Here is a 57,671-nt window from a genome sequence, read left to right on the forward strand (position 1 = left end):
CAGACAGTATATCCGTAATTGCATTGATTGGGAGAGATTAGGTTACACCATTGTAGGAGAGCTTGGGACTGCTCAGGGCGCGCTTCAATTGGCGGAAGAATTGAAACCGGATGTGGTGCTGACAGATATTTGTATGCCCGGTTTAGACGGTCTGTCTTTTACCGGGCTGTTAAAAGGGAGCTGTCCCAATGTAAGAGTGATCGCCGTTACCGGACATGATGATTTTGAATACGCGCAGCGCGGTATCCGGGTGGGTCTGGATAATTACCTGCTCAAGCCCATCGACGAAAAAGAACTGGAAAACGTGGCACTGGAGATTAAAGAGAGTATCTTATCCCAGCAGTCACAGGATGAGCTGTTTCGGGAATTGACAGATTACAGAAGGCAGAATGAACCCATCGTGCGGGAATATTATCTGAAAAAATTACTGGAGCCTGATTTCCATCAGGATTCTTTATCTGAAAATGCTGTGGATTCTCTGCTGCCGGGCAGGGAGGGATTTTATCAGACCGTGGTGGTGAGTTTTGATGATTTCTCCCAGATAATACTTGGCATGGACATTAAAAAAGGGAACACAGAGTGGATGACGCATTATCTGGAAAAGGAGCTGGAAAATAAAAGGATATACTGGGTGCCGGACAAGTTCGGGCATATAGTATTCCTAAGCCGTGAAGAGGATTTTTCATGGGAAACATTTATGGCTGAATTAGAAGGGAAATGGAAAAAAACGTTTCATTTCCCCATTTATTATGGGATTGGGGATGCAGAGCGGTTTATGAAAGACATTTATAAATCGTATATGGGAGCTAATAATCGTTTGAATTCAGCTATTGTTTTCGGAAACAACCAATATCAGGAGGAAAAAATATTTTCCAGGTTTGAGGGAATGGCCAATCCCATACCCATGGAAGATTTGAAAAAACTGCATGCTTATATTGAAACAGACTCCCCCGCCAAGGTGGAGGAACTGGTCCATAACTGGTTTGAAAAATGGAAGCATATCAATTTTATGGATTTATTTTATCTGAAGCTGCAGCTTCTCAATGCTGTCTTTTATATTTATTCTATGAATACAAAGGAAGAGGCATCTTATGATTTCCATGAGGATTATAAGGAGTATTACCAGCGGATCTTTCAGATACCTACATTAAAGCTTTTGCAGGATTGTTTTCTGGATATGTGCAGAAAGATCATGGAAATGTATCACGATGAAAAGTCTGTCAGGCCGTCCAGCCTGATCTATGCGGTAAAAGAATATGTCAACATGCATTTGTCGGATGCCACGCTGGCGTTAGCGGGAACGGCTGAGAAATTTTATCTGAACAGCAGCTATCTGAGCCGTATATTCAAGAAGGAGATGGGGGTATCTTTTGTGGAGTATGTAAATGCCCAGCGCATTGAACGGGCGAAATCCCTGCTTGAAGAGACTGATTTAAAGATCTATGAAGTAGCGGAAAAAGTAGGGACCGGCAATGCCAATTATTTAGGGATCCTGTTTAAAAAAGCGGTAGGCTGTACGCCTTATGAGTACCGTTCCAAAAAACGTCAGGGTTAAGATCCCTGTACATTGTGTATAACCTTATAGACGGAACTGCACCGGCTTTCAGAAGCGGTGCAGTTCTATTATTCTGTCCGCCAAAGTCATATGCCGGCACGGCCTTTTTTGCTGACCTGCAAAGGGGCCGGAAATCTGTTTCCCGTGGTAAAAATATTAATAGAAATAGTAAAAAGCAAAAGGAAAAGAAAAAGCGAAAATAGGTATAATACAATTATAAAAAAACACGTTAAACTTTGAAAGGAGGAATTGCCGGGTGCTCCCGGCAAGAAAGGAAAATGAGGAAAAAAGGATTAGCGGCACTTATGGCAGCGGCCATGGTAGTATCTTTAGCGGCTTGTGGAAGTGAAGGAGGGGCGGACCCACAAAAGAAAGAGACGGATAATGGGGATACAAAAGGGGTAGAATTAACAGTTTCCCACATTATGGTGAATGAAACGGACAGCCAGGTATTGGCATGGAATAAAGCGCTGGAGGAGTACAAAAAGACACATCCGGATGTTACCGTCAAAGAGGACAAAACAGATAACGAAGCTTATAAGACAAAGTTAAAGACCACACTGGCAGCAGGTTCGGCTCCCGATGTATTCTATTCCTGGGGCGGCGGATTTTCCCAATCCTTTGTAAAAGCCGGGATTGTAGAAAACCTTGACGCTTATGTGGACAGCGGTGTCATTGATATGGATAAAATGATGCCCAACATATGTAATAATTTTTACTATGAGGACTCCTTATACGGACTTCCCCTGGACAGCTTTATCGGCGTACTTATGTGCAACCAGGAACTGTTTGACCAGTATGATCTGAAGGTTCCGGAAACCATGGATGAGATGTATGAGGTATCTAAGGTATTCGTGGAAAATGGGATCACACCCGTGTCATTGGGGGAAAAAGACAAATGGCCCGGGCTGTTCCCATTCGGTATCCTTTCCCTGCGCTACGGAGGTGTTGATGAAAATACAAAACTGTTAAACGGGGAAGGGAATTTTGACCAGGAATTTGTGAAAAATTCCGCAGAAGAGTTGGAGAAAATGGTCAGCACAGGTGTCTTTTCAGACAGCGCAGTGGCGCTCACCAACGATGAGGCGAAAAATGAATTTCTGGAAGGCAGAGCGGCTATGTTCTATAACGGAAGCTGGGGCGTTGCGAATTTAGATGAGGATTCACCTCTGGCAGGACACCTGACAGTGACAAACTGGCCAACAGCCGAAGGCGGTGCGGAGAAACAGAATTCTTATATCGGAGGAGCCAGTGCTACTTTAATGGTTTCTTCTGAATCAAAACAAAAAGAAGAAGCCGTAGAGTTTGCTGTATTTATGAGCCAGAAATTTTCAGAATATGGCTACGAGAGCGGCGCGCACCTTCCCACATGGAAATACGAGGGAGACGCGGAGTTACCGGATATGCAGAAACGTTTAACGGAACTGATGGAAAATGCAGACGGCTTCTGTCTGGCATGGGATACCCTGCTGGATGCAGAGACAGCAGATATCCACAGCAATTCTCTGCAGGGGATCTATGCGAAGCAGACCACGGCAGAACAATATATAGAGGCAATGACGGCAACCAGGAAATAATATGATTTCGGCAGCATAATCTCTATCCCGCAGATTATGCTGCCGATTTTAAAAGCAGGGAGGTGCTATTTTGGATAGATTTTTAGGAAATAAAAAAGCGATCGCTATATTCACGCTTCCGTCTTTGCTGCTGTTTGGAGGCCTGCTGATCGCTTCTGTACTGTTTTCTTTTTACTATAGTTTATTAGACTGGGATGGTATCGGAAAAGGGATCTTTATCGGCCTTGATAATTACATAGAAATGTTTCAAAACACTATTTTCCATAGGGCGGTTATCAATTCCTTTCTTCTGTGTATCTTTACGCTGTTGATCCAGCTGCCGTTGGCCCTGATCCTGGCGTTGATCCTGGCATCACATATAAAGGGTGAAGTTATCTTTCGTACCATATTTTTTATACCGGTCACCTTGTCCACAGTAGTAGTGGGCCAGCTCTGGCTTAAGATCTATAATCCTAATTATGGAGCCTTAAATGAGCTGCTGAAAATGATAGGGCTGGAAAATCTCACACAAAACTGGATAGGGGATGTCAAAACTGCTCTATTCTGTGTATTTATCCCTATCATCTGGCAGAACATAGGGTATCACATGCTTCTGTTGTATACGGCCATCAAGGCCATTCCAAAGGACATCCATGAATCCGCGCAGATAGATGGGGCCACGGGCATAAAAGCAGCCATGAAGATTACCATACCTTTGATATTACCAACGTTAAAGACATGTGCGATCTTTGTTATCACAGGCTCTTTAAAAGCATTCGACATGATCTATGTACTGACAAACGGCGGTCCGGTGAATTCCACAGAAGTGCCCAGCTCTTTGATGTTCAACAGTATTTTTGTCATCAACCGTTATGGATACGGAAGTGCAGCTGCAATTTTTATCGTAGTGGAATGTATTGGCATAGCATATCTTTTGCAGCGGCTGGTGAAGACATCACCGATTGAATATTAAGGGGGAGGAAAAGGATGAAAGAATCATTAAAAAGTATTATCTGCAAAAAGTGCATAAGAATAATCCTTATGGCGTTTTTACTCCTTTTTACTGTGACCTCGGTCTATCCGCTGATCTGGCTGGTGTTTTTCTCATTTAAGAGTAATCAGGAAATCTTCGGCGGCAATATTATGGGGCCTCCCCAAATCTGGCAGGTGAAAAATTATGAGAACGCCTTGCTTGGAGGAAAGGTTTTAGGATATCTGGGAAACAGTGTACTGGTGGCAGTTGTGGTCATTGTTGTATCTACCATTTTGATCTCCATGGTTGCCTATGCAGTGACAAGGATGAGATGGAAACTCAGGGGAGCGGCTTACTGGTTCTTTATGGCGGGTCTAACAATCCCTATCCATGCAACGCTGCTTCCGCTATTTATATTATTTAAGAAGATCAATATACTGAATACGCCGCTGGCTATCGTCATTCCGTATATTGTGTTCGCCCTTCCTTTTGGGATCATGGTGCTGGGAAATCATTACGCAACCGTGCCGTACGAGATGGAGGAGGCGGCCTGTATAGACGGATGCAATATTTATCAGACCTTTTTCAGGGTAATATTACCACTGGTCCGGCCGGCATTGGCTACGATCGCTATCTTTACGTTTTTATCTTCATGGAATGAGCTGATGTTTGCAATGACCTTTATCAGTGATGAAAAATATAAGACACTTACGGTAGGGATCCAAAGCCTGGCTGGTATGTATTATACGGAATGGGGACCTATAGGGGCGGGAATGGTAGTGGCTACGTTCCCAGTGCTTTTGATCTATATTTTATTAAGTAAGCAGGTGCAGAATGCAATCCTGGCAGGCGCCGTGAAAGGATAGGTGCGTCCAGAAAAAGGGGGCGGATGGTTTAGCGGGTGGAACACCCGCACGGCAATGCGCAGCGGATGGAAAACTTTCATTGATTGAGAGGGAAAGGTAGCAGATGGGAATAGGGGTCATATGATAGAGAAAAAAGGATTTTTATTGATATGATCAGAAAAGTATTTTCATATATATTGTTATCAGCGGCTTTTGTGCTGCTCACTTGTACATCCGTGTCTGCCCTCCCTGCGGCTTCGGGGGAACAGCGCCGGGGGATTGATGTGAGTATGTGGCAGGGGGATATTGATTTTGAGGAGGTGGCAGAGTCCGGGGTGGACACGGTCTATATCCGTTCCGGTCTGGGCAGTGATTATACGGACCCGTATTTTGAACAGAATTACGAGAGGGCACGGGCAGCCGGGCTGAATGTGGGATTTTATCATTATGTCACGGCCAGGACGGTCTCCCAGGCTGAGTACCAGGCCCATTTTTTTGTAAATACCATACAGGGGAAGGAGTTCCAGTGCCGCCTGGCGATGGACTTTGAAGACCTGACAACACTGAGTGCCGCTGAGGCCAATGAAATTGGGCTGGCGTTTATCAGGACAGTGGAAGATCTGAGCGGCAAAGGGACCGTGGTGTATAGTGACGCTTATAATGCAGGGGCTGTTTTTGGCGGCGGACTGACAGCGTATCCGCTCTGGATCGCGGAGTATGGCGTTTCTGAACCTTCCTCGGCGGTGAATTGGGATTCCTGGGCCGGATGGCAGTATTCGGATATGGGGAATGTGGCCGGGATCTCTGGGCCGGTGGATTTGGATCTTTATACGGATGCCATGTTTCTGGAAGAACCGGGCAGTGTGCCGGGGCCTGTGCCCATGCCGGAGCCTTCTGCGTCAACAGTGGAATATACGGTTAAGAGCGGGGATACACTTTGGGGAATCGCAGAGATGTACAGGACCAGTGTTTCAGCCATCGTTTCGGAGAATGGGATCGCAAATCCTAATTTGATCTATCCGGGTGAGGTTTTGAGGATCACGCTGGCGGATAATGTGCCTTCTTCAGAGATGAATAACACATATCTGGTGCGCAGAGGGGATACTCTTTGGGGGATCGCACAGATGTACAGGACTTCTGTTGAAAGACTTGCGGCTATGAACCATATCTCTGATCCCAACCTGATCTATCCGGGTGAGATTCTTCAGGTATCTTCCTCGGGAAGTACCGGGGATGTGGGAAGGACTTATGTTGTGCGCTACGGCGATACGTTGTCCGGGATCGCACGCAGGTACGGTACCACGGTTTCGCAGCTTGCGGCAGCCAATGGGATAGAAAATCCTGATCTGATCTATGCAGGGGAGGTACTCACGGTAAATTGAGAAGCGGTTTCAGAGAAGAACAGATATGATCAACAGACAGAAAAAAACGGGGATGTTCCGGAGCATCCCCGTTTTTTTATTCGGCTTGTTATGCCGGCCGCGGCGTTCAATCCACTTTTGCTTTGTCCAGCGCCTCGTTGATGGCGTCCAGCAGAAGCATCGAGGTGTATTTGTTCTCGTCTGTATAGGTAATGTTTTCCGTGGTCTGCGATGCGTAGATCTGGCTGGAGAGCGCATCCAGTGCGGGCTCCATCAGCGGATACATGGCAGTGGTGGTCTCGCTTAAATTTACCAGAGATATGGCATTTATGTGGTTTTCGTCCACAGTAACCTCAACGTCAAATGTGTTGCCATTTAGTGTGATGGGGCTTTTATACACGCCAGCGTGGTAGACAGCGGCTGAAGTGGCGGCTGAGTCGGCTTTCCGGTCTTTTCCGAACATCATAAAGAGAAGAACCGCCAGAAGAATGGCAAGTACCACGAAAATAATGGTATAAATGACTTCTTTCATATGTAATACGACAATCTTGGTCTTTGAGCTCATGGCTGCACCTCCTGCATTCCTTTTTATAACTTATTATGGAAGTGGGGAAAATATGCAAGGATTCTTGAAAGGAGGACAAATTGTTGAGGGGGCGGACGGGTATGGATGGCGCCTTTTATTGTGATAAGTCTGAAAAAGATTTATCACTTTATTATTTTACATATTTGTTTATGAATTTCCATTTCTTTAAATTCAGTGAGTTGATAAACTAAAATTAATTTAAAGAAACCAGATTAAGCCCAATATTAACAGGAGGATTTGATATGAGCTTGGGAAAAAAACAAGAGAATTTCAAGGAATATTGTAAGACTGTACAGGTGAGTCCGGACTACAATACGGATGTAACCGTGTCTCCGCTTTTGTTCGGCAATAACTTGGAACACACCAGGTCCTGTATTCATAACGGAATTTCTGCGCAGATGTTAAAAAACAGAAAATTCGCAGGAAAACCGGAGTGCTACCACGGATGCCCGGCGGGGTGGTATCGAATTGGAGAGAAAACAAATATTATCTTTAACGAGAAAGAGGATGTATCTGTTTTACAAGCCAGTGAAAGTTACACACGGCATGCGGATGATTATCACATGAAGAGAAGGCACGAATGCAATGCGGTGACTATTGTGAATCATTATGGAAAGGAAGAAAGCGGAATCGGACAGAGCGGCATATCCGTACAAAAAGATTGTAATTATGAATGCAGATTGGCAGTAAAAGTATGGCAGCCAACTGTCATACGGATCGCATTGACAGATCGAGACGGCAATATATATATACAGGAAAAATTGGAGTATGACAGGGCAGACTTTGAAGTGAAATCAGTGCTCCTGCATGCCTCAAAACTGGATGAAAATGCAGACCTCACGATTAGTTTTGACGGATGTGGAACCATTTCCATAGGTGCGGTCTCGCTGCTTCCAGAGAAGAATTTCCATGGTATGCGGCCTGATGTCGTAGAATTATTGCGGGAGATCGGTGTGAAGCTGCTGCGCTGGCCAGGAGGCAACTTTGCGGGAGAATATAACTGGAAGGATGGTCTGCTGCCGGTAGATATGAGAGCTCCGTTTGAATCCTATATGGGTCTGGAAACACAGCCACACTCCATGGGGTATGATTTCAATGAGATTAATACTGACGACTTTATAGCACTCTGCCGTGAGATTGGAGCAGAACCGTTTATTACCATTAATCCAACCTGGAATACACCGGAGGAGTGTGCTCAGTGGGTAGAATATTGTAATGGGGATGGAGACACGGAATATGGGCGTCTAAGGATTGAGCGAGGATATAAAGAACCATATAATGTTCGTTTTTGGTCTTTAGGTAATGAATTCGGCTATGGTCATATGGAAGGGGATAATACCCCAATCGGATATGGTAAGAAGGGAATTGAGATCGGTAAAAAGATGCTTGAGGTATCCCCTGGTCTTACTTTGTGTTCCTCTGGTCCTTATCCGAATAAAGACTGGGTGGAACACGCAGCCAGGCCGTTAGGCCAGATCGCGCCGCTGGTATCCCTGCACTCCTATGTGGCCCAGCCGTTATTTGCGGAACCGGATAAATATGCGGAAGAGTATTATGAATGTATTAGTAAAGTAGATACACAGTGCAGAAAATTGGTACACAAAATGAGAAGTGAATTGAATGATGATACGCTGCGGATCTCTTTCGACGAATGGAATGTCTGGTATGGATGGTATCGCCCTAAGAGTGTCAATGATGGGATATTTACTGCCGCAATGCTCCATATGTTGATGGAGGAAGCAAATCCTTCCGGAATCTATATGGCCTGCCATTTTGAAGCGGTTAATGAAGGGGCGATCCGAGTGGAGTGGGATAAATCCTTCCTGACGCCCAGCGGACAGATGTTCTCTGTAATGAAAAATCATATTGGCGGAAAGCTTTGTTTTGCCGTGAGGGATGCTGTGGCTACGGAAAAAAATAACGTGCTGACCATTACGCTCATTAACCGTTCCTACGACGGCACCAAAAAATTTAAGATACCGAAATATGGCGAAACAATGGTATCCTCACTCTATAGTTCGGAGAATGTTCTCCCTTATTCAGATTTTGCGGTAAAGAACGTGGAGCTGCAATTGATGGGAGATAGTTATGAGGTTCTTTTACCGAGACACAGTGTTATGCTGATTCAAATGAAAAACTCTTTGGGGAATTAGGAACCGGACTATTTTGCAGATCCCTTTACTAAATTCCATTCTTTTAGGATTTAACGAATGTTAAACTAAATATATCATTTAGAGGCGTGTATTTGAAAGGAGAAAAAAATGAAGAAAAGAAAAACTGTAATCAGTATGCTGCTTGGTCTTAGTTTACTTGCAAGTCTTTTTACAGGGTGCGGCAGCAAAGAATCGTCTGAATCAGCTGATAATGCATCCAAAGAGAACGCACCCGCTGTAGATGAATCGGACAAGGCCGTAACCGGGGATAGTGGTTATGAGACAACAGGCGAAGAATATGAGATTTATTATATCGCCCAAAGTGAAACAGGAGGCGGGGTTCAAAACCTGCTGGATATCGTTGAGATGTATAAGGAGCAGGTAAATCCCAACTTTACTATGACGATTGAGTACATAAGTGATCAGCAGGCAAGAAACCAGAAAATCCGTACGCTGGCAGCCAGCAATGAGTTACCGGACTGGTTCACCTGTGATATTGATTCATTTTTCTATAAGCTGTGGGATGCAGGTGCAGTTGCCAACGTAGGTGACATATATGATAAGCTGGGGATCAGAGATAATTTCTATCCTATATCCCTTAATTATCCCAGCACAAGCGATGGTGAGATTTGCGGTGTCAGCTGGCAAAGTCAGGCGGAGTTCTTTTATTACAACAAAGATGTTTTTGCGGAAGCGGGTATAGATTCTGCCCCGGCAACTCTGGACGAGCTTCTTGAAATCTGTCAAAAGATCAAAGACACAGGCAAGACCCCAATTGCGATGGATGGGGCATGGAGACTTCTCAGGTATCTTGCATTTGTCCCTTACAGGATGACCGGCAACGAGTTTATTGATGCGGCAGCAGCTGGTGAGGAGGCATTTTCATCTGAAGTCGGCCTGGCGGGCGCTCAGTTTATAGAGGATATTGGCCAGTACTTCCAGGAAGGATGGACTACCGCGGATTCTTCCACGGTTGCGCAGCTTGTTGTTAATGGTGATGCGGGCATGTATTATTCAGGCTCTTGGGATCTTAACATCTTTGGCGATGAAAACATGGAATTGTTAGATAACATTGGTATTTTCACTATGCCGGCTTTAGGTGAGGATGATGTAACCGCACCGGAAGATGGATTCTATAATGGCGGTACTCCCATGGCAATCTCGGCGGAATGTGCAGAGGATGAAGAGTTTTTGAATTTTTTCAGATTTCTGTGGGATCACTATAATGATGGTTGCTTTGAACATGGTTATCTGCCGCCCGGAAAGCCGTCCAGTACAGATGATGCAAGTAAACTCCAGCTTGAACTTTTGGATAACTATGCAAATGCCGGAAGTTTTGCAAAGTGCTGGGATGTAGTAGTGGATGTTGCCACATCTGAAGTCTTGTTGAACGAGACACCCAGCCTGACGTTGGGAAATCTTACTCCGAAGGAATGGGCAGCCCGTCTGGATGAAGCGATTAAAAGAAATTTGCAATAATAGGCTGAACTAAATATATTTTCCGGCCACGAATCGGAGACTTCGTGGCCGGGTTTGTTTGGAAGGGGGAGCTGAGTTGAAATCTAAAAAAAAGCAAATTGCACCCTGGATATTTTCAGGGCCTGCACTGATAGTGTATATCCTTGTTGTGATCATTCCCATAATCTACTCCTTGGCATTTAGCTTCTATGACTATAGTGGTGTTGGAAAGATGACATTTAATGGAATTAATAATTATATAAATATGTTCCGTGACGGTACATTCCGGATCGCAATTAAAAATAATCTGTACCTGATGGCAGGAAGTACAACGATACAGATGTTGATAGGTTTGGGATTGGCAATTCTGTTAAGTAATATTCGTAAATTTACAAATGTTCTGAGAGTGGCATACTTTGTTCCCTGTATTATATCCTCAGCAGCTATCTGTCAGATCTTTTCCAGGATGTTTTCCATCGTACCGGAAGGTGTTATACCGGCGATGATGCGTCTGGCCGGATTGAAGCAAATCGCATTTTTGTCTGAAGCGGATTGGGCGCTGGTCATTGTTATTATGCTGGATGCCTTTAAATTTGTGGGAATGCACATGCTTATTTTCTATTCAGGTCTAATGGATATTGATGCATCTGTTGTGGAAGCAGCTATTGTTGACGGCTGTGGTTGGTGGAAATTACATACTCAAATTAAAATCCCTATGATCATGAATATTATTATAATGGAGCTGGTTCTCTTGATCAACGGAACGCTGAAGGCGTTTGATATCTCTTATATTTTGACAAAGGGCGGTCCGGGCACGACCACAGAGTTGGTTGCTACTTATATGTATAAAACATCTTTTGGTATGGCAAAGTTTGGTGTCGGAAGTGCAATGTCGGTGTTCCTTGCGGTAGAATCACTGCTGGCAGTCGGCATTGTCCGTTACATAGGCAAAAAGCTGCAGCAGAAATACGTCTAGGTCCCAGGGGAAAGGATGGTGTGAAATGAATCGTAATTTGTTGTCAATGAAGAAACCTGTCAGGGTGATCTTTCTTATAGTATTGGTGGTCGTGGCTTTGATTCAGCTTTATCCGTTTTTCTGGGTTGCGATATCCAGTTTTAAAACAGATGCGGATTTAGCACGAGCTGCGTATCTGCTTCCTTCGGAAATTTATATGGGTAATTACCAGAAAGCTTTCCAGTCTGATCTATTTCAATATTTTATAAACAGTTTCTTGGTAGCCGTGGGTGTATTGATTTTTCTGGTTGCACTGGCTGCACCGTCGGGTTATTCTTTAAGTAAGATGCGCTTTTGCTATGCTGAAAAGGTGATGACATTCTTCCTTTTCGGAATGATGATTCCTTCTTTCGCATGCTTGATCCCTATGTTTCAGGTTTACAATGTGTTGAAATTAAGGAACACTTACTGGGCCTTGATCATTCCCCAGGTGGGGTTTGGATTACCCATATGTATATTTTTGTACAAAAATTTCATGTCACGGATTCCGGATTCGCTGACGGAGGCGGCGGCGATTGACGGGGCGTCCTATTGGTATATTTTTAAGAATATTATTTTTCCAATGTCAAAAAATATAACGGTAACGATTCTCACGTTTAATTTTGTGAATGTTTGGAATGAATTTACATATGCAAATACATTTATGTCTGCCGGGAATATGAAAACATTGCCGGTGGGACTCAGTGATTTTGTCGGTGAAATGGGTGGGGTTGACTGGGGAGCTACCTTTGCAACAATTACACTGTCCATGCTGCCGACGCTGATTGTATATGCTGTTTTGAATAAGCAGGTAATTGAAGGAATGACTGCAGGTGCCATAAAATCATAGCGTTTTTGCTGACGGGATTGACTGCGGGGGCTTGGTATCGGTTTAAAGGAGGGACTGGTATGAGAAATATGTCTGTACGGCTGAGAATGTTTTTTAGCTATTCCATTCTTCTGATAGCAGCGTTGATGGTGACTGTGATTGGATCACAGAATATGATGCATAGAGTGTTTCGAGAAACGGTTTTGCAGAGTTACCGCCGTGAACTGGTCTATATTATGAATCGTTTACAGATACAGCTGGACCATGTGAAAGATTATCAAAAATCAATAGCACTGGATACGGTTGTTATGGAAATTCTCGCAGATAATCCGCAGGCCCCGGAAAATGAATTGGATTTTTATAATATGAATCGTATGCTGCGCAGCAGAGTTATCCCCATCATTGGGACGAATCGGTATATCTATCAATATATATTTGTCACTTTGGATGGAACTTTTTTATCTTTTCGTGATGAATCGTTTCCTGCATTGGTGGAGGATGTACTGGGGAGAGATTACTTTGCTGTAAACAATGCAGAACGGAGTCTTATCCTGGATGGCCCTTATGAGATGAACGGAGTTAACGGTGAACGGCTTCAGTTTTTCGTGCTTTCTAAACAGGTGGTGGACTTGATGACCCTCAATCCGTTAGGCTATATCGCTTTCATTATTGAGGAAGATTTATTTTCAGATGTTTTTGAGAAAAATCTGCCATATGAGATGCAGGTTGAATTTTATCTGCTTTCGGAGAAACTGCAGGTATTATCTTCCTCGGATAAAGAGACCATCGGCAGCGACTTCATTGCAGGGCATAATCTAAGCAGTGATGAAGTCCGTCAATTGCAGGAAGAGGGAAGCTGTGAGATTACGGAAGGGGAGGATACGTTACTCTACTCCCTTATGCAGATGGAAGACAGTGAATGGAGTGTTGCTTATGTTACATCTATGGATACCTTATTGAGGAGCCAGGGCATGGTTTTTCAGATGACCATGACCATAGGCATGATAGCCTGTGCGATTTCACTATGCATTGCTTTTTCAATTGCAAACCGTATTACCCAACCAATCGGTGCCCTCTCCAGGAAAATGCTTAACTATCATACAATGAAAAGGACGGGGGAAGACAACACAAAGTTTTCAAGTAATGAGATACAGAATCTATATTACGCTTTTGATCAAATGTTGGAAAATTCTGAGAAGATGACGCAGCAGATTTACCAGGATCAGGAGGAAAAGAGCAATTACCAATTTCAGCTCATCCAGTCTCAGATCAAACCACATTTTTTATATAATACGCTGGAGATGATTAAAAGTCTGGTGGATTGTCGAATGTATGAAGAAGCCGGGGAAGCGGTGATGGCAATGTCACAGTTTTATCGCTTGTCTCTAAATTGGGGCAATGATATCAGTTCCGTTGCGCAGGAAATAGAATTATCACGGAAGTACCTGTATATCCAGCGGTTACGTTATGCAGAATATATGGACTATACGATTACGGAATGTGGAGGGATGGATAAATATTGTATTCCAAAGCTGACACTACAGCCATTATTAGAAAATTCAATCTACCATGGAATAAAAGAAAAACAGGAAATGGGAAAGATTGAATTGAGTGTCTCGGAGACAGAAGACAGTCTCATTTTCCTTGTCTGGGATAATGGAGCTGGAATCGCTCCCGAAGCATTAAAAAAGCTGCGGGATTCTCTGAAAAGTACAGATAAAAAGAAGGAGAGTTCTTTCGGCTTGTATAGTATAAATCGAAGGATACAACTTTTTTTCGGGCCGGAATACGGATTAGAGATTGAAAGTGAACAGTGGGTTTTTACACGAATCATCATGACAATTCCGAAAGTCAGCTCGAATGATCTTCAAAAAGGAGTCCGGGGGGGGGTGTAAAAAATTATTCATACCATTGTAGTAGTTGATGATGAGTATTACTTTAGGCAGGCAATGAAACAGTACTTATCTGAATGGGAAGATGAGTATCAGTGTGTTGGGGAAAGTAAAAACGGAAAGGAAGGCCTGGGGTTGATCCGGAAATTGCGTCCGGATATTGTGCTGATGGACATCAATATGCCTGTTATGAGTGGTTTAGATGTCATACAAGCATTGGCTGATGAGAATTCAGGAGGTGAACCCCAGAGAAAAATAATTCTTTTGACCGGATACGATGAGTTTGAATATGCCCGGAAGGCAGTTCATTTGGGAGTCTTTGATTATCTGTTAAAGCCAATTGATAAACAGCAGTTAAAAAAATGTTTGGATAAAGCGTCTTCTCAAATAGAAGCAGAAAGGCTGCGCAGTGCCCGTATCATGGAGCTTGAAACCAGGCAGTATATTGCAACGCCGATGGTGAAGGAGCATTTTGTGAATAAGGTTTTTTCTGCAGACAGCAGATCGGACTGGTCAGAAATAGAAGGAATGGCCGGAAAGATTCTGGATTTGCAGGAGGAAAACAGATGGATGGTATTTATCCTGGATGCATATTTTGATAATAAAGAACACAGATCGGGGAGAGGGGATTCTTTCTATTATTTTACGATTTCTAATATATTAACGGAATTATTTGAAAATAGGGAAATCCAGTGTATGACCAGTGTAGATAAGGAGAGTCTGCATGTGGTCGTAACCGGAAAACTATCTGTAGGAAAGCTGGAGTCTGTGGTTTTGGAAGTACAAGAGTATCTTCTTGACTTTATAAAGCACAAGCTTCCCCTGGAATTTTTGATCAGTGAGGGATCTGCCAAGGAACGGCTGCGGGATATAGGCGTTTCCGTACATGAGGCGAGTGTAGTACAGAGATTTATGCTTATGTATCGGAAAACAGGGATTTATAACAGCTCACATCTTAATCTTAGTTATGTGAAGCTGAGTGATTTTTTTGGTGACCGGTCCTCACAGATTATTTTGTATATTCGTACGGTAAACATTTCGGCAATGGAGTCCCTGGTGAGAGAGATTTTTTCGGAAATGAAAAAGAATGAGGTACGGCCTGAGATTATTTTACGAAGAGCCGATGACATGGCGTCCTGTGCATTTGAGGTGTTTCAGCTTATAGAAGAAGATTTGACGGAGGATGATAAATTCTTACCAATGTTTCCTCCGAAATTTTCCATAGGAGATGTTGATCAAATCCAAGCGGAAGTTTTGCGGTATATCACAGATATCATGCAGACGATGGGAGAACGAATGGCGGAGAAAAAACGTTCTCTGCCGGTAAAAGTGATGTACTATATCGAAGAAAACTATCACCGGTATGATCTCGCATTGTCGGAACTATCTAAAGTATTTGGAGTAAGCAAGACAATCTTATGCCAGCAATTCAAGGAAACGAATAAGATGACCATTGGAGAGTATATATTACAGATACGCATGGTTCGGGCAAGGAAAATGTTTGATGAGGGATACCATAATGTGGCATATGTTGCTGAAAGGTGCGGGTATGAGGATGCGGGATATTTCAGCAAATGCTTCAAGAAGTATTTTAATATTTCCCCCAGGGATTATTGTGAAAAGAGGAGGGATTAAACCGTTTGTGATTTAGCAGGCAAAAAAATATATATTGTATGAGGAAAGCATCCCGGCAAGAATCGGTTATTGAAAGATATAGAATCTTGCCGGGGTGTTTTTTTGATGGCCACTGCAGCCCCGGCTGAGAGAAAAACAAGGTGTCAATAACTTTTGAAAATGTCACTTTTTATTGTTCAGTTTCACTTGAGAAAATGTCACTTCTGTAAAAGGGCTTTTGCCCTTTTACGAAGCAGACTGCTGTTTCTCAAAGAATAGTTCATATAAAAATTTTAGCGACAGGTTGTAATCTTCCATCCACCAGATGGCTTTCCATTCATCGCTGCTATGGCGTAGTTGTAAATGGGGTTCTACGGTTTTGACCACCTTTTTGGACACTTTTATGCTGGCATTCTTGTTTTGTGGCTTTAGATACCGTATGGTTTCGTATATGCGCCCTCCATAAGCAATGCGAATCCCATACCGGGGATTGAGGAGCACCTCAATCTCCCTTCTCGCATTAATAATCGGAAATCCTTCGTCTAAGATCTGGAAACATCGGTTTTTGAACGAAAAGGTTCCAGCTGCATCGGTCTTCCTTTTATGCTTCACACAGAGAATGGTATCAATATCCATTCCTTCTGCCAGAGGAACGAAGATAGATTCTGCTTCTGGCTCAACGGAAAACCTCTGATTGAACAGCTCTTTGTATTCTTCTTCCAAGAAGCGGTTGGCATCTGCTACGGTGGTGATTCCACGCTTAGCGAATTCGACGGGGAGACGGCTCTGTAAGGTTACCCATAAACGTTCAATGCGCCCTTTGGCCTGTGGCGTCTTCGCAAAAATCAGGTCTATTCCCAGTTCATGCATGGAACGTCCAAACTGGGTCAGGTGGACCGTCTTTCCGGCGATCAGTTCATCCATGGTGAGCTTTCCTGTTTTTGGGGAACGGAAAATGGTGTGGTTGTCTGAGTAAATGGTTTGAGGGACACCAAAGTCCACACAGCATTGGCGCATCGTCTCGAGGTAGCCATAAAGGCATTCGTTCTGTGTGAGGAAAAGACCGACGACATTGCCCGTGGCATCATCAATTGCCCCATGGAGGGCGTATTTCGTGTTTCCGCCAAACCATTCATAGGGAGTAGCATCTATCTGGATGAGCTGGCCGGGGTGTGGTTTTCGCGTCCGCCGGTGTGTCCGGTGACGGATTTTTTTCTTTTTGGGGCTTTCAAAACCTGCATTTTTTAGTATACTGGAAAGTGCAGAATAGGAAAGAGCGATTCCAAAATCTGCGAGCAGTATGTCTTTGAAATGGAGGAAGTTGGCCCTAGACAATTCCGGGCGGGAATAAATCTTAAGGACAGCTTCCTTCGTTTCATCTGTAACAGCGTGAGCAGGCTTTCTACCAGTATTTTTATGAATCAGTGATTCAGCGCCAGAAGTAAGGACCCCTTTCTTTAAACGTGTAATCTGGCGGGTAGAAAGGCCAAGAAGTGAAGCTGCCTGTTGTCTGGAAATAGACTTGTCGATGAAACGATTGATGACAGTAAATGTTTTTAGTTGTTCTTGTGACAATGTAATTTTACCTTCTTTCATAACTTTTATAGTTTATCAAAAAGAGACAAAATCTCAAGTGATTCTTAAGGAGACATTATCACAAGTTAATAACACTGAGAGAAAAACAAGGTTGGTTCCCTCCATAATTTGTGATACACTGGTTGCAGACAATTTTGTCACCAAGGAGGCAGGAGGATTATGAAATACCGATTACTTGTGCTGGATATTGACGGCACAGTTACCAATACAGAGAAAAAAGTGACACCCAGGACAAAAGCGGCCATAAAAAGACTACAGGAGCAGGGGACTTTGGTAGCTATCGCTTCCGGGCGGCCCACCAGGGGAATCGCTCCGGTGGCGGATGAACTGGAGTTTGATAAGTATGGAAGTTATGTGCTGGCTTTTAACGGGGCCAGGATCGTGAACTGGAAGACAAAGGAGTGTATCTATTCCAAAACGCTTCCCCTGGGTATGCCCAGAAAGCTCTACCGCAGTGCCGTGCGGCACGAGGTGGGAATCATCACTTATGAGGAGGAGCAGATCATTGCGGGAACCACTCCGGATATCTATATGGAGACAGAATCAAAGATCACCGGGCTGCCCATTTGTCACAGAAAGGATTTTCCTAGTTATGTAAACTTTCCGGTAAACAAATGTCTTCTTACAGGGGAGCCGGATGAGCTGGAGCGGATCGAGCCTCTTTTGGCGGAGGAATATCTGCACGAAGCCCAGATCTTCCGCTCAGAGCCGTTTTTCCTGGAGGCAACGCCAAAAAATGTAGACAAGGCCTACTGTCTGGAAAAGCTTTTGAAGATCTTGGGCATATCCAGGGAGGAGATGGTGTGCTGCGGGGACGGCTATAATGATATTTCCATGATACAGTTTGCCGGGCTGGGCGCCGCCATGGCAAATGCCCAGGAAAAGGTCAAGGATGTGGCTGACTACATCACTGTCCGGAGCAATGATGAGAACGGGGTGGAAGAAGTGATAGAGAAGTTTTTTTATAACTGATCGGAGGAGGAGATACATGCCGCTGCATTTTATTTTCGGTGCTTCAGGCGCCGGGAAATCACATTATATTTACCAGAAGATCATACAGGAGTCCATGGAGCATCCGGGGAAGCAGTATTTAGTGCTGGTACCGGAACAGTTTACCATGCAGACGCAGAAAGAACTTGTGATGATGCACCCCAGAAAGGGAATCCTGAACATTGATGTTCTGAGCTTTGAGCGCCTTGCCTACAGGGTGCTGGAGGAGACCGGGGAATCCTGTGCACAGGTGCTGGAGGAGACCGGGAAGAGCCTGGTGCTTCGGAAGGTATCACAGGAAAAGAAAAAGGAATTGAAGATCCTGGGGGAGAAAATGAAAAAGCAGGGCTATATTTCCCAGATGAAGTCCATGGTGTCAGAGCTGAAACAGTATGAAGTCACAAAAGAGGATATGGATATCATGCTGGACTATGCCAAGGACAAGCCGGAGCTTTATTATAAGCTGAAGGATATCTCTGTGCTGTACCGGGGATTTTTTGATTACCTGGAGGGAAACTTTATTACCCAGGAGGAAGTGCTGGAGGTTCTGGGACGTGTGGCCGGACAGTCTGAAAAATTATCGGGATGTGTGATGGTGCTGGACGGCTACACCGGATTTACCCCTATTCAGCTTCAACTGCTGGAAAAGGTCCTTCCCCTGTGTGAAACTATGTATGTGACCGTTACTATGGATGAACGCCTGGACGCTTACCGCCAGGGAAGCCCCCATCATCTTTTTCATCTGAGCAGGGAGACGGTGTCAAAGTTATGTAAACTTGCCAGGGCAGCAGGAAGTCAGGTAGAGGAGACCTGGGTAAAGGGAAACGGAAGGTTTGTTGGCAATGAACCCATGGAGTTTTTGGAACAGAACTTGTTCCGGTTTAAAAAGGAGATCTATACGAAAGAGCAGCAGGCGGTCCACATCCGGGAGAGCAGAAATCCGGCACAGGAGATGGAGGAGACGGCCCTTTTCATACGCCGCCTGATGCGGAAAGAAGGGTACAGATGCCGGGATTTTGCGGTCATCACCGGGGATATGGAAACCTATGCGGACCATGCAGCAAGAGCTTTTTTAAAGTTTGATATCCCCTGTTTTATTGACCAGAAGAAGTCTGTGTTCATGAACCCCTTTGTGGAATTTCTGCGTTCGGCTGTGGACATGCTCTTGGAAAATTACAGCTACGAGAGTGTTTTCAGGCTGCTGCGCTGCGGGCTTTTGGACTTGCAGGGGCAGGATATGGACAGGCTGGAGAACTATGTGCTGGGCATGGGAATCCGGGGCTTTGGAAAATGGCAGGAGGAGTGGGTGCTCCACTACCGGGGAGAAAAGCCGGAGGAGGTTGTGGAGATCAACAAAATCCGAAAACAGCTCATGGAGATCCTGACCCCTTTTACAGAGCAGATGAAGACCAGAAAAGGAACCGTCTTAGAGCGCGTGTCTGCGTTTTATGGGTTCATCACCGCATGCGGTATCCAGGAAAAGCTTGACAGGAGCGGGAAGGTCTTCGCTTCGGAGAACGCCATGGACAGGGCCAAGGAGTATAGTCAGATTTATCCCATGGTCATGGACCTGTTTGACAAGATGGCAGAGGTTCTGGGGGAGGAGAAAGTGAGCCTCCGGGAATTCAAAGAGCTGCTGGAGGCCGGTCTCTCCGAAGTGAAGATCGGTATCATCCCTCCAAACTCGGACCAGGTGCTGGTGGGGGATATGGAGAGGACCAGGCTGAAAGACATAAAGGTGTTATTCTTTGTGGGCGTCAATGACGGGAAGATTCCAAGAGAGGACGCTGCGGGAAAGATCCTGTCGGATCTGAACCGGGAGGATTTAAAAGACTCCACGGTTACGCTGGCTCCTACCTACCGGGAAAATCTGTATACACAGCGGTTCTATCTGTATCTGAATATGACGAAGCCTTCGGACAAACTGTATCTGTCGTACAGCAGGGCTGACGATGGAGGAGAACCCATGACCCAGTCTTTCCTGATCGGCGCGGTGCAGAAGCTGTTTCCGGCTCTTGTTTTAGAACGCCCCTCCGAAGATTCTGCCTGGAAGGTGGAAAATCCCCAGAGTGCCCTGGAGTATCTGGCGCAGGGCTTCAAGGAGATCCTTGATAAGGAGATGTCCCCTCTCTGGAAGGAGCTGTTTTCCTGGTACCAGAAGCAGGAAATATGGCAGCAGACCATGCAGAACATGGTGGAAGGCGCATTTCGGGTCAACCCTGAGGACGAGATCGGAAGAAGTGTGGCAAAGGCCCTCTATGGAACGACCCTGGAGAACAGCGCCACACGTCTGGAACTGTTTGCCCAGTGTGCCTGTGCCCATTTTCTGGCTTACGGGCTGGAGTTAAAAGAGCGGGCCAGATATGAGTTCAGTCCCATGGATATGGGGAATGTACTGCACAGCGGCCTGGAGCGGTTTGCAAAGAAAATGCATGAGAGCGGCATTCCCTGGACAGACCTTGACGAGGAACAGATGGATGAGATGGCAAATGCCTGTGTGGAGGAAGTAGTCTCTTACTATGGAAATACCATACTGAAAAGCAGTGCCAGAAATGAATACATGGTCAGCCGGGTAAAACGGATGATGAAGCGGACCATCTGGGCATTGACCAGCCAGATGGAGCAGGGAGCCTTCACGCCAAGCCGTTTTGAGGTCTCCTTTGCCATGGCGGATTCCCTGGAGAGCATTAACATCACATTGTCAGAAGAGGAGAAGATGAAGCTTCTGGGGAGGATTGACCGCGTGGATACCTGTGTGGAGGAGGATAAGATCCTGGTGAAGGTCATTGACTATAAATCAGGAAATACTTCTTTTGATCTGCTGGCGCTGTATCATGGCCTTCAGCTTCAGCTTGTGCTGTATATGAATGCGGCTCTGGAATTGGAGCAGAGGAACAATCCCGATAAAAAGGTGGAGCCTGCAGGGATCTTTTATTACAATATCAAGGACCCTGTGGTGGAAAAAGTGGAGGAGGAAGACCCGGAGGCGCTGAACCGTCGTATTCTGAAGGAACTGCGCATGAACGGCCTGGCTTCCTCAGACAGAGGCGTGCTGGAAAAACTGGATGTAAATCTGAGGGAGAACGGTGCTGCCTCCCTGAGTGTCCCTGTGACCATCAATAAGGACGGAAGTTTGTCACGAAATTCCAGCGCAGTCAGTCCGGAACAGTTTCATCTGATATCAAATTATGTAAACCAAAAAATGAGGGAGATCGGCCGCAGGATCCTGGCGGGGGAGGCAGAGACTCTGCCCTATGAGATGGGAAAACGGAATGCCTGCCAGTATTGCCCCTATAAAGGGGCCTGCGGATTTGACGAAAAAGTGACAGGATACCGCTACCGGCGGCTGAACCCTCTGAAACCGGAGGAAATATGGAATAAGATGAAAGACGGGGAAAAGTCCGGGGACCCTGTGGACAAGGAGGTGTAAGTATGGGAGTGATGTGGACAACAGAGCAGCAAAGGGTCATTGATGCCAGGGGATGCAACATACTGGTCAGTGCAGCAGCAGGGAGCGGCAAGACGGCAGTGCTGGTGGAGCGTATTATAACCATGATCACAGACCCGGTGCATCCGGTGGATATTGACAGACTGCTGATCGTGACATTTACGCGGGCGGCAGCAGGGGAGATGCGGGAGCGGATCCGTCTGGCAATTGAGAAAAAGCTTGCAGAGGATGAGGACAATGAACATCTGCAGAAACAGAGCACCCTGCTTCACCACGCACAGATCACCACCATTGACAGTTTTTGTTCTTATGTGGTAAAGAATTATTTCCACCTGATCGACCTGGACCCATCCTACCGGATGGCGGAGGAAGGAGAGCTGCGCCTGATGCAGGGGGATGTGGCAGCGCAGGTACTGGATGACGCGTACGGCAGGAAAGAGCCGGAGTTTCTGCAGTTTGTGGAATGTTTTTCCACCGGCAAGACGGATGAGGGGATTGAGGACATGATAAAGCGGCTCTACACCTTTTCCGTCAGCTATCCGTATCCGGAGGAGTGGCTATTATCCTGTAAGGAGGCTTACCATATCTCTTCCAAAGAGGAACTGGAGCAGGCCGGGTGGATGCAGATGATAAAAGAGGATATCCAAAAGAGTCTGCAGGAAGCCATGAGTCTGGCAGACGCGGCTCTGGACACGGCCATGGGGGAGGGCGGCCCTTACTATTATGAAAATGCACTGCAGTCTGACAGGACCTTTATACAGAAGCTGCTCAAGACAGATTCCTTTGAGGAATGGCAGAAATTGTTTTCCGGTCTTGCTTTTGCCAGGCTTTCAGCCAAGAAAGACCCGCAGGTATCGGAGGAGGCAAAAGAACTGACGAAAAATCTGCGGCAGCAGGTAAAGGATTTGCTGGGGGAGCTGAGGGAGCAGTATTTTTCTCTCTCCCTGGATGCGGCTGCCCGGTACGTGCAGATGGCCGGAGGCCCCGTGCGTGTGCTGATCGACCTGACACTGCAGTTTACGCAGGCCTATGCAGAGAAAAAAAGAGAGAAAAATATTCTGGATTTCCCGGATTTGGAGCATTTTGCTTTGAAGATCTTAGTAGATCACTCCCAAGAGGGAGACAGGAGGACCCAGGCGGCGAAAGAGCTTGCCGGGAGGTTTGCTGAGGTCATGATAGATGAGTACCAGGACAGTAACTTTGTCCAGGAAAAGCTATTGAACGCCGTTTCTAAAATGGAGGATGGAAGCAACAATATTTTCATGGTGGGGGATGTGAAACAGAGCATTTACCGTTTCCGTCTTGCAAGGCCGGATCTGTTTATGGAGAAGTTCAAGACCTATTCCACAGCAGGCGGAGACTGCCTGAGAATAGACCTGCACAAAAATTTCCGAAGCAGGAAAGAAGTGCTGGACGGCGTGAATTTTCTCTTCTACCAGATCATGGGGGAGGCCCTGGGAAAAGTAGAGTATGACGAAGCGGCGGCCCTGTATCCCGGGGCATCCTTTCCCCCGTATGGAAAAGAGGAGGAGAACAGCTGCCTCCGGTCAGCGAGCCTGGCCGGACAGGATGAGGACACGGAAACGTCGCTGCTTAAGACGGACGGGACACAGTGGAAAAGCACAGAACTGCCGTTAGCGGAGACGGACGAGGCAGAGCGTCAGGACCGGGGACTGACGCTGTCTAAGACGGACGAAAGCATGTGGAAGGACACGGAACTGCTTCTGGTGGAGACGGATGAGGAAGAATGGAAGGTCATGGAATCCGGTGAAAACGTGCAGGAGCTGGAAGCCAGGGCTGTTGCGGGTAAGATTCAGGAATTTGTGGGTTCCTATCCTGTTCTTGACAAGGCTACAGGGAAGTACCGTCCCGCCAGATTCAGTGACTGCGTGATACTCTTAAGGACACTGTCCGGCTGGTCGGAGACCTTTAAACGTGTCCTGAACGCCCAGGGGATTCCGGCCAGTGTGACCACAAAGACCGGGTATTTTACCGCGTCAGAGGTTATGACTGTGTTAAACTACCTGCGGATCCTGGACAATCCGCTGCAGGACATCCCTTTTACCGGAGCCATTCACAACCTGCCCGGCGGATTTTCCATGGAGGAGCTTGCGCGTGTGAAATGTGCAGGCAAAGAGAAAGAAATATCAGGGATGTATCAGGCGCTTCTGGCAGCGGAAACACTCCATGAATGTGAGGATGCAGAGGACAGAAAGATTGGGGAAAAGGCACACAGATTCCTGGAATTGTACAGAAGTATCCGAAAGAAGGTTCCCTACACACCCATGCATGAGCTGCTTTGGGAGATTTACGACAGAACAGGACTTTTTGACTATATCCGGGCAGGTGCTTCCGGGGAACAGCAGAAAGCAAACCTGCTCATGCTGCTTCAGAAGGCCAGAGACTATGAGAGCACCAGTTACCGGGGACTGTTCAACTTTGTACGGTATATAGAAAATCTGCAGAAATACCAGGTGGATTTTGGGGAGGCCAACATCCTTTCCGAAAATGAGGATACAGTGAAGATCATGAGTATCCACAAGAGCAAAGGTCTGGAATTTCCTGTTGTATTTGTCTCCGGTCTGGGAAAACAGTTCAACCAGCAGGATGCCAGGGCATCCCTGGTCATGCATCCCGATCTGGGTGTGGGCGCAGACTGGGTGGATGCCAAATACCGCACCAAAACACCAACCCTCTTAAAAAAGGCGGTACAGCGTCAGATACAGATCGAGAATCTGGGGGAGGAGCTGCGTATTCTCTACGTGGCGCTGACCCGCGCAAAAGAAAAACTGATTCTCACAGGCTGTACCTCCAGGCTGGAGAAGCGGCTGACAGCCCTGGAGCCTCTTAAAAAGCAGGAGGAGCGCAGGATATCCTACGGCAGGCTTGTGAAAGCCCGCTGTTATCTGGACTGGATCTTTCCCGCCCTTGCAAGGCACCGCTGTATGGACCGGGTATATCTCTCCTATGAAAAACGTCCATACGCGCTGAATCCCCTCCATAACCATGAGGCGGGCTTCCGTGTGCAGGTAATCTCGCCTGCAAAGCTTACCCTGGAAGAGGCAGAGACCAGGATGATACAGATGATGAAAAAACAGGAGATCCTGGGATTTGACACCAACGAAAGCTGGGATAAGGATGCAAAGGAGCAGATAGAGGAATGCTTTACCTACACTTATCCATACCCGGACCGGGAAAAGATCCCTGCAAAGGTTACGGTTTCCGAGTTAAAGCGGCTGCACATGGAGGATGAGGAGAGCACTGACTGGTATGAGGAGGAAGAGGTGGTTCCATACATCCCTTCATTTATCGAGAAACGGGAGGAGGGCCTGACCGGAGCCGGAAGAGGTACCGCATACCACAGAGTATTTGAATGCCTTGACTTTTCAAAGGCCGGTTCCGTTCAGGAAGTGGAGGAACAGCTTGCATCTCTGGAATCCGGGCACAGGATAGACAGGGAGGTCCGGCGTACAGTTTCGCCCCGCGATGTGTATCAGTTTGCTGTTTCTTCTATTGGAAAACGCATGGCAAAAGCCCAGGCCGCAGGAATGCTTTATCGGGAACAGCCTTTTGTCATGGGGATTTCTGCCGACCGGCTGCGAGAAGAGTATGCTGGGGATGAGAGCGTTTTGGTACAGGGGATCATTGATGCCTTTTTCTATGAGGAGGGCAGGATCATATTGGTAGACTACAAAACAGACAGGGTATGGCGCAGAAATGGCAGTGATCTGGTTGAAAAATATAGGGTTCAGCTTGATTACTATACAGAGGCTTTGGAGCGGATGACGGGTAGGAAGGTGTCTGAAAGGTATATCTATTCGGTGGATATGCAGAAGGAATTAATTGTGTAGGGGGAGATGCGGAGGTGGGCACTGCCTGGGTCAAAAAGCGGCGGAAGAAAAGAGCAGTAAGATTTACAGCCATACTACTGCCTGGTAACGCAGGAGAAGTGGATTTTCTGGTTGTACTAGAGTGTGTTTGAAAATTCATTCCGACAATCCGCACGCCCCACTTCGCGGTATATTTGCCCCCAATTCGGTCAACGTAGCCCGCTACGCCTCCCTCATCGAGGTCAAATCTCCCACAAAGTGTGACGCACATCTTGCCGAAAGCAATTTTCAAATACACTCTAATCAAAGATTGCAGATATAATAACAAGAATTAGCCATAAAACCAACTGGAAAGGAATAAATCTATGATAAAAAGAATTTCTATCGGATATCAGGAGTACGATGAACTGATAACAAATGGATTATTTTATATTGACAAGACAAGATTTATAAAGGAATGGTGGGAAAGTGGCGACAAAGTGACCCTGATTGCCAGACCACGCCGTTTCGGGAAAACGCTCACAATGAGCATGACTGCACAGTTTTTTTCATTAGAATTTAAAGGACGCAGTGACCTATTCCAAGATATGGATATTTGGAAAGAGCAGGAATACCGCTCTCTTCAGGGAACTTATCCAGTTATAGCGCTGAGCTTTTCGGATATAAAAGAAACTTCTTATACGCAGGCTCGTAAAAAAATTGGTGAGCTTATAGTTGACCAGTACAATAAACACGATTATTTAGCGGATGGGAATATATTAAATGAGAGGGAAAAAGAGTATTTCCACAGTATATCGTCAGATATGGAAGACTTTGAGATCAGCATATCTATTAGGAGATTGTCAAGTTATCTATATAAGTATTACCATAAAAAGGTGATTATACTTCTGGATGAATATGACACCCCAATGCAGGAATCTTATGTTAGCGGTTACTGGGAAGATTTGACTTTTTTCACCAGAAATTTATTTAATGCAACCTTTAAAAATAATCCGTATCTGGAACGTGCAATTATGACAGGAATCACTCGTATTAGCAAGGAGTCGATTTTTTCTGACCTCAACAATTTAAAGGAGATAACGGCTACATCCAATGAATATGCAGATTGTTTTGGCTTTACAGAAGATGAAGTATTTGAATCATTAAGAACATATGGTTTAACGGATATGAAAGAAGAGGTAAGACTATGGTATGATGGGTTTTCTTTCGGAAAGGTGCAGGGGATTTATAATCCCTGGTCAATCATTAATTTCCTTGATAAAGGTGAGGTAGGTCCTTACTGGACTAATACAAGCAGTAATAACCTGGCAGGAAACTTAATACGCCAGGGGAGCAGGCAAATAAAAGAAACTTTTGAAATATTATTATCCGGAGAGAGTATTACCACTGAAATCAATGAACAGATCGTGTATGAGCAGCTTAATATTGACGAGAGTGCTATTTGGAGTCTGCTGCTCGCCAGTGGTTATCTTAAGGTGAGAAAATGCCTGATCCAGAAGGATTTTATGATGGATTGGAGACAACTGTATGAACTGGAGATAACAAATCTGGAAGTAATGATTATGTTCCGGGGATTAGTCCGTGATTGGTTTGCTTCATCGGCATCAAATTATAATGACTTTATAAAAGCCATGCTGCAGGATGATATAAAGGCCATGAATGTATATATGAACAGAGTGTCCATAACAACATTCAGTTTTTTTGACACAGGAAAAAAACCTTCCGCAGAAAGTGAACCGGAACGATTCTATCATGGTTTTGTGCTTGGATTAATTGTGGAATTGGAGGATCGTTATACGGTTGCGTCAAATCGGGAAAGCGGCTTTGGCAGATATGATGTGATGTTGGAACCGAAGGAGCATACGGATGATGCGATTATAATGGAATTTAAGGTACAGGATGTAAATGATGAGAAAACTTTGAACGATACCGTTCAATCGGCATTAGATCAAATTGAATTGAAAGAGTACTCGGCATATTTAATAGCAAGAGGAATACCGCAGGATAGAATCCGGAAGTACGGATTTGCGTTCCATGGAAAAAATGTGCTTATAGGCAGTAAGAGGGGATGATTAAAAACTTACAGCCAAGAATTGTACCACGAACATGAATAATTGAAGCCCGGTGGTGTGATTGGTTCGGTGAGCTGCGAGTCTTGCTTATCATGTTGTTACTTCAGAGTAACAGTTCAGACAAGCTGAACCGTTACATATCCAGCCATTAAATATCGTTTCATGATGGGCTGGATGCAATGATTTCAGATTTACAAAACCCTCCTCCCATGGTATGATATGGAGAAAGAATAAAACGTTAATGCAATAACGCAGTGGAACAAAGGGGCAGACGGTTGGGTAGTCTGTCCCTTTCTGCGTTGCTGCAGGTGAGGGAGGAAATGTATGGATTTTGCTGGAATACTGAAGACGGTGAACGATTTTGTGTGGGGGCCCTTTATGCTCATTCTGCTGGTGGGGACAGGTGTTTTTCTTACCTTTCATTTGAAATTCCTGCCGTGGCGTAATTTGGGCTTTGCTCTGAAATCAATATTCAAAGACCCTGAAAAAGACAGTATGGGAAACAGAGAGGGCGATATCACCCCGTTTCAGTCCCTGATGACTGCATTGGCTGCAACCATAGGTACGGGAAACATCGTAGGTGTGGCAACCGCTATGGTCATGGGAGGTCCCGGGGCCATCGTCTGGATGTGGATCTCCGCTCTCTTTGGACTCTCCACCAAATATGCGGAGAGCGTTCTGGCTGTAAAATACAGGGAGATGAACGCGGACGGCGAGATGGTGGGCGGCCCCATGTATGCCATGAAAAATGGGTTCCGTAACAAAAAAGTGGGGGCTGTGCTGGCAACACTTTTTGCAGTCTTTGCGGTTCTTGCATCCTTTGGGATCGGTAATATGACACAGGCCAACTCCATTGCGGATGCACTGAACAGTACCTTTAAAATCCCCAATATTGTCACAGGCGTTGTGATAACGACCCTGGCACTGGTAGTTCTTGTGGGCGGGATCAAGAGCATAGGAAAAGTTTGTGAGAAAGTTGTGCCTTTTATGGCAGTGCTGTATTTCGCCTGCGGAGTGGGCGTTATCATTATCAATGCAAAACATATACCGGACGGTCTGGGCCAGATATTCGGCATGGCGTTTTCCGTAAAGGCAGTAGCCGGCGGTGTTGGCGGAAATATCATAGCTACCATGTCATCTGCCATGCGCTGGGGTGTTGCCAGAGGCGTGTTCTCCAATGAGGCAGGCCTCGGCTCCGCTCCTATTGCGGCAGCGGCAGCTAAGACCGATTATCCCTCCAGACAGGGCTACATCAATATGACGGGAACTTTTTTCGATACGCTGGTGGTCTGTTCCGTCACAGGTCTTGTCATTGCATCCTCCGGTGTGCTGGGTATGAAGGATGCTTCCGGAGAATTGGTGACAGGCGTAAACCTGACCATAAAAGCTTTTGAGAGCGCCCTGGGTCCTATGGGAAGTTACCTGGTTTCCATCGGGATCATGCTGTTTGCCTTCTCCACAATTCTGGGTTGGGAATACTATGGGGAGAAATCTTTGGAATTTCTGGTCCGCTCCACTAAGATGAACAGGATTTACAGGGTACTGTTCTCCTTTATCACATTTGTGGGTGCTACCAGGACACTGCAGATCGTATGGGATTTCTCAGATACCATGAACGGATTGATGGCAATCCCAAACCTGATCTGCCTTTTGGTGCTGAGTAATGTGGTGGCACAGGAATGTTTTGATTTCCAGAAAGAAGTAAAGAAAAAGTAAGACTGCTGCACAAAGTTAAGAAAAAAGAAGTCTGCGGAGGACTGCCGCAGGCTCTTTTTTGGCTATAAAACCCGCAGGCATTGCTGACGGCTCCGACAGGGTTACTGTACACAGGCCACCGTACCGGGAGGCGTTTTCATGCTGAAAGCATGAAAATCCCCAGGCAGCAAGCGCGATATGGGGCAGAATGCTCCATATCTGTGTATCGCGAAGCGTGTTACTGGACACGGAGTGTACAGTAACACGGCAGGGTGCCGCCATATTTTGCTATTTCCCATTGTTTGTAATCCGACAATATATTATAATAATCTACATATTCTGTATATCTGCAGTTTGCAGGGCATTTTATCTGCGTGATATGGGGAAAAGCTACAGAAGATTCTGTATGGAAAAGCGTTGACAACAGAAAATTAATCAGAATTGCGGGTGGAAAACGATGCTGAAGGTTGTATTGATTGATGATGAACAAGTAGTGCTGCAGGGTATGAGCCATTTGCTGGCGGAGGACTTTCCGGATTATGAGATAACGGGGAGCTTTACCGATCCGGAGCCTGCCATCCGTTTTATTGAGGAAAATAAAGGACAGGTGGATGTGGTGGTGACAGATATAAAAATGCCCCACATATCAGGTGTCACTCTGATAGAGAGAATCAGGGATATACGTCCTGAGATCGTCATGATCGCCATGAGTGCGTACACAGATTATGAATATATCCGGCAGGCCATGAAAAACGGGGCAGTGGATTATCTTCTGAAACCCTGCAGGCGGAAAGAGATCCTGGGGATATTTGAGAAAGCGGAGCAGCAGAAAAAGGAGAGGGAACAGGAGACAGAGGAAAAGCAAAAAGAGCGCCTGTTTATCAAGCTCCTGAAAGGGGCAGAGAACTGGCAGGACAGAGACTCCCGTATATTCCCGGAGGGGACGGACTGCGTGTGTGCCATGTGGTCTGACAAGGATAAAGGCAGGGAGGAATGGGAGGCAGCCCTTGAACGAAGGCGGGCAGAGTTAAGAAAGAAAAATGCCGTGGGGACTGCGGAGGAACACAGGCTGTGGATCATAGCGCCCTTTTCTGAGCTGCAAGAGGAGAAATTTTTGAAAACTTGTGTGGATGCAGGGGATTTTGCCATTTATCTGGAAAGACGTTTTCCTTGGAAGCAGCAGGAACTGCGGGAGACTGTGCAGGCACTTTTGGAGCGGGAATTTTATATGGATTTTAACGGCAGGCTGTTTGCGTGGGACGAGGAAGAATGGCAGAAGAAAAGCAGCAGGGCAGAGGAGATCAATATGGAGGAGTATCTGCCTTTTTCTAAAATTGAAATGATCCTGATACGGGGAAGAGAGGATCAGCTTCAGCTTATACTGCATGAAGGCAGACGCCGCCTTCTGAACAGAACAGACGGGTTTGAACCCGGAATGCTGAAAAAGGGCATGATCCGTTTCTGCTGTATGATGGAAGAGCGTGTCAAAACCCAGGAGACGGGCAAAGTGCCGGAGCGTCTTTCCGAGCAGGAGCAGATACTTTCAGACCTGAGAAACAGCAGAAGCCTTTTACAGGCATGGACCAATCTGGAAGCATATCTGCAGCAGATTCTCAGCTTTTTCCAGGAAAAGGCCAAGGTGCCTTCCTATGTCCGGCTGGCATCCGCTTACATGGAGGCCAACTATATGCAGGAATTGTCCCTGCAGAAGGTTGCGGAATATGTGTCGCTGAATCCCTGGTACTTCAGTTCCCAGTTTAAAAAGTATATGGGAATCCCCATGGGGGAATATCTGAATCAGGTCAGGATCAAGGCAGCCGTGAATCTGATGGAGGAAAGGGATTTAAAGATCGGAGAGATTGCAGAGCTGGTGGGGTTTAAAGATTCCGCCTACTTTGGAAGCGTATTCAAGAAGTTTAAGAAAATGTCGCCAAAAGAGTACAGAATGAAAATAATGAATAAATAACAGTGCCGGATAAGAGGCAGGAGCCGTCAAAATACTGATGACCCCTGCTTTTTTTGTGCAATATAAAATATATTTACCAGAAATCTAATGAAATCAACAGTTTTTTTTACGGAAATAGATATACTTGAAACCATCAATGAAAAAACAAAGGAGGATAAAAAATGCGAAGAAAAAGTAAACAGATTTTGGCGGCAGCCACAGCAGCGGCCCTGTTGTTATCAGGCTGCGGCGGCAGCGCAGGGAAGTCAGGAGAAAAAACTGCAGCTCAGCCTGCAGCGTCGGGGGACAAGATGACAGACGTGGGGACGCCCAGAGAGGATACCCTGATCGTGGATATGCTGAGCGGCACCCAGACAGACCCGGATAATTTCAATCCCTATATGACAGGCTGCGTGGCCATGGACTGCGGGCTTCATCAGCTTTTGTACCCATGTCTGTGGGAGGCGGATACCATGAACGGGGAGCAGATCTGTGACCTGGCGGCGGATTTTCCCGAGGCCATGGATGACACCAACACAAAGTTCCAGTTCCATCTGCGGGAGGGGATCACCTGGTCCGACGGCGTGGAGTTCACTGCCGAGGATGTGGAGTATACATCCAACATACTCAGCAGTACAGAGGAATTCAGTTGGGGAAGCTGGTACAAATCCTTTGTAAAAAGCATGAAGGCCGTGGACAAATACACAGTGGAGATGGAGCTGGTGGAGCCAAACGTAAAGCCCCAGCAGAAACTGGGCGTTATTGTATTTGGCAATAACTTTAAAGTAGTTCCGAAACATATATGGGAAAAAGAAGACCCGGCTACCTTTAAGTATACAGACCCTCTGTCACTGGGGCCGTACACCCTCTCCAAACGTGATGCCCAGGGAAACTGGTTCCTGTATGAAAAGAGAGAGGACTGGGACAAATCGGATGTAGGCGTCATTGACGGGGAACCGAAGCCCCAGTATGTATTATTCAAATATTTCGGAAGTGAAGAGAAACGTGTCATGGCAGCCGTGAATAATGAGATTGACATTTTGCAGGACATTTCACCGGAGAGCTGGGATATTCTGAAGGAAAAGAATCCCAACGCAAAATGCTGGACAGAGGAATTCCCTTATGCCATCCCGGATGATCCCTGTGAGCGCGGCATTTCCTTTAACTGTTCCAATGAATACTACAATAACAGGGATGTGCGCTGGGCACTGACCCTGAGCATGGATATCAAACAGGTGAGCATGGCTACCTTTGGCGGAAAACTGAAGTTTTCACCTCTTGCGGTACCTCCCACAACAGCGCTGACGGATGTGTATCAGAAACCAATGCTGGACTGGCTGAAAACATATGCCTTTGAGGATGGATACAAACCGTTCAATGAGAACACAGCCAAGGAAATGGTGGAGCTTCTCAAAACAGAGGGTGTTGAAAATCTTCCCACCACAGACGAGGAGATCACAGATATCTTTGGTATCGGCTGGTGGAAATATGATACAGACAAGGCGGCAGAGCTGCTTCAGAAGAACGGATTTACCCAGAAGGACGGGCAGTGGATGACACCGGAGGGACAGCCCTGGGAGATCATCATCCTGGCTCCTGCGGACTTTGAGATTGAATCTATGCGTCTGGCATTTGCAGTTGCGGATGCCTGGAGTAAATTCGGTGTGAAAGCTGAGGTGAAGCAGCAGGATTCCTCCACATTCTGGACCTCCTATGCAACAGGAAACTATGACGCAGGCGCATACTGGCCTTTCTGCGGACTGATTCCTGATCTGACAGAGAATATCCAGACATGGCACGAAAAGTATATTCTTCCAAACGGAGAGAACGCGGCAGGCAACAAAGAGCGTTATGCCAATGAGGAGCTGAGTGCAGCCATTGATAAGTTACAGACTCTTGAGCCGGATGACCCGGAGGTGAATGCAACAGTGGAAGAAATGCTGAAGATCTTTGTGGACGAGATGCCCGCGATCCCCATGTTCGGCACCGCAAAATTCGTTCCGGTCGTTGAGACGTACTGGACCGGTTTCCAGGATTCTGAGAATCCATTTGAAGGTCCCTGGTGGTGGTGGTCACAGTTCAGGTTCTACACCACTAAGATCGAAGCTGCAAAATGATTTGTCACCATACAGTAACTGTGAAAATATAAAACAGTTACATTACACCAATTATAAGGAGGCTGTCAATGAAATTCGGTAAATTTCTTCTCTCCAGGATTGCGACATTTCTTCTCGTGATCTTTATTGGTGTGACAACCGTCTTTTTCGTCCCCAGGCTCATGCCAAATGATCCGGTGGAAGCAATGATTGGACAGATGACGTCCAATGCCGGTTCCATGAGCCCGGAGGCGATCGAGCAGATGAGGGAATCTATGAATTCCCTCTTCGGCCTGGACGGTTCTGTCCTGCACCAGTATCTGGATTTTTTTAAACGGGTAGTTATCTCACATGATTTTGGCCCATCCCTTTCCGCGTATCCTACGCCGGTGATGCAGATGATTGCCAGGGCGCTGCCGTGGACGCTGGGGCTTATGCTGACCACCACGGTCCTGTCATGGCTGATTGGGAACCTGATCGGGCTTCTGGCAGGGTTTCGCAAAGACAAACCCCTGTCAAAATTTTTGGAAGGGATCGCCATCGTAATGTATCCCATTCCGTATTACATTTTCGCCCTGCTGTTGATCATGTTTTTCTGTTACCTGCTTCCTGTGTTCCCCCTGTCCTTTGTTGTACAGGGCGAGGGATTTAACTGGGTACATATAAAAAGCATTCTCTGGAACTGTTTTCTGCCTGCCCTGTCTTTGGTGCTGGTAGGATTTGGGTGGTGGGTCATCAGTATGAAGACCATGGTGAGCAATGCCAAGGAAGAGGAATATGTGAAGTTTGCAAGGCTGAAAGGGCTGGGTGAAGGCCGTATCATGGGAAGGTATGTGATGCCCAATGTCATGCTCCCACAGGTCACCAATCTGGCACTGCAGATAGGCGGTATCTTCAACGGCGCACTGGTGACGGAGATCCTGTTTGGATTTCCGGGACTGGGCAGTTTGATCTACCAGGGAATCCTGCAGAGTGATTACAACCTGATCATGGGCACCATCACCATCTCGGTGATCAGTGTTGCCCTTACAACTTTCGTGATAGACCTGCTGTATCCATTCCTGGATCCGCGCATCCGCTATAGTTAGGGGGAGAGAGAATGGCAGGAAAGAAAAACAAAATAAATAAATACTGGAATTTTCGGCTGAAGATGGGCGCTGTGCTTCTGGGCGTCTTCCTGGTCATCGGATTTGTCATGCCTGTTTTCTGCAAAGTCAGCCCTGTGCAGTGGCAGTCTTATCCCAGAAATATGGACCCGACAGCAGAGCACTGGCTGGGGACCACAGGCCTTGGACAGGATGTCTTCTGGCTTTTGGCCTACTCCATAAGAAACTCCTTTCTGGTAGGCATGGGAGTTGCATTTTTTGCTACAGCTGTAGGGGTTTTTATGGGGCTGCTTGCAGGATTTAAGGGCGGATGGGCAGACAGGATCATTACGCTTCTGACGGATTCTTTTATTGTGATCCCGTCCCTTCCCATACTGATCCTCATATCAAGTATGCTGAAGGGCACCGCGCCGCTTTTTTATGTGGCAGCGGTCCTGGTGATCTTTAACTGGCCCTGGCCGGCCAGACAGGTGCGTTCCATGGCGCTGACCCTGAAAGAGCGGGATTTTATCAGTACAGCCCTGTTTTCCGGAGAGAGTACCGGAAAGATCATTCTGAAAGAGATTTTCCCGTTTGTCATGAACTGGTCTCTGGCAAACTTTATCAATACGATCCTGGTGGCGATCGCAGCGGAATCCAGCCTTGCCGTGATCGGAATGTCCAGCAACACAACAGCCACTCTCGGCACAATGATCTACTGGGCCAATGAGCACCAGGCCATGCTGGCAGGGCGCTGGGTGTGGATCGGAGCGCCGGTGGTATCCACAGCACTTATTTTCATCGGTCTGTTCCTCACCATGACAGGGGCACAGCAGATGTGGGCAAAAAGGAGGGGGACAGATGCTTAAACTGGAACAGGTGAGTGCCCGTTATGAAACGGTCAGCGGATATGTGAATTCCGTGGACCATGTGAGCTTTGAGGTACGGAAAAATGAGATCATGGGCATTGCCGGGGAATCCGGCTGCGGAAAATCCACTCTTTTAAAGACCATGTACGATCTGGTGGATTTTCCCCTGGAAATATGCGGGGGAAAGGTGACCCTGACCACAGAGTCCTCAAAAGAAAAGAAAGTCCTGACAACAGGCCAGATCAGAAAAGAGTGGTGGAGGGAGATTTCCTATGTACCCCAGGGTGCCATGCATGTCATGAACCCGGTCAGAAAAGTCAGGGAGCAGTTTTTTGATGTGATACCAAAAGAAAAGAGACAGAAAAAGGCAGAGCAGGAAAAAACCATTGCTGCGTACCTGAAGGAACTGGAGCTGCCCCATGAAGTTTTGGATGCTTATCCCCATCAGCTAAGCGGCGGAATGCGGCAGAGAGTCATCATCGCGCTGGCAACCTTTCTGGGTCCGGATCTGGTGCTTGCAGATGAACCTACCACGGCTCTTGATGTGGTGGTGCAGCGGGGGATCCTGACCATGTTGTCAAGAGTGCAGAAGAAGCTGGAGAACTCCATGGTCATAGTTTCCCATGATATGGGGGTACATTATCAGATCACAGACAGGCTTGGAATCATGTATGCAGGACAGATGATAGAGGACGGACCCACACAGGAGATCTTCGGGAATCCCCAGCATCCCTATACCCAGATGCTGATCAAAGCCCTTCCAAGGCTTGGGGATGACACGCAGAAGGAAGGGATTCCGGGCCTTCCCCCGAGTCTTAGAAACCCGCCGAAAGGCTGCAGATTTGCCGCACGCTGTCCTTACGCTGAGGATAAGTGCCGCAGGGAACAGCCCACATCGGTATCTGTGGGGGAACGGCATCAGGCAAGCTGCCATTTGCTGAAGGAGGGAGGCGGCCATGGAAAATTATAATTTATCGGTGAAAAATCTGACAAAATCTTTTAAGATAGGCGGAATGATCTTCGGAACCAGTATAGTGGCTGTGGACCATGTGAATCTGGATATCCACTCAGACAAACCGTGGATCATGGCTATAGTGGGAGAATCGGGAAGCGGAAAGAGCACCCTGGCCAAAATGGTTTTAAAGCTTCTGGAGGCAGGGAGCGGAGACATTTCCCTGGGAGGGGAAGACCTCTCGGTATATGACAAGAAGAAAAAAGAATTCAGGAAAATGGTGCAGCCTATTTTCCAGAACCCCTTCACTGCTTTCAGCGCAAGAAGGACTGTGGACAGCTACTTATTTGAAACAGCCTGTAATCTGGGGGAGATGAAGTCAAAAGAGGAGGCTGCCGAAAAGATTCGGGAGACACTGGCTGAAGTGGGGCTTAACATGGAACAGGTACAGGGAAAATTCCCCAACCAGTTTTCCGGCGGAGAGCTGCAGAGGATCTCCATAGCCAGGGCATTGATCACAAGGCCAAAGCTGATCGTGGCGGATGAGCCGGTAGCCATGATCGACGCATCCCTCAGAATGAATATTGTTAATTTATTTAAAAAACTAAAAAATGACTACCATGTGAATTTTATCTACATAACCCATGATCTGTCCACCGCATATTATGTGAGTGATTATATAGCCACCATGTACAGGGGGAACCTGATAGAATTCGGAAAGGCAAAAGCAATCTTAGAGAATCCGGGCCATCCCTATACGGAACTCCTGCAGGAATCCATTCCTGTTGTGGGGAGAAAGTGGGACCGGGACATAGTCCTGCCTGACCTGGAAACAAAGGAATTTGCTGCCACTGCCTGTAAATTTGCCTCCAGGTGTAAATACGCCACAGAAAAATGCAGGCAGAAAAGCCCGTCCATGTATTCCATGGGGGAGGGGCATGAGGTCTTGTGTTACCGTTATGAACATTGAACGTAACTGTAAAACAGTTGTCATTGAGAAAGGAAAGAGAAGCCATGATAGGAGATATGAGCAGTTTAAGCGAAATGGTAAATATCAGGACACGTTCCGTCAGTCCTGAAAACTTTACAGGAGAAAAAGGGGCCGGAGGGCAGGCCGTAGAGGGGACCGGTGCCTCCTGCGCAAGGGACCTGGGCAAGGGATGGAAGGTTTCACCTTCCGTACAGATTGGGCCGGGCGAGACCTTTACCCTGGCGGATATAAAGGGGCAGGGTATGGTGAAGCATATCTGGGTGACCACCAGCAGTATGCAGAACAGAACCCTGGTGCTCAGGATGTACTGGGACGATCAAGAGTTTCCGTCTGTGGAGGCTCCCCTGGGGGATTTTTTTGCAAGCGCGGATGAACAGCAGTATGAGCAGCTAACCTCCCTTGCCGTGTGTGTGAATCCCCGCAGAGGCCTGAACTGTTATTGGGATATGCCTTTTTACGAAGGATGCCGCATGACACTGGAAAATCTGGCGGAGGAGAATGTGATCGTATATTACCAGGTGGATTACCAGCTCAGGGAGCTGGAGAAGGCGTACGGATATTTCCATGCCCAGTACCGCCGCACAAATCCCCTTCCATATAAAGAAGACTATACGGTCCTGGACGGCGTGAAGGGAAAAGGACAGTATGTGGGCACCTATATGTTTTGGGGTGTAAACAACAATGGATGGTGGGGAGAAGGAGAGATCAAATTCTTTATGGATGGGGACCGGGAGTATCCCACTATCTGCGGAACAGGGACAGAGGATTATTTCTGCGGGGCTTACGACTTTGAGGTGGACGGAGTTTACCGGCCATACTGTACCCCCTATTCCGGCCTTTCCAAGATCACACACACGGACGGGGCCTATAAGACGCAGCAGAGGTTCAGCATGTACCGCTGGCATATCACAGACCCCATATACTTTGATAGGGATTTAAAAGTGACCATTCAGGCTCTGGGATGGCGTTCGGACGGAAGATATCTGCCTTTGCAGGATGATATCTCATCTGTGGCCTACTGGTATCAGGACAGTCCGGCGCCCAGCGGTTCCGTGTTAGGGAGCAGAGACGACCTGGAAATCATATAAGATGGGAGGAACCGGTATTGAAGAGAAAGATAATTTTTGGAGCTGTCCTTTTCCTGCTTCTTGCAGGAGGGATAGGTGCTGTATGGAAGATAAACAGGGTACCGGTTCCTGTATCATGCTATATTTATGACCAGTGCGGGGGATGTTCTGTGACAGACCATCCCTGCAACGCATGTACCGGGGAACGGCAGTACAGGATCAAGATGGAATCCATGCTGGAGGAAGCGGGAGTGAGGGAGCGGGCGGAATTGAAAATTTATAATGTGCTTTATTCCTTTTACAGAAATGATCTGACAAAAGCCATGCAGGCGTCCAGTGAACCGGCACAGATGACCTACCCGGCAGTATTTGTAGGCGGTACCATGCTTTTGGGTGAGGATGAGGTGGAGGCAAAGCTTTTATCCTCCATCAAGGCAGAGGGAACGTTTCGGAAAAAGCTGGGTTATCTTTTGGGGATACAAAAGGAGACCCACATGGGAAGACGGGAGATTCCCCGAATTGTATTCTTTACTATGGAAGGATGTCCTGACTGCCAGGAGGCAAAAGAATGGCTGGATGGCAGAAATGAGGAGCTGGATCATAAACTGTATGAAAAATTTGATTTTTACCCTGTAGGAAGCGGAGAGCCGGGGAGCTGGGAAATGCTGAAAAAGTTCTATATCCTCTATGGGAGAGAGCAGGAGTCCCTCTGGGTACCCACGATCATAGTAAACGGCAGGTGTCTGATCGGCATGGATGAGATCAGGGATTACTTTGAGGATTATGACATAGACGGGAAGATCAACACAGAGGTGCCAAACGATTATGAGTAGACTAAAGCTGAACAGACCCAGAACCTTATGGATAAAGACCATTCTGATCTTCCTGGCAGGCGGCATTTTTATCTGTGTCCTTTTCAGTGTCTTGTATTACCGTACAGTCAAGATCATGACGGAAAAGACTAACCTGCTTTTTGAAAATACCGTATACCAGGTCTCTGAGAGGTGCAGCCAGGAGGTCGGGCAGATGGAGGACCTGATCTTAGGGATTTCGGAGAACCAGTGGGTAAAAAATTATCTGTCCAAACTTTTGGCCGGGACCGATAATTTTTCCATGACAGAGGTACGCATTGTGCGGGAAGCCCTGCGGGAACGGAATCTGAGTATGGCGGAGAATGTCTATGTCTACACAAAGGATTATGAGCCTGTCAATTGTTTTTACAGAAACGCCGTCTTTGAGACTGCAGAGTCATACAAAACGTATTTGGAAGAATTCCGGGAGTTTCCTCAGGGAAATATACTGTGGAGATATCCGGAGGGAGAACCGGGGCTTATGGAGGCTGTAAGCTACATCCATGACGGGGATATGGTCTACGGACTTTTGGTGGTCCAGTTTACCCAGGAGAATTTCGAGACTATTTTCACCGCAAAAAATAAAAGCCGACAGGAAAAGATGATGCTCACAGACGGAGACGGGCGCATTCTGTTTACGGAAAACAAGGAGTTGACCGGGAAATATCTGAGGGAGCAGGAGCAGCAGCAGGAGGACCACCAGGTTGTCTATCCCCTGGGAAGCTTTGGCTGGAATCTGTGCGGCATTCTTGAAAGCACAGCCGTCACGCAGGAGTTGAATAAGATCATCCCGATTCTGATCATTGTCTTTGTGTGTATCATGCTTTTAGTGGGGATCATAGCGTTTACCATTTTCAAATCTTTTTTAAGGCCGGTCAAACAGCTTCTGTACGGCATGGAACGGATCCAGAACGGTGAGCTGGATTTCACCATGGAGCGGAAAAAGCAGGATGAATTCGGCATGATCATTGACAGTTTTAATTACATGCTTGTGCGCATCAAGGAACTGCTTCATACGGTTCAGAGACAGCGGAACAATTACTACAAGCTGGAGATGCTGGCACTTAAATCAAAACTGAATCCCCATTTTCTCTATAATGCGTTTGATATGATCTACTGGAAGATGGTCTTAAAAAATGAGTATGAGATCGCTGATGTGGTGGCAACCCTTGCAGATATTCTGCGGTACTGTGTAAACCATAAAAAGGAATTTGTCACGGTGCAGGAGGATATGAGATACTTGTCATCCTACCTGTCCTTCCAAAGACTTTTGCTGAATGAAAAACTGCAGTATGAGATCCGCATCCCGGATGAGCTGTCAGAGTGTGAGATGCCCAAGCTGCTGATCCAGCCATTGGTGGAAAATGCCATTAAGTACGGGATGAATGAACAGGAGGGACAGCTGCATGTGAGTCTCAGGCAGGAGGGGGAATACCTGATCTTTGAAGTCTGGGACAACGGAAAAGGGATGCCTGAAGAAACCTGCCGCCGTCTTTTGGAGGACGATACCGGGGATCAGGGCGGATTTGGTGTGCGGCTTGTGAAGGCTATGGTAAAAAGTACATATGGGGAGGAGTGCGGCGTATCCATTTACAGCAGGGAGGGATGGGGGACAAAAGTTACCGTACGGATCCTCAGAGATGTGCCGGTACCGGAATATATCAGATAAAGTTTGTCTTTCCATGAAAGAGGTGATAAGATAAATAGGAAAAAATAATAACCGGTAGGAGAACATCATGAGAAAACTGCTGATTTATATGAAAGACTATAAAAAAGAGTCTGTCCTGGCACCGCTGTTCAAGCTTCTGGAAGCATCCTTTGAACTGCTGGTGCCTCTTGTCATGGCCCGGATCATTGACCGGGGGATCGGAAACGGGGACAGGCATTATGTGATCATCATGTGCCTGCTGATGGTGAGCCTTGGTATTATCGGGCTTGTCTGCTCTGCGACGGCACAGTATTTTGCGGCAAAGGCCGCGGTGGGATTTTCCACAAAACTGCGGCACGTATTGTTTTCCCATATCCAGGGGCTTTCCTTTACGGAAATGGATACCATGGGAACCTCCACACTGATCACCAGAATGACAAGTGATATCAATCAGGTGCAGAACGGAGTCAATATGGTGCTGCGTCTGTTTCTGCGCTCCCCCTGTATTGTGTTCGGCGCAATGATAATGGCATTTACCATTGACGTGAAAGCCGCGCTTATCTTTGTGGTGACGATACCTCTGCTCTCTGTGGTAGTCTTTGGGATCATGCTGATCACCATCCCTCTGTATAAGAAGACCCAGGCCGCTTTAGACCGGGTACTGGGGATCACCAGAGAAAATCTAACCGGAGTCAGAGTCATCCGTGCATTCAATAAGGAAGAGGAAGAGAAAGAACGCTTTCAAGAGAGTAATGATACCCTCACAGCCATGCAGAAACATGTGGGGAAAATCTCAGGTCTTATGAATCCCATGACCTACGTGATCATCAACGGCGCTTTGGTAGTGCTTCTGTGGACAGGAGCTATACGGGTGGATACGGGATATATCACACAGGGACAGCTCATTGCCCTGGTGAATTATATGTCCCAGATCCTGGTGGAGCTGATCAAGCTGGCAAACCTGATCATCACCATCACCAAAGCCCTGGCCTGTGCAAACCGTGTGGAGAGTGTTCTGGAAATACAGTCCAGTATGCAGGACGGAGGCAAAAAATCCCCGGCAGAGACAAAAGAGAGCTGCGCAGCCGTAGAATTTTGCCATGTGGGGCTTACATATAAGAATGCAGGGGAGGAATCCCTGACGGATATTAACTTTAAGGCCGGGAAGGGACAGACCATAGGTATCATAGGAGGCACCGGCTCCGGAAAATCTTCCCTGGTGCATCTGATCCCCAGGTTTTATGATGTCACGGCAGGAGAAGTCCGGGTGAACGGAGTGGATGTGAGAAATTATCCCATCCATGAGCTCCGCCAAAAAGTAGGGATGGTCCTGCAGAAGGCATCGTTGTTTAAAGGGACCATACGGGAGAATCTTCTCTGGGGAAACCGGGGGGCGTCTGATGAGGAGTTGTGGCGTGCACTGGAGATATCCCAGGCAAAGGAGTTTGTGGAGAAGAAGGAGGACGGCCTGGACACAGAGGTGGTACAGGGAGGAAAAAACCTTTCCGGAGGACAGAAACAGCGCCTCACCATTGCCAGAGCTTTGGTGAAAAACCCGGAAATCCTGATCCTGGACGACAGTGCGTCAGCCCTTGACTTTGCCACAGATGCCAGACTGCGCCGGGCTATAGGGAACCTGAAGGATAAGATGACGGTATTTATTGTATCCCAGAGAGCATCCTCTGTCATGTATTCAGATTTGATCCTGGTGATGGAGGATGGTCATCTGGCAGGTGCGGGCAGCCATGGGGAACTTCTGAAGACCTGCAGCGTGTACAGGGAAATTTATGGATCACAGTTTGAGCACAGAGAGGAGGAGGCATAAGATGGACAGGAAAAGATCAGCACAGAAGGAAACACTCCGAAAGGTACTCAAATATGTGCGGCATTATTGGCCGTTTTTGATCCTGTCTATTGGGGCGGCGGCAGTGACGGTGGTCCTGACTCTGTATGTGCCCATCCTGACAGGTGAGGCCATTGATCATATTGTAGATAAGGGAAAGGTTGATTTTGTCTATGTGCTGCATACACTGCGGAAGATCGGCATTGTCATCCTGTTTACAGCCCTGGCCCAGTGGATCATGAATGTGAGCAACAATAAGATCGCCTACCACACGGTTCAGGATGTGCGGAACCAGGCATTTCGGAAAATACAGATACTTCCGCTGAAATACATGGATGACCATTCCTACGGCGAGGTGGTAAGCCGCGTGATCGCAGATGTGGACCAGTTCTCAGACGGGCTGCTGATGGGATTCACCCAGCTTTTTACAGGGGTGATTACCATCCTGGGGACCCTGCTCTTTATGCTCACCAGAGATGTGGGGATCACGCTGGTGGTGGTGCTGATCACACCGCTCTCCCTCTTTGTGGCAAACTTTATTGCCAAGAGGACATTTACCATGTTCAGACAGCAGTCAGAGGCCCGCGGGGAGCAGACCGCCCTTGTGGAGGAAATGATCGGAGGCCAGAAAGTGGTCCAGGCATTCAATTATGAGGAGGAAGCCCTGGAGCATTTTGACCAGATCAACAAGCATCTGGCAGACTGTTCGCTAAAAGCGATCTTCTTCTCCTCCCTGACAAATCCCTGTACCCGTTTTGTCAACAGTCTTGTATATGCAGGGGTTGGTTTGGTGGGGGCGCTGTCTGTCATAAGCGGCGGGATAACAGTGGGACAGCTCTCCTGTTTCCTGAGTTATGCCAACCAGTACACCAAGCCCTTTAATGAGATATCAGGTGTGGTGACAGAGCTTCAGAATGCGCTGGCCTGTGCTTCCCGTATCTTCGCGCTCATAGAGGAAACACCTCAGATACCGGAGCCGGAGGATGTAAAGACTCTGGAACACACAGACGGAAAAGTGGATCTGGAGCATGTATACTTCTCCTATTCACCGGAGACAAAACTGGTGCAGGATTTCAATCTCCATGTGCAGCCTGGGCAGAGAGTGGCCATCGTAGGTCCCACGGGCTGCGGGAAAACCACGATCATAAACCTGCTCATGCGTTTTTATGATGTGGACAGGGGCAGTATCCGGGTCAGCAGCCGGGATATCCGCAGTGTTACCAGAAAAAGCCTGCGGGGTTCCTACGGAATGGTGCTGCAGGATACCTGGCTCAGAACAGGTACGATCCGGGACAACATTATCATGGGAAAACCGGATGCCTCGGAGGAGGAGATCAAGGCGGCGGCCAGGGCTTCCCATGCACACAGTTTTATCAAGCGTCTGCCAAAGGGATATGATACGGTGATCACAGAGGACGGCGGCGGCCTGTCCCAGGGACAGAAGCAGCTTCTGTGTATCACCAGGGTTATGCTCTGCCTTCCGCCTATGCTGATCTTGGATGAGGCCACATCCTCCATTGATACCAGGACTGAGATGCATATTCAGGAGGCATTTGCAAAAATGATGCAGGGCAGGACCAGTTTTATCGTGGCTCACCGCCTGTCCACCATACGGGAGGCGGATGTGATCCTTGTAATGGATAACGGTAACATTGTGGAGCAGGGAGATCATAAGACACTGCTTGAGAAAAACGGATTTTATGCCAAATTGTATAATAGCCAGTTTTTGTCCGGACAGGATACGGCTGCGGTTAAGGAATAAAAGAAACGGGTCGGGAGAAATCGTAATATTCTCCCGGCCCATTTCTTTTATTCTGCCGATATGTATATACTGTTATATTTTTGCTTGGCCGCGGAACACTTTCTCACGGTCTGCGCATATACTGCGCTGACCTACTGAATAGTTACGCTTTTTTAGCTTGCAGCCGGTTCACTAAATACAACGGTGTATTCTTTATCACTGTCCTGGGTCACAGGGGCCAGCAGTTCCTGGATCAGGCGCTGGGCCTGTTCATTTGCCGTTGTCAGCAGATCGCTGTCAGCGGCATTTTTTTCCGCATCTTCCTTGGCAGCCTGCAGGGCAGTTACGGTATCCTCTTTGTTCTGGGGATTGAACAGTGCTATTTTTTCATCGTAAAACTCCAGGCTGTCCGGGTCAATATTGATGTCCTGGATCACGGCTTCCGGAAGGGTCACGGTGATGGTTTCGCCGGATACGTCCACCTGGGCTTTGGAAAGGTCAATGCCTGCCTTGATATGGGCATCGTAAATCATGGTAAAGCCTTTCTGAGTGATAAAACGGATCTCACCGGCCTCGTAACGGATCAATCCTCTGTATTCCAGGCGGGCGGTAGCCAGGTCACTGGCCTGGGTTAAACGGGCAGTGATCGCGGAGACAGAGATATCTGCCTTTTGATATTTGCGCCCTTCCCAGTATCTTCCCAGAAATATGCCGAAAATGACCAGGATCAGGACGCAGACTACGCCGATCATCTTTGCTATTTTATTTTTCATTCTTACCTCCGTGTTTTAGAATGGTAACGGCCGGTACCTTTACAGTATGCTTAATGCGCTGTTTTTGTACAGTAATACGCTTCGCACAGCATCTTTTGGAGAAGGCCTTCCCGGACGGGAATCTGCGGACGGCGACCAGCAGTTACCATTGCCAGTTCTTTTCTACATTATACGTCTTTTTCCGACATTTGAAAAGAAAAACATGTTTTTTATATAATACTATTGACAAAAGCATATTATATAGCGTATAGTATTAAATATAAAATAGTATTGTAAAAAATATAATATTATACAAATCCTAAGTATCCCGGAATTCTATTATTTCATGCCGGGAGGCAGCCGCGGCAGTACAGGCGGCATATACGGAGAAAAGGAAGTGAGAATATGGTTTTTAATACAGGAGCCGCGCTGCTGGACGCAATTGTACTGGCGGTTGTCTCCAAGGAGGCAGACGGCACATATGGGTATAAGATCACCCAGGATGTCCGGCAGGTTTTGGAGGTATCCGAATCCACACTGTATCCGGTACTCAGAAGGCTTCAGAAGGATGAATGCCTGGAGACCTACGATCAGGAGTACGGGGGCAGGAACCGAAGATATTATAAGCTGACAGAGAGAGGTATGGCACAGCTGAATCTTTATAAGACAGAGTGGAAAAACTATTCCACAAAGATTTCCAGATTGTTCGAGGGAGGGATACCAAAATGAAACGAAAGGAATTTTTAGCGCAGCTGGAACGGCTGCTTTGGGATATTCCGGTGCAGGAGAGAGAGGAGGCACTGGATTTCTACAACAGTTACTTTGACGATGCAGGGGAGGAAAATGAATCCTCTGTTATACAGGAATTGGGAAGCCCGGGCAAGGTGGCTGCCATCATCAAGGCAGACCTGGGTGAGAGCCGCAAAGAGTACGGGGAATATACAGAGACCGGATACAGCGACGGGATATTTGATGACAGGGATATGCCGGAGCGGGCAGGTGCGGATAAGAAAGAGAAAAGTACCGGCAGCGGGGAACAGACACAGCGGGACGGCAGTGCATATGAAGGCAGAAGAAGTTATGGCAGCCGGAATGGATTCAGCGGCCAGGAAAGCACGGAAGGGAGCAGCAGCCAGGACGGTACAGGACAGTACGGAAGCGGCGGTAAGGGGTATGACGGCCCTTACAGCAGAAGCGGTTACGGTACAGGGAAATCCCATAGGAACAGAAGCGGAATCATGTGGGGCATCATTATTGTATTCGTATTGTTCGCTGTTCCGGTAGTGGGCGGGATTGGCCTTGGTATCCTCGGTATACCTTTTGGTCTGCTGGCAGGTGTGGTCGGTATTATCGCAGCAGTTATGTTCAGCGGGGTAGCTCTGCTGGGCGGCGGCATTGCCATGGTGGTTTACGCACTGATCCATATGCTGGGAAATCCGGCGGCAGCGCTGGCTATTTCCGGAGCGGGAATCATCATGTCCGCTGTCGGCATCCTGCTGGTCATGGTATTTATACTGTTTTTAGCAAAAGTGGTGCCTGCGGTGTTCCGCTGGGTTGTTGATCTGATTCAGAGAATCGTTCATAGAGGAATGAGGGGAGGTGACCGTTCATGAAGAAATTTACAAAATTTTGTTTGATCACAGCATTGGTCCTGGTGATTGTAGGCGGTGCCCTGTTTTTAGCTGGGATCATCATGGGCGCTACCTGGGGCGGTGTGTCTGCGGCTGTGGAAAACAGTGTGGACTGGGAGCCTTTTAAAAACTGGGTACGTTATGACAATGATTATGAGTTTTCAGAGTCTGTAGATGACATCAAGGATACATTGAACGGAAAAGCGGTTAAAGAATATGAATTTGACGCAGACCGGGTCTTGGATCTGGATGTGGAGACAAAATACACATATGTATCTGTAGTGCGTTCCTCAGCCAGCGATAAAATTCGTGTCAAGGTTTATTCCAATAAAGATAAGGTAGAGTTTGATGAGGATGACGGTCAGCTCTCCATAGAAAGGTCCTACAGAAAACGCTCTATTGAGAAATACCCTATTCAGATAGAGATTCCAAAGAATAAGAAGTTTGTCGACGCGGAATTTCAGATTGGGGCTGGAATACTGGAAGTGCAGGACCTGGAGGCAGAGAATCTGACCATGTATGTGGGCGCAGGCACTGTGGAGACCAGTGGCAGCATCAGGGCAAATGAGGCGGAACTGGGTGTAGGCATGGGGACCATGGATATTCATTTTATAGAATTTACTACAGGGTATGTGAACTGCGGAATGGGAACCGTAACCGCAACGCTGGGTGGAAAACGTCAGGATTACGGCACGGATATAGACTGCGGATTAGGCGCTGTAAATGTGGGAAGTGAGTCCCACAGCGGTGTCAGCTCATTGAGGACAGGTGACAGCAATGCACCAAAATATATGGAGATAGAATGCGGAATGGGCACTGTGGATATATTATTTGAGAATGGAGATTGAACAGTTACAGCGGGGGTTGATACCGCGAATCAGTAACAGGAATTGTAAATCAGTAAAATTGTTTCAGATGAAAGGAGAATCATAATGTCTGATAAGAGATTGTATAGGTCATCTACAAATTATATGCTGGCAGGTGTGTGCGGAGGGATCGCGGAATACTTCAATATCGACCCAACACTGGTGAGGCTTGCATGGGTGATACTTTCCTGCTTTGGGATGGTATGGACTGGAATTGTGGCGTATATTATTGCCGCAATTATCATCCCGAAATAGGGAAGGGTGGTGAGCGGCAATAATCGTGTATTATTGCCGCAATTATCATCCCGAAATAGGGAAGGATGGTGAGCGGCAATGATCGTGTATTATTGCCGCAATTATCATCCCGAAATAGGGAAGGGTGGTGAGCGGCAATAATCGTGTATTATTGCCGCAATTATCATCCCGAAATAGGGAAGGGTGGTGAGCGGCAATAATCGTGTATTATTGCCGCAATTATCATCCCGAAATAGGGAAGGGTGGTGAGCGGCAATAATCGTGTATTATTGCCGCAATTATTATTCCGAAATAGGGAAGGGTGGTGAGCGGCAATGATCGTGTATTATTGCCGCAATTATTATTCCGAAATAGGGAAGAGAGATTGAGAAGACCGCGGCTGCAGTGGGGGACACTGGGCCGCGGTCTTTGGTGTGGTGTGTGCTTATGAATGTGTGTGTGTTTAGTAAGTGAATAGCTGGGTCCAATAATTGGTGCCGGAGGCGTTCTGGTGGTAGCCTACACCGATTTTGGTAAAGTTTTTATTGAGAATGTTGGCTCTGTGGCCTTCACTGTTCATCCAGCCGTTCATAACCTGCTCCGGAGTTTTCTGGCCCCAAGCAATGTTTTCTCCGGAACCGCGGTAGGTGACACCCTGCTGGGTCAGCGCGGTGCTGAAGGAACTTCCGTCAGGACGTGTGTGGGAGAAGGATTTCTCAATCTCTTTTGCTCTGACCTGGGCGGCAGCCTGGATGGATGTGTCGGCTGTCACCGGTGAGAGGCCGGCTTTGGCCCGTTCCTGATTTACAAGGTTTACTACCTGCTGGACAAAATCAGCGTTCTCTGTGTCATTGTCCGGAACACTGGGATTTCCCGGCTGGTTATTGTCCGGGGTGTCTGGATTTTCCGGGAGACTGCCGTCCGGGGTGCCCGGATTTTCCGGCTGGTTGTCATCCGGAGTGTCGGGGTTCTCCGGCTGGTTGTCGTCCGGGATGTCCGGATTTTCCGGCTGGTTGTCATCCGGGGTGTCGGGGTTCTCCGGCTGGTTGTCACCAGGGGTGTCCGGGTTTCCGGGCTGTCCCATGCCTGGGAGTTCCGGGCAGAGGGATTCCAGCCAGCCGGGGATGGAGCAGTCAATGCCCATACTCTCCAGCTTCTGTTTTAATTCATCCAGATTGGAAATGTTTCCGGCTACAATAATACCTTTGCCCTGCAGATTCTGTTTTACATCCTCAAGGGAAGCAGCCTGTACACGAGCAGGAGCCATTCCCATGGCGCTCACGACAGCCAGTGCCAGAAATCCCGGTAATATTTTGTGTTTCATAAAGACCTCCTTATTTGTTACGAAAATGTTATGTAGTTGTTACAAAGTGAATAATAACACGATTGGAACAGGAAAGAAACAGGGAACAACTGGAATTGGTGTACAGCAGAATATTTTTGATATATGTTTAAAAAGAAAAGAACAGGTCATACTTGAAAGAGACTTTAATTATTTATGAAGGAGTGTGACTTTTCATGAGCAAGAAAAACAATGAGAAGATTGACTTAAATAAGATTCCCCGGGAGGAAATGCTGAAATATGAAATAGCAGAGGAACTGGGACTGCTTGACCAGGTTCTGGAAACAGGATGGAAAAGCCTATCAGCCAAGGAGACAGGGCGGATCGGCGGAATCATGACAAGAAGAAAACGGGAAAGTAAGAAGGCAGAGAGTACATCCGCAAAGTGATAAAAGGTCTGTACATTCGCAGTACATCCGCAAAGTGATAAAAGGTCTGTACATTCGCAGTACATCCGCAAAGTGATAAAAGGTCTGTACATTCGCAGTACATCCGCAAAGTGATAAAAGGTCTGTACATTCGCAGTACATTGGCAAACGGATAAAAGGTCTTGACTGAACCTGTGGAGAATGGTAACATAAATGTGTATAATTCCATAAAATGATCAAGTGCATCCGCACTGGCCGCACAGTGCTGGTGAAAAGGGAATCAGGTGCAAGTCCTGAGCGATGCGGTCACTGTAAATGGGGAGCAATGCCAAAGCGCCATTGCATGAAAGTGTGAGAAGGCGGCTGAGCGATGAACCATAAGCCAGGAAACCTGCTTGAGAGCAGTAGGGTGAGAACTTCCGTGCAAAGTTTAGAACCTGAATCTCTATAAGAGATTCTTATTATGGAATGCCGAAAGGCCGAAACCTGAATTTATAGAATTATGCAGCAGATTAAACGGCAGGGATTCCTCTGATCCTTATGTCTCGTGTATCCGCACCCTTTTATATAGAAGGAACCCGTAACAACCCGGCAGGTCTGTGCAATCAATACGCTGATTTTCAGAAGATATCCAGCAGCTGGACAAACATCCCATATCCAAAGGGATACTGCTGAATGGTTACGGAACGGGGAGAGGATCAGAGGGGTAACATCCCTTGCAAAGTGAGTAATAAGTCCGCAGAAACGGGCTTATTTTTGTTTTTTCACAATTTATTCACTTGACAAACCTGGATAATGTGATTATGATGGGACGTATGAAAAGGTGATGAGAAAGAGGAGTACATCCTGGATTCTGACAGAGAGAACGATCCACCGGCTGTAAGATCGTTTCAGGGGAATGGATGGAAGGTAGCTTTTGAACCGGAGGGCTGAATGGTGTGGTTTGTAAAGGATGAATCAGGAGTAGGCCTTCACGCGTAGTCTGCGTTAACGGACATGAGTGAGAAAAAAAGGTGGTACCGCGGAATATTTCGCCCTTTACAGCTAAGTCTGTAGAGGGCGTTTTGTATTGCAACACAAAAGGTCTTCCGGGCAGGATGCGCAATGTATGCAAAAGGAAGAGGGCCGCACGCGGGATTCCATTTCATTTTAAGGAGGAGATTATGAGCAAGGAACTTGCCAAGACTTATGACCCCAAGGGGCTGGAGGACAAAATTTACCAGAAGTGGCTGGACAACAAATATTTCCATGCCGAAGTGAACAGAGACAAAAAACCATTTACCATTGTGATGCCCCCGCCCAATGTGACAGGCCAGCTTCATATGGGACATGCGCTGGATGAGACTATGCAGGATATCCTGATCCGTTTCAAGAGAATGCAGGGGTACGAAGCACTGTGGCAGCCGGGCACTGACCATGCAGCCATAGCAACAGAAGTCAAGGTTATTGAAAAGCTGAAATCACAGGGCATTGATAAAAATGAGATCGGCAGAGAAGAATTTCTGAAACACGCCTGGGAATGGAAAGAGGAATATGGCGGAAAGATCATCAACCAGTTAAAGAAACTGGGCGCATCTGCTGACTGGGACAGAGAACGTTTTACCATGGATGAGGGATGTTCCGAGGCCGTGCAGGAAGTTTTCATTAAATTATACGAAAAAGGCTATATCTACAAAGGTTCTCGCATTATCAACTGGTGTCCGGTATGCCAGACATCCATCTCAGATGCAGAGGTAGAACATGAGGACCAGGACGGATTTTTCTGGCATATCAATTACCCTATCGTGGGGGAGGAGGGCCGTTTTGTAGAGATCGCAACCACGCGCCCCGAGACCCTTCTGGGAGATACGGCTGTTGCAGTCAATCCCGAGGATGACAGATACAAGGATCTGATTGGAAAAATGCTGAAGCTGCCGCTGACAGACAGGGAGATTCCGGTTGTGGCAGACGAATATGTAGATAAAGAATTCGGTACCGGATGCGTAAAGATCACACCGGCTCACGACCCCAATGACTTTGAAGTGGGAAAACGCCACAGCCTGCCGGAGATCACCATCATGAACGATGATGCCACCATCAATGAGCTGGGCGGCAAATATGCGGGTATGGACCGCTATGAGGCCAGAAAAGCAATGGTCAAAGACCTGGAGGAACAGGGACTTCTGGTGAAAGTAGTACCGCATGCCCACAGTGTCGGCACCCATGACCGCTGCCACACCACCGTGGAGCCAATGATCAAACCCCAGTGGTTTGTAAGGATGAAAGAGATGGGGGAGGCTGCCATCCAGACTTTGGAAGACAAAAGCCTGCAATTTGTTCCGGACCGTTTTGATAAGATTTATATGCACTGGCTGGAGAATATCCGTGACTGGTGTATTTCCCGCCAGCTCTGGTGGGGCCATAGGATCCCCGCCTATTACTGCGACAAATGCGGGGAGGTAGCGGTTGCCAGGGAGATGCCAAAGGTTTGCCCGAAATGCGGCTGTGAGCATCTGACCCAGGATGAGGACACTCTGGATACCTGGTTTTCCTCCGCACTCTGGCCTTTTTCCACATTGGGATGGCCAAAGAAAACAGAAGAGATGGAATATTTCTATCCCACAGATGTGCTGGTAACAGGATATGACATTATTTTCTTCTGGGTTATCCGTATGGTATTCTCAGGATTGGAGCAGACCGGCAAGACACCTTTCCACCATGTGCTGATCCACGGTCTGGTTCGTGATTCCCAGGGCCGTAAGATGAGCAAATCCCTGGGAAATGGAATTGACCCTCTGGAGGTCATCGACAAATACGGTGCGGATGCACTGCGTCTTACCCTCATGACAGGAAATGCGCCCGGCAATGATATGCGTTTCTACTGGGAGAGAGTGGAGGCAAGCCGCAACTTTGCCAACAAAGTATGGAATGCATCCCGTTTCATTATGATGAACCTGGAAAAAGCGGAGGTTCCGGCAGAGATTGATATAAGCACCCTGACAAGTGCAGATAAGTGGATCCTCTCCAAAGTGAATACTCTGGCAGCAGAAGTTACGGAGAATCTGGACAAATACGAGCTGGGCATTGCAGTTCAGAAAGTATATGATTTCATATGGGAAGAGTTCTGTGACTGGTATATCGAGATGGTAAAACCAAGGCTTTACAATGATGAGGACAACACCAAGGCAGCAGCACTCTGGACGCTGAAAACCGTATTGGGCAATGCGCTGAAGCTCCTTCATCCTTATATGCCGTTTATCACAGAGGAAATCTTCTGTACCCTGCATCCGGAGGAGGAATCCATCATGATCGCCTCCTGGCCGGTGGAAAAACAGGAGTGGAGTTTCAAAGAGGATGAGCGCGCAGTGGAGATCATCAAGGAAGCTGTAAGAAGCATCCGTAATGTGCGTACAGATATGAATGTACCCCCAAGCAAAAAGGCCAAAGTATTCGTGGTTTCAGAGGAGGAGGAGATCCGTCAGGTATTTGAGAACGGAAAGGTATTCTTCGCAACTCTGGGATATGCCAGTGAAGTGACGATCCAGGCTGACAAAGCAGGGATTGCGGACGACGCGGTCTCCGCAGTGACTTCAAAGGCTGTGATCTATATGCCATTTGCGGAATTGGTGGATATAGAGAAGGAGATTGAGCGCCTGAACAAAGAAGCGGAGCGTTTGAACAAGGAGCTTGCCCGTGTAAACGGAATGCTTAAAAACGAAAGGTTCCTGAGCAAAGCCCCTGAGAGCAAGGTGGCTGAGGAGAAGGCAAAACTTGAGAAATATACAAATATGATGGAACAGGTAAAGGAAAGACTTGCACAGCTTGGCAGATAACTGCGCAGGCTATAGGAGAGTTAAATATATGAATGAGAAGTGGTTAAAATATCTGAATCTGCTTTCTCTGCCGATTCAGATGGTAGTGGTCATGATGGGGTACTTTGTTATAGAAGCAATCTCCAGGCATTCCGTGGGTGAGGCATATACCTATATGACGGAGAGGCCCCTGGTGTTTCTGTACAATTCCTTTCTGATCTTTACTACCACGCTGATAGTTTATCTGGTGCGCCGGAGGGTTTTTTTGAGGACTCTCCTGGCAATCTTCTGGCTGGTCCTGGGTATCATCAACGGTGTGCTGCTGGCGAATCGTGTCACACCGTTTACCGGGCCGGACCTGCATCTCCTCACGGATGCATTTAAGATCGCCAACAAATATTTATCACCGGTCTTTTTTGTGATCGTGATCATCCTGGCAGTGGCGGCTCTCATTGGCCTGGTATTTCTGTTTTTGAAGGGACCGAAATATCAGGGGAAAATGACTTACAAGCTGAATATTCCCCTTGTGCTTGCAGGGGTGCTTGCCTTTGCGGGAACCACCAAGCTGGCACTGGAAAAGAGAGTGCTGTCCAACTATTTCGGAAATATCGCATTTGCTTATGAAGATTATGGGTACCCCTATTGTCTGGCTACCACTATTTTCAACACAGGTATCAGCTGCCCAAGGGATTATTCGGAGGCTTCCATCAATAAAATAGAGAAAAGTGAGAGCGGTCTGGCTGAGACAGGGGAGAAACGCCCCAACATCATTTTCCTGCAGCTTGAATCTTTCTTTGACCCCACACTTGTGAATTTCCTGGATATCTCCGAGGACCCCATTCCCACTTTCAGGAAACTGATGAAGGAATATTCCTCCGGCTACTACAAAGTACCCAGTGTGGGTGCCGGAACAGCCAATACGGAGTTTGAGTCCATTACCGGTATGAGCCTGCGCTATTTTGGGCCGGGTGAGTATCCTTACAAGAGTATTTTGAAGGAGACAACCTGCGAGAGTGCGCCATATGTGCTGAAAAATCTCGGATACAGCACCCACGCCATACACAACAATGAGGCAAACTTCTACGGCAGGAAGAATGTCTTCGCCAATCTGGGATTTGATACCTTTACCTCAGAGGAATATATGGCAGAGCAGGATGACACGAATCCCAATGACTGGATGCGGGACAGGAATCTGACAAAATATATTATGGAATCGTTGGAATCTTCAGATGACCCGGATTATATTTATACCATATCGGTGCAGGGACACGGGGATTATCCGGAGGAACCCATGATCGATGACCCCAAGATCACCGTGACCGGCGGAGAGTCGGAGGCTGTGAATAATAAATGGGAGTATTATTGCAATCAGATATATGAGATGGACCAGTTTGTCAAAGAACTTACGGAAACCCTCTCCCAATATGACGAGGATGTAGTGCTTGTCATGTACGGAGACCATCTTCCCACCATGGGTCTGAAGGTGAAGGATGTAAAGAACCGTTATCTGTTCCAGACAGAGTATGTGATCTGGGACAATATGGGCCTTGAAAAAAAGGATGCCAATGTGGCAGCCTACCAGATGGCAGCGGAGGTTATGGACCGTGTGGGAATCCACGAGGGAAATATCTTCCGTTTCCATCAGGCCAGACGCCAGACGAAAAATTATCAGGTGGATCTGGAGACGCTCCAGTATGATATCCTGTATGGAAAACAGTATGTCTACGATGGGGAGAATCCTTTTGAGCGGACAGAGATGCGTCTGGGTGTAAAAGATGCCGTGCTTGAAAAAATAGAGAAGATTTCAGACGGCAGGTATTATATAACAGGGGAGAACTTCACGCAGTCCGCGTATGTGGAAGTGAACGGAGAACTTCTGGATGCCACATATATCAGCCCGACAACCCTGCTGCTCAATGATGTGGAACTAAAAGACGGGGATGAGGTGGACGTGGCGATCCGAAGCAACAGCTCCACCCGCAAGGTGCTCACCAGAACAGATACCATTATCTACAAGGTGCCTGTGGAACCTCTGGCCCCGGAAGTTCCGCCTCTGGAGGGTGAGGATCCCAAGGACGATGCAGATGTCATTGACCCCAATGCGGCGGGCAATGGGGACGGGGAAGCCCAGAATCCTATTGAGGAGCAGAACAAAACCGAGTCCGGTGAAGGGCACATTGAGGTGCCCAATCCGGAAAACCCGGTACAGAATTAAAAACTTTTAAAAGAACCGACATAATTTGCTTGCATATTGTCACCACTCCATTATAATGATAAGTGACCTTATCCTTATAAAGGGAAGTGGTGACTTTCCTATATAGTTATCATAAGGCTTACCAAAGACGGAAAGAAGGAAAAGCTTTTGTTTACTTATGAAGAAGCAGCAGCATACATTGAAGAAATTCCTAAATTTACAAAGAAAAATAAATTGGAACACACCAGGAAATGCCTGGACATGCTGGGCAGTCCCGATAAGAATAGAAAGATGATCCATGTGGCAGGAACCAACGGAAAGGGAAGCGTCTGTGCTTTTCTGTCTACCATGCTGGAGGAAGGCGGTTACAAATGCGGACTTTTTACATCCCCGCATCTGATGAAGATCAATGAGAGATTCCAGATCAATGAGCAGATGGTCTCAGATGAAAAATTTCTGGAAACTTTTTTGAAGGTGAAGGAGCTGTCCGACCGGCTGGTGGAACAGGGGGATTATCACCCTACGTATTTTGAGTTCCTGTTTCTCATGGGAATGCTGATCTTTGATGATGAGGATGTTGATATGGTTGTACTTGAGACCGGCCTTGGGGGAAGACTTGATGCTACCAACTCCATTTTGAATCCATTGGCCTGTGTCATCACTTCGATCAGTCTGGACCATGTGGAATATCTGGGAGATACCATTGACAAAATAGCCGGCGAGAAGGCAGGCATTATAAAGAAAGGCGTGCCGGTTATCTTTGATGCGAACAATGAGACAGCAGCCGCTGTGATCCGCAGGCGCGCAGAGGAGCTGGGGTGCCCCTGTTATGAGGTGAAAGCAGGGAGTCAGAAGCTTTTGTCCTATACGCCAAATGGAATCGGATTTACCTTTGATTCCGGTGTTTACGGGACCACGGAACTGTTTGTCCCGTTTATTGCAAAATACCAGATGATGAATGCCTCACTGGCAGTGGAGACAATGGGTGTCCTGAAGGATATCCACAGGATAGAGAAGGAAACTCTGGAAATAGGTCTTAAGCATACCAGATGGCAGGGCAGAATGGAGACTATACTTCCGGGCGTGATCGTGGATGGTGCCCATAATGAGGACGGGGTTGCCCAGTTCGTAGAGACCGTCCGGCATTTTCAAAAAGAGTATTCTATAAGCCTTCTGTTTACAACGGTTTCGGACAAGGACTATGCGGATATGATCCGCAGGGTGTGCGGCGGCCTGACTTTTGCCAATGTGGTGACAACGGAGATATGGGGCAGCAGAAAGCAGTCATCCGTGGAGCTTGCAGAGCTTTTTAAAGCAAACGGATGCAGCAATGTACTGGCAGTACCGGATTCGGGAGAGGCATTTGAGAAGGCATACGCCCTGAAGGGGGACGGTCTGCTGTTTGTTGTGGGGTCTTTGTATCTTGCCGGGGAGATAAAGGATTACGTTAGGAGGAGAATGAATGATTAATTACGAGGAAGAACTGAAGAAATTTCAGCCGTGCCTGGATGTGGACGATGCGGAAGGCAATATCTACAAACAGGATTTGACGGATGTGATCGATATTTTGAAGGAAATGCTGAAAGAAACCAATGGAACGGCTAAGAATTAGGGAGAAGACAGATGAATTGTATGATATGCCAAGCACAGCTCAACACTTCACCTTACTGCCCAAAGTGCGGGTGTAATGTGACCGCCCAGAAAAAGGCAGTGGCACTGTCCAATCTCTATTATAATCAGGGGCTGGAGAAGGCACAGATCCGTGACTTGTCCGGGGCAATTACCTGCCTGAAACGAAGCCTTAAGATGAACAAATGTAATATCCAGGCCAGAAACCTGCTGGGGCTGGTGTATTTTGAGACCGGAGAGGTAGTGGCCGCTTTAAGTGAATGGGTCATCAGCAAAAATATTATGCCGGACGGCAATGTGGCGTCAGATTATATCAACAAGCTGCAGAG

At 47.1% G+C, this 57,671-nt stretch carries 41 protein-coding genes, 2 pseudogenes, 1 riboswitch and 1 other annotated feature (2 of these 45 running past the window's edge); of the genes and pseudogenes, 38 read left to right on the forward strand and 5 right to left on the reverse strand.

What is annotated here, in order from left to right:
* From C6P39_RS13200 to C6P39_RS13220, 5 genes are all read left to right on the forward strand, one after another.
* Positions 1 to 1,555 carry the 3' portion of a response regulator transcription factor gene (locus tag C6P39_RS13200; protein WP_158661562.1) on the forward strand. Its footprint begins 44 nt before the window's first position, so 1,555 of the gene's 1,599 nt are visible here — the last part of the coding sequence; the start codon falls outside the window, past its left edge; it ends in the stop codon at positions 1,553 to 1,555.
* 278 nt (positions 1,556 to 1,833) lie between these two features.
* The gene (locus tag C6P39_RS13205; RefSeq protein ID WP_104804082.1) at positions 1,834 to 3,132 is read left to right on the forward strand and encodes an ABC transporter substrate-binding protein; all 1,299 of its coding nucleotides are present in this window, start codon (positions 1,834 to 1,836) and stop codon (positions 3,130 to 3,132) included.
* Between the two features lie 70 nt (positions 3,133 to 3,202).
* A complete protein-coding gene (locus tag C6P39_RS13210; RefSeq protein WP_095172289.1) occupies positions 3,203 to 4,084 on the forward strand; it encodes a carbohydrate ABC transporter permease in 882 nt (293 codons plus the stop codon).
* A gap of 14 nt (positions 4,085 to 4,098) precedes the next feature.
* Positions 4,099 to 4,950, forward strand: coding sequence for a carbohydrate ABC transporter permease (locus C6P39_RS13215; RefSeq protein ID WP_104804083.1), 852 nt, complete (start codon positions 4,099 to 4,101; stop codon positions 4,948 to 4,950).
* A 149-nt stretch (positions 4,951 to 5,099) separates the two neighbouring features.
* Positions 5,100 to 6,311 (forward strand): LysM peptidoglycan-binding domain-containing protein, encoded by a 1,212-nt coding sequence (locus C6P39_RS13220; RefSeq protein WP_104804084.1) that lies wholly within the window; start codon positions 5,100 to 5,102, stop codon positions 6,309 to 6,311.
* A gap of 106 nt (positions 6,312 to 6,417) precedes the next feature.
* Here the strand turns inward: C6P39_RS13220 and C6P39_RS13225 are convergent, their stop codons facing one another.
* Entirely contained in the window at positions 6,418 to 6,855 is a 438-nt protein-coding gene (locus tag C6P39_RS13225) for a hypothetical protein (protein WP_065543257.1), read from the reverse strand.
* A 263-nt stretch (positions 6,856 to 7,118) separates the two neighbouring features.
* On the opposite strand from C6P39_RS13225, the gene C6P39_RS13230 reads away from it, so the two are divergent.
* From C6P39_RS13230 to C6P39_RS13255, 6 genes are all read left to right on the forward strand, one after another.
* Positions 7,119 to 9,029, forward strand: coding sequence for a hypothetical protein (locus tag C6P39_RS13230; RefSeq protein WP_104804085.1), 1,911 nt, complete (start codon positions 7,119 to 7,121; stop codon positions 9,027 to 9,029).
* Positions 9,030 to 9,137: 108 nt separating this feature from the next.
* Complete coding sequence (locus tag C6P39_RS13235) at positions 9,138 to 10,508, forward strand: ABC transporter substrate-binding protein (protein ID WP_104804086.1); 1,371 nt, start codon at positions 9,138 to 9,140, stop codon at positions 10,506 to 10,508.
* 76 nt (positions 10,509 to 10,584) lie between these two features.
* Positions 10,585 to 11,463, forward strand: a complete 879-nt coding sequence (locus tag C6P39_RS13240; protein ID WP_104804087.1) for a carbohydrate ABC transporter permease — start codon at positions 10,585 to 10,587, stop codon at positions 11,461 to 11,463.
* A 25-nt stretch (positions 11,464 to 11,488) separates the two neighbouring features.
* Positions 11,489 to 12,331 carry a carbohydrate ABC transporter permease gene (locus C6P39_RS13245; RefSeq protein WP_104804088.1) on the forward strand — a complete coding sequence of 281 codons (843 nt, stop codon included), beginning with the start codon at positions 11,489 to 11,491 and terminating at the stop codon, positions 12,329 to 12,331.
* A 59-nt stretch (positions 12,332 to 12,390) separates the two neighbouring features.
* The gene (locus tag C6P39_RS13250) at positions 12,391 to 14,205 is read left to right on the forward strand and encodes a cache domain-containing sensor histidine kinase (RefSeq protein ID WP_104804089.1); all 1,815 of its coding nucleotides are present in this window, start codon (positions 12,391 to 12,393) and stop codon (positions 14,203 to 14,205) included.
* A 15-nt stretch (positions 14,206 to 14,220) separates the two neighbouring features.
* Positions 14,221 to 15,837 (forward strand): response regulator transcription factor, encoded by a 1,617-nt coding sequence (locus tag C6P39_RS13255; RefSeq protein WP_278277999.1) that lies wholly within the window; start codon positions 14,221 to 14,223, stop codon positions 15,835 to 15,837.
* 225 nt (positions 15,838 to 16,062) lie between these two features.
* On the opposite strand, the gene C6P39_RS13260 is transcribed toward C6P39_RS13255, so the two are convergent.
* Entirely contained in the window at positions 16,063 to 17,412 is a 1,350-nt protein-coding gene (locus C6P39_RS13260) for an ISNCY family transposase (RefSeq protein WP_104803349.1), read from the reverse strand.
* A gap of 159 nt (positions 17,413 to 17,571) precedes the next feature.
* On the opposite strand from C6P39_RS13260, the gene C6P39_RS13265 reads away from it, so the two are divergent.
* From C6P39_RS13265 to C6P39_RS27960, 3 genes are read left to right on the forward strand one after another with little or no spacing between them, the layout of a single operon-like run.
* Entirely contained in the window at positions 17,572 to 18,384 is an 813-nt protein-coding gene (locus tag C6P39_RS13265) for a Cof-type HAD-IIB family hydrolase (protein WP_104804091.1), read from the forward strand.
* Between the two features lie 16 nt (positions 18,385 to 18,400).
* Positions 18,401 to 21,832: a helicase-exonuclease AddAB subunit AddB gene (addB, locus tag C6P39_RS13270; protein ID WP_104804092.1), complete on the forward strand. Its 3,432-nt coding sequence runs from the start codon at positions 18,401 to 18,403 to the stop codon at positions 21,830 to 21,832.
* Between the two features lie 2 nt (positions 21,833 to 21,834).
* The gene (locus C6P39_RS27960; protein ID WP_242987041.1) at positions 21,835 to 25,701 is read left to right on the forward strand and encodes a UvrD-helicase domain-containing protein; all 3,867 of its coding nucleotides are present in this window, start codon (positions 21,835 to 21,837) and stop codon (positions 25,699 to 25,701) included.
* 157 nt (positions 25,702 to 25,858) lie between these two features.
* On the opposite strand, the pseudogene C6P39_RS28495 reads toward C6P39_RS27960, so the two are convergent.
* Positions 25,859 to 25,912: pseudogene (locus C6P39_RS28495) on the reverse strand (DUF6783 domain-containing protein); the annotation flags it as partial.
* Here C6P39_RS28495 and C6P39_RS28500 point away from each other — a divergent pair.
* The 14 genes and pseudogenes from C6P39_RS28500 to C6P39_RS13350 form a co-directional block, all read left to right on the forward strand.
* Positions 25,889 to 26,002 (forward strand): annotated as a pseudogene (locus C6P39_RS28500) (DUF6783 domain-containing protein); the annotation flags it as partial. The pseudogenes C6P39_RS28495 and C6P39_RS28500 sit on opposite strands and share 24 nt — an antisense overlap.
* A 43-nt stretch (positions 26,003 to 26,045) precedes the next feature.
* The gene (locus C6P39_RS13285) at positions 26,046 to 27,752 is read left to right on the forward strand and encodes an AAA family ATPase (RefSeq protein WP_104804093.1); all 1,707 of its coding nucleotides are present in this window, start codon (positions 26,046 to 26,048) and stop codon (positions 27,750 to 27,752) included.
* Positions 27,753 to 28,076: 324 nt separating this feature from the next.
* The gene (locus C6P39_RS13290) at positions 28,077 to 29,468 is read left to right on the forward strand and encodes an alanine/glycine:cation symporter family protein (protein WP_095172281.1); all 1,392 of its coding nucleotides are present in this window, start codon (positions 28,077 to 28,079) and stop codon (positions 29,466 to 29,468) included.
* 436 nt (positions 29,469 to 29,904) lie between these two features.
* Positions 29,905 to 31,413 (forward strand): response regulator transcription factor, encoded by a 1,509-nt coding sequence (locus C6P39_RS13300; protein ID WP_104804095.1) that lies wholly within the window; start codon positions 29,905 to 29,907, stop codon positions 31,411 to 31,413.
* 161 nt (positions 31,414 to 31,574) lie between these two features.
* Complete coding sequence (locus C6P39_RS13305; protein ID WP_104804096.1) at positions 31,575 to 33,509, forward strand: ABC transporter substrate-binding protein; 1,935 nt, start codon at positions 31,575 to 31,577, stop codon at positions 33,507 to 33,509.
* A gap of 68 nt (positions 33,510 to 33,577) precedes the next feature.
* Positions 33,578 to 34,576, forward strand: coding sequence for an ABC transporter permease (locus C6P39_RS13310; protein ID WP_095172277.1), 999 nt, complete (start codon positions 33,578 to 33,580; stop codon positions 34,574 to 34,576).
* Between the two features lie 11 nt (positions 34,577 to 34,587).
* The gene (locus C6P39_RS13315) at positions 34,588 to 35,442 is read left to right on the forward strand and encodes an ABC transporter permease (protein ID WP_095172276.1); all 855 of its coding nucleotides are present in this window, start codon (positions 34,588 to 34,590) and stop codon (positions 35,440 to 35,442) included.
* Complete coding sequence (locus tag C6P39_RS13320) at positions 35,435 to 36,412, forward strand: ABC transporter ATP-binding protein (protein WP_104804097.1); 978 nt, start codon at positions 35,435 to 35,437, stop codon at positions 36,410 to 36,412. The genes C6P39_RS13315 and C6P39_RS13320 overlap by 8 nt, the downstream gene beginning before the upstream one ends.
* Positions 36,399 to 37,364, forward strand: a complete 966-nt coding sequence (locus C6P39_RS13325; RefSeq protein ID WP_104804098.1) for an ABC transporter ATP-binding protein — start codon at positions 36,399 to 36,401, stop codon at positions 37,362 to 37,364. The genes C6P39_RS13320 and C6P39_RS13325 overlap by 14 nt, the downstream gene beginning before the upstream one ends.
* A 44-nt stretch (positions 37,365 to 37,408) precedes the next feature.
* Complete coding sequence (locus C6P39_RS13330; protein WP_104804099.1) at positions 37,409 to 38,473, forward strand: glycoside hydrolase family 172 protein; 1,065 nt, start codon at positions 37,409 to 37,411, stop codon at positions 38,471 to 38,473.
* A 17-nt stretch (positions 38,474 to 38,490) separates the two neighbouring features.
* Entirely contained in the window at positions 38,491 to 39,285 is a 795-nt protein-coding gene (locus C6P39_RS13335) for a glutaredoxin family protein (protein WP_104804100.1), read from the forward strand.
* Positions 39,278 to 40,972 carry a cache domain-containing sensor histidine kinase gene (locus C6P39_RS13340; protein ID WP_104804101.1) on the forward strand — a complete coding sequence of 565 codons (1,695 nt, stop codon included), beginning with the start codon at positions 39,278 to 39,280 and terminating at the stop codon, positions 40,970 to 40,972. Before C6P39_RS13335 ends, C6P39_RS13340 begins: the two co-directional genes overlap by 8 nt.
* Before the next feature lie 67 nt (positions 40,973 to 41,039).
* The gene (locus tag C6P39_RS13345; protein ID WP_095172271.1) at positions 41,040 to 42,776 is read left to right on the forward strand and encodes an ABC transporter ATP-binding protein; all 1,737 of its coding nucleotides are present in this window, start codon (positions 41,040 to 41,042) and stop codon (positions 42,774 to 42,776) included.
* Position 42,777: 1 nt separating this feature from the next.
* Positions 42,778 to 44,556, forward strand: coding sequence for an ABC transporter ATP-binding protein (locus tag C6P39_RS13350; RefSeq protein ID WP_104804102.1), 1,779 nt, complete (start codon positions 42,778 to 42,780; stop codon positions 44,554 to 44,556).
* 152 nt (positions 44,557 to 44,708) lie between these two features.
* Here the strand turns inward: C6P39_RS13350 and C6P39_RS13355 are convergent, their stop codons facing one another.
* Positions 44,709 to 45,308: a DUF4230 domain-containing protein gene (locus tag C6P39_RS13355; protein WP_104804103.1), complete on the reverse strand. Its 600-nt coding sequence runs from the start codon at positions 45,306 to 45,308 to the stop codon at positions 44,709 to 44,711.
* 384 nt (positions 45,309 to 45,692) lie between these two features.
* Here C6P39_RS13355 and C6P39_RS13360 point away from each other — a divergent pair, with 384 nt between their 5' ends.
* The 4 genes from C6P39_RS13360 to C6P39_RS13375 all read left to right on the forward strand — a co-directional run bounded on the left by C6P39_RS13360 (position 45,693) and on the right by C6P39_RS13375 (position 48,039).
* A complete protein-coding gene (locus C6P39_RS13360) occupies positions 45,693 to 46,016 on the forward strand; it encodes a PadR family transcriptional regulator (protein ID WP_033139211.1) in 324 nt (107 codons plus the stop codon).
* A complete protein-coding gene (locus tag C6P39_RS13365) occupies positions 46,013 to 46,900 on the forward strand; it encodes a DUF1700 domain-containing protein (RefSeq protein WP_104804104.1) in 888 nt (295 codons plus the stop codon). The genes C6P39_RS13360 and C6P39_RS13365 overlap by 4 nt, the downstream gene beginning before the upstream one ends.
* Positions 46,897 to 47,766: a DUF4097 family beta strand repeat-containing protein gene (locus C6P39_RS13370; protein ID WP_104804105.1), complete on the forward strand. Its 870-nt coding sequence runs from the start codon at positions 46,897 to 46,899 to the stop codon at positions 47,764 to 47,766. The genes C6P39_RS13365 and C6P39_RS13370 overlap by 4 nt, the downstream gene beginning before the upstream one ends.
* Before the next feature lie 84 nt (positions 47,767 to 47,850).
* Complete coding sequence (locus tag C6P39_RS13375; RefSeq protein ID WP_065543247.1) at positions 47,851 to 48,039, forward strand: PspC domain-containing protein; 189 nt, start codon at positions 47,851 to 47,853, stop codon at positions 48,037 to 48,039.
* A gap of 442 nt (positions 48,040 to 48,481) precedes the next feature.
* Here the strand turns inward: C6P39_RS13375 and C6P39_RS13380 are convergent, their stop codons facing one another.
* Complete coding sequence (locus tag C6P39_RS13380) at positions 48,482 to 49,342, reverse strand: CAP domain-containing protein (RefSeq protein WP_104804106.1); 861 nt, start codon at positions 49,340 to 49,342, stop codon at positions 48,482 to 48,484.
* A gap of 194 nt (positions 49,343 to 49,536) precedes the next feature.
* Here C6P39_RS13380 and C6P39_RS13385 point away from each other — a divergent pair, with 194 nt between their 5' ends.
* From C6P39_RS13385 to C6P39_RS13405, 6 genes are all read left to right on the forward strand, one after another.
* On the forward strand, positions 49,537 to 49,749 hold the full coding sequence (locus C6P39_RS13385; RefSeq protein ID WP_104804107.1) for a small, acid-soluble spore protein, alpha/beta type: 213 nt from the start codon (positions 49,537 to 49,539) through the stop codon (positions 49,747 to 49,749).
* Between the two features lie 202 nt (positions 49,750 to 49,951).
* Positions 49,952 to 50,141: riboswitch (cobalamin riboswitch) on the forward strand.
* A 404-nt stretch (positions 50,142 to 50,545) separates the two neighbouring features.
* Positions 50,546 to 50,770: a binding site (T-box leader), on the forward strand.
* A 121-nt stretch (positions 50,771 to 50,891) separates the two neighbouring features.
* A complete protein-coding gene (locus C6P39_RS13390) occupies positions 50,892 to 53,540 on the forward strand; it encodes a valine--tRNA ligase (RefSeq protein WP_104804108.1) in 2,649 nt (882 codons plus the stop codon).
* Positions 53,541 to 53,568: 28 nt separating this feature from the next.
* Complete coding sequence (locus tag C6P39_RS13395) at positions 53,569 to 55,734, forward strand: LTA synthase family protein (RefSeq protein ID WP_104804109.1); 2,166 nt, start codon at positions 53,569 to 53,571, stop codon at positions 55,732 to 55,734.
* A gap of 147 nt (positions 55,735 to 55,881) precedes the next feature.
* Entirely contained in the window at positions 55,882 to 57,183 is a 1,302-nt protein-coding gene (locus C6P39_RS13400; RefSeq protein WP_104804110.1) for a bifunctional folylpolyglutamate synthase/dihydrofolate synthase, read from the forward strand.
* Positions 57,176 to 57,325, forward strand: a complete 150-nt coding sequence (locus C6P39_RS27700) for a hypothetical protein (RefSeq protein WP_018597822.1) — start codon at positions 57,176 to 57,178, stop codon at positions 57,323 to 57,325. Before C6P39_RS13400 ends, C6P39_RS27700 begins: the two co-directional genes overlap by 8 nt.
* Positions 57,326 to 57,336: 11 nt before the next feature.
* On the forward strand, positions 57,337 to 57,671 hold the start of the coding sequence (locus tag C6P39_RS13405; RefSeq protein ID WP_104804111.1) for a tetratricopeptide repeat protein. Its footprint extends 1,297 nt past the window's final position; the window shows 335 of its 1,632 coding nt (coding positions 1-335); the start codon lies at positions 57,337 to 57,339; its stop codon lies beyond the right edge, outside the window.

The organism is Blautia marasmi (assembly GCF_900258535.1).
Lineage (GTDB): Bacteria > Bacillota > Clostridia > Lachnospirales > Lachnospiraceae > Blautia > Blautia hominis.

What these genes read in the sequence shown, in the direction of transcription:
- C6P39_RS13205 (WP_104804082.1), top strand. Translation starts at nt 1,834, where the DNA reads ATGAGGAAAAAAGGATTAGCGGCACTTATGGCAGCGGCCATGGTAGTA.
- C6P39_RS13245 (WP_104804088.1), top strand. Translation starts at nt 11,489, where the DNA reads ATGAATCGTAATTTGTTGTCAATGAAGAAACCTGTCAGGGTGATCTTT.
- C6P39_RS13395 (WP_104804109.1), top strand. Translation starts at nt 53,569, where the DNA reads ATGAATGAGAAGTGGTTAAAATATCTGAATCTGCTTTCTCTGCCGATT.
- C6P39_RS13350 (WP_104804102.1), top strand. Translation starts at nt 42,778, where the DNA reads ATGGACAGGAAAAGATCAGCACAGAAGGAAACACTCCGAAAGGTACTC.
- C6P39_RS13265 (WP_104804091.1), top strand. Translation starts at nt 17,572, where the DNA reads ATGAAATACCGATTACTTGTGCTGGATATTGACGGCACAGTTACCAAT.
- C6P39_RS13235 (WP_104804086.1), top strand. Translation starts at nt 9,138, where the DNA reads ATGAAGAAAAGAAAAACTGTAATCAGTATGCTGCTTGGTCTTAGTTTA.
- C6P39_RS13330 (WP_104804099.1), top strand. Translation starts at nt 37,409, where the DNA reads ATGATAGGAGATATGAGCAGTTTAAGCGAAATGGTAAATATCAGGACA.
- C6P39_RS13360 (WP_033139211.1), top strand. Translation starts at nt 45,693, where the DNA reads ATGGTTTTTAATACAGGAGCCGCGCTGCTGGACGCAATTGTACTGGCG.
- C6P39_RS13230 (WP_104804085.1), top strand. Translation starts at nt 7,119, where the DNA reads ATGAGCTTGGGAAAAAAACAAGAGAATTTCAAGGAATATTGTAAGACT.
- C6P39_RS27960 (WP_242987041.1), top strand. Translation starts at nt 21,835, where the DNA reads ATGGGAGTGATGTGGACAACAGAGCAGCAAAGGGTCATTGATGCCAGG.
- C6P39_RS13380 (WP_104804106.1), bottom strand. Translation starts at nt 49,342, where the DNA reads ATGAAACACAAAATATTACCGGGATTTCTGGCACTGGCTGTCGTGAGC.
- C6P39_RS13355 (WP_104804103.1), bottom strand. Translation starts at nt 45,308, where the DNA reads ATGAAAAATAAAATAGCAAAGATGATCGGCGTAGTCTGCGTCCTGATC.
- C6P39_RS13285 (WP_104804093.1), top strand. Translation starts at nt 26,046, where the DNA reads ATGATAAAAAGAATTTCTATCGGATATCAGGAGTACGATGAACTGATA.
- C6P39_RS13300 (WP_104804095.1), top strand. Translation starts at nt 29,905, where the DNA reads ATGCTGAAGGTTGTATTGATTGATGATGAACAAGTAGTGCTGCAGGGT.
- C6P39_RS13365 (WP_104804104.1), top strand. Translation starts at nt 46,013, where the DNA reads ATGAAACGAAAGGAATTTTTAGCGCAGCTGGAACGGCTGCTTTGGGAT.
- C6P39_RS13345 (WP_095172271.1), top strand. Translation starts at nt 41,040, where the DNA reads ATGAGAAAACTGCTGATTTATATGAAAGACTATAAAAAAGAGTCTGTC.
- C6P39_RS27700 (WP_018597822.1), top strand. Translation starts at nt 57,176, where the DNA reads ATGATTAATTACGAGGAAGAACTGAAGAAATTTCAGCCGTGCCTGGAT.
- C6P39_RS13340 (WP_104804101.1), top strand. Translation starts at nt 39,278, where the DNA reads ATGAGTAGACTAAAGCTGAACAGACCCAGAACCTTATGGATAAAGACC.
- C6P39_RS13250 (WP_104804089.1), top strand. Translation starts at nt 12,391, where the DNA reads ATGAGAAATATGTCTGTACGGCTGAGAATGTTTTTTAGCTATTCCATT.
- C6P39_RS13220 (WP_104804084.1), top strand. Translation starts at nt 5,100, where the DNA reads ATGATCAGAAAAGTATTTTCATATATATTGTTATCAGCGGCTTTTGTG.
- C6P39_RS13310 (WP_095172277.1), top strand. Translation starts at nt 33,578, where the DNA reads ATGAAATTCGGTAAATTTCTTCTCTCCAGGATTGCGACATTTCTTCTC.
- C6P39_RS13290 (WP_095172281.1), top strand. Translation starts at nt 28,077, where the DNA reads ATGGATTTTGCTGGAATACTGAAGACGGTGAACGATTTTGTGTGGGGG.
- C6P39_RS13225 (WP_065543257.1), bottom strand. Translation starts at nt 6,855, where the DNA reads ATGAGCTCAAAGACCAAGATTGTCGTATTACATATGAAAGAAGTCATT.
- C6P39_RS13305 (WP_104804096.1), top strand. Translation starts at nt 31,575, where the DNA reads ATGCGAAGAAAAAGTAAACAGATTTTGGCGGCAGCCACAGCAGCGGCC.
- addB (WP_104804092.1), top strand. Translation starts at nt 18,401, where the DNA reads ATGCCGCTGCATTTTATTTTCGGTGCTTCAGGCGCCGGGAAATCACAT.
- C6P39_RS13375 (WP_065543247.1), top strand. Translation starts at nt 47,851, where the DNA reads ATGTCTGATAAGAGATTGTATAGGTCATCTACAAATTATATGCTGGCA.
- C6P39_RS13325 (WP_104804098.1), top strand. Translation starts at nt 36,399, where the DNA reads ATGGAAAATTATAATTTATCGGTGAAAAATCTGACAAAATCTTTTAAG.
- C6P39_RS13260 (WP_104803349.1), bottom strand. Translation starts at nt 17,412, where the DNA reads ATGAAAGAAGGTAAAATTACATTGTCACAAGAACAACTAAAAACATTT.
- C6P39_RS13370 (WP_104804105.1), top strand. Translation starts at nt 46,897, where the DNA reads ATGAAGAAATTTACAAAATTTTGTTTGATCACAGCATTGGTCCTGGTG.
- C6P39_RS13390 (WP_104804108.1), top strand. Translation starts at nt 50,892, where the DNA reads ATGAGCAAGGAACTTGCCAAGACTTATGACCCCAAGGGGCTGGAGGAC.
- C6P39_RS13385 (WP_104804107.1), top strand. Translation starts at nt 49,537, where the DNA reads ATGAGCAAGAAAAACAATGAGAAGATTGACTTAAATAAGATTCCCCGG.
- C6P39_RS13320 (WP_104804097.1), top strand. Translation starts at nt 35,435, where the DNA reads ATGCTTAAACTGGAACAGGTGAGTGCCCGTTATGAAACGGTCAGCGGA.
- C6P39_RS13315 (WP_095172276.1), top strand. Translation starts at nt 34,588, where the DNA reads ATGGCAGGAAAGAAAAACAAAATAAATAAATACTGGAATTTTCGGCTG.
- C6P39_RS13215 (WP_104804083.1), top strand. Translation starts at nt 4,099, where the DNA reads ATGAAAGAATCATTAAAAAGTATTATCTGCAAAAAGTGCATAAGAATA.